This window comes from Fibrobacter sp. (assembly GCF_045601785.1).
Lineage (GTDB): Bacteria > Fibrobacterota > Fibrobacteria > Fibrobacterales > Fibrobacteraceae > Fibrobacter.
On sequence record NZ_JAZSAF010000044.1, the window covers coordinates 1 to 57,671 of the forward strand.

General features: G+C 51.3%; 41 protein-coding genes and 1 tRNA gene (1 of these 42 running past the window's edge). 16 read left to right on the plus strand and 26 right to left on the minus strand.

Features of this window, described 5'->3' with window-relative positions; translation table 11 throughout:
* The 7 genes from ACKI61_RS06510 to ACKI61_RS06540 form a co-directional block, all read right to left on the minus strand.
* A partial coding sequence (locus ACKI61_RS06510) for a Tex family protein (RefSeq protein WP_407456949.1) occupies window positions 1–2,014 on the minus strand: 2,014 nt, incomplete at its 3' end.
* A gap of 254 nt (window positions 2,015–2,268) precedes the next feature.
* On the minus strand, window positions 2,269–3,270 hold the full coding sequence (locus tag ACKI61_RS06515) for an Rpn family recombination-promoting nuclease/putative transposase (RefSeq protein ID WP_407456950.1): 1,002 nt from the start codon (window positions 3,268–3,270) through the stop codon (window positions 2,269–2,271).
* A 252-nt stretch (window positions 3,271–3,522) separates the two neighbouring features.
* A complete protein-coding gene (locus ACKI61_RS06520; RefSeq protein WP_407456951.1) occupies window positions 3,523–11,001 on the minus strand; it encodes a hypothetical protein in 7,479 nt (2,492 codons plus the stop codon).
* Window positions 11,002–11,009: 8 nt separating this feature from the next.
* Window positions 11,010–12,575, minus strand: coding sequence for a type II secretion system protein (locus ACKI61_RS06525; RefSeq protein ID WP_407456952.1), 1,566 nt, complete (start codon window positions 12,573–12,575; stop codon window positions 11,010–11,012).
* On the minus strand, window positions 12,572–13,135 hold the full coding sequence (locus tag ACKI61_RS06530) for a type II secretion system protein (protein WP_407456953.1): 564 nt from the start codon (window positions 13,133–13,135) through the stop codon (window positions 12,572–12,574). The genes ACKI61_RS06525 and ACKI61_RS06530 overlap by 4 nt, the downstream gene beginning before the upstream one ends.
* Window positions 13,136–13,143: 8 nt before the next feature.
* A complete protein-coding gene (locus ACKI61_RS06535; RefSeq protein WP_407456954.1) occupies window positions 13,144–13,713 on the minus strand; it encodes a Tfp pilus assembly protein FimT/FimU in 570 nt (189 codons plus the stop codon).
* Between the two features lie 163 nt (window positions 13,714–13,876).
* Entirely contained in the window at window positions 13,877–14,533 is a 657-nt protein-coding gene (locus ACKI61_RS06540; protein WP_407456955.1) for a tyrosine-type recombinase/integrase, read from the minus strand.
* A 610-nt stretch (window positions 14,534–15,143) separates the two neighbouring features.
* On the opposite strand from ACKI61_RS06540, the gene ACKI61_RS06545 reads away from it, so the two are divergent.
* From ACKI61_RS06545 to ACKI61_RS06560, 4 genes are read left to right on the plus strand one after another with little or no spacing between them, the layout of a single operon-like run.
* Window positions 15,144–15,713 (plus strand): prepilin-type N-terminal cleavage/methylation domain-containing protein, encoded by a 570-nt coding sequence (locus ACKI61_RS06545; RefSeq protein ID WP_407456956.1) that lies wholly within the window; start codon window positions 15,144–15,146, stop codon window positions 15,711–15,713.
* A gap of 8 nt (window positions 15,714–15,721) precedes the next feature.
* On the plus strand, window positions 15,722–16,261 hold the full coding sequence (locus ACKI61_RS06550) for a type II secretion system protein (RefSeq protein ID WP_407456957.1): 540 nt from the start codon (window positions 15,722–15,724) through the stop codon (window positions 16,259–16,261).
* Window positions 16,258–17,664, plus strand: coding sequence for a type II secretion system protein (locus ACKI61_RS06555; RefSeq protein ID WP_407456958.1), 1,407 nt, complete (start codon window positions 16,258–16,260; stop codon window positions 17,662–17,664). The genes ACKI61_RS06550 and ACKI61_RS06555 overlap by 4 nt, the downstream gene beginning before the upstream one ends.
* A gap of 9 nt (window positions 17,665–17,673) precedes the next feature.
* The gene (locus ACKI61_RS06560) at window positions 17,674–25,404 is read left to right on the plus strand and encodes a hypothetical protein (RefSeq protein ID WP_407456959.1); all 7,731 of its coding nucleotides are present in this window, start codon (window positions 17,674–17,676) and stop codon (window positions 25,402–25,404) included.
* Window positions 25,405–25,656: 252 nt separating this feature from the next.
* Here the strand turns inward: ACKI61_RS06560 and ACKI61_RS06565 are convergent, their stop codons facing one another.
* From ACKI61_RS06565 to ACKI61_RS06580, 4 genes are all read right to left on the minus strand, one after another.
* Entirely contained in the window at window positions 25,657–28,053 is a 2,397-nt protein-coding gene (locus tag ACKI61_RS06565) for a beta-ketoacyl synthase N-terminal-like domain-containing protein (protein ID WP_407456960.1), read from the minus strand.
* A 44-nt stretch (window positions 28,054–28,097) separates the two neighbouring features.
* Complete coding sequence (locus ACKI61_RS06570; RefSeq protein ID WP_073323094.1) at window positions 28,098–28,337, minus strand: acyl carrier protein; 240 nt, start codon at window positions 28,335–28,337, stop codon at window positions 28,098–28,100.
* Between the two features lie 108 nt (window positions 28,338–28,445).
* On the minus strand, window positions 28,446–29,489 hold the full coding sequence (locus tag ACKI61_RS06575) for a hypothetical protein (RefSeq protein ID WP_407456961.1): 1,044 nt from the start codon (window positions 29,487–29,489) through the stop codon (window positions 28,446–28,448).
* A 119-nt stretch (window positions 29,490–29,608) separates the two neighbouring features.
* Window positions 29,609–29,971, minus strand: a complete 363-nt coding sequence (locus tag ACKI61_RS06580; RefSeq protein WP_407456962.1) for a hypothetical protein — start codon at window positions 29,969–29,971, stop codon at window positions 29,609–29,611.
* 65 nt (window positions 29,972–30,036) lie between these two features.
* On the opposite strand from ACKI61_RS06580, the gene uvrB reads away from it, so the two are divergent.
* The 5 genes from uvrB to ACKI61_RS06605 all read left to right on the plus strand — a co-directional run bounded on the left by uvrB (window position 30,037) and on the right by ACKI61_RS06605 (window position 35,792).
* Complete coding sequence (gene uvrB / locus ACKI61_RS06585; RefSeq protein WP_407456963.1) at window positions 30,037–32,223, plus strand: excinuclease ABC subunit UvrB; 2,187 nt, start codon at window positions 30,037–30,039, stop codon at window positions 32,221–32,223.
* A gap of 142 nt (window positions 32,224–32,365) precedes the next feature.
* Window positions 32,366–33,439, plus strand: a complete 1,074-nt coding sequence (locus ACKI61_RS06590; protein ID WP_407456964.1) for a hypothetical protein — start codon at window positions 32,366–32,368, stop codon at window positions 33,437–33,439.
* Window positions 33,440–33,551: 112 nt separating this feature from the next.
* Window positions 33,552–35,186 carry a 2,3-bisphosphoglycerate-independent phosphoglycerate mutase gene (gene gpmI, locus ACKI61_RS06595; RefSeq protein WP_407456965.1) on the plus strand — a complete coding sequence of 545 codons (1,635 nt, stop codon included), beginning with the start codon at window positions 33,552–33,554 and terminating at the stop codon, window positions 35,184–35,186.
* 71 nt (window positions 35,187–35,257) lie between these two features.
* Window positions 35,258–35,340 (plus strand) — tRNA-Leu (locus ACKI61_RS06600).
* A gap of 23 nt (window positions 35,341–35,363) precedes the next feature.
* A complete protein-coding gene (locus ACKI61_RS06605) occupies window positions 35,364–35,792 on the plus strand; it encodes a hypothetical protein (protein WP_407456966.1) in 429 nt (142 codons plus the stop codon).
* A gap of 80 nt (window positions 35,793–35,872) precedes the next feature.
* On the opposite strand, the gene ACKI61_RS06610 is transcribed toward ACKI61_RS06605, so the two are convergent.
* Genes ACKI61_RS06610 through ACKI61_RS06630 form a run of 5 tightly spaced genes read right to left on the minus strand, consistent with a single transcriptional unit; the run spans window position 35,873 to window position 41,419 of the window.
* Window positions 35,873–36,376, minus strand: coding sequence for a hypothetical protein (locus ACKI61_RS06610; protein ID WP_407456967.1), 504 nt, complete (start codon window positions 36,374–36,376; stop codon window positions 35,873–35,875).
* A gap of 6 nt (window positions 36,377–36,382) precedes the next feature.
* Window positions 36,383–38,158, minus strand: coding sequence for a single-stranded-DNA-specific exonuclease RecJ (recJ, locus tag ACKI61_RS06615; RefSeq protein WP_407456968.1), 1,776 nt, complete (start codon window positions 38,156–38,158; stop codon window positions 36,383–36,385).
* Window position 38,159: 1 nt separating this feature from the next.
* The gene (locus tag ACKI61_RS06620) at window positions 38,160–39,299 is read right to left on the minus strand and encodes an ATP-binding protein (protein ID WP_407456969.1); all 1,140 of its coding nucleotides are present in this window, start codon (window positions 39,297–39,299) and stop codon (window positions 38,160–38,162) included.
* On the minus strand, window positions 39,281–40,573 hold the full coding sequence (locus tag ACKI61_RS06625) for a murein hydrolase activator EnvC family protein (protein ID WP_407456970.1): 1,293 nt from the start codon (window positions 40,571–40,573) through the stop codon (window positions 39,281–39,283). Before ACKI61_RS06625 ends, ACKI61_RS06620 begins: the two co-directional genes overlap by 19 nt.
* 3 nt (window positions 40,574–40,576) lie before the next feature.
* Complete coding sequence (locus ACKI61_RS06630; protein WP_407456971.1) at window positions 40,577–41,419, minus strand: cell division protein FtsX; 843 nt, start codon at window positions 41,417–41,419, stop codon at window positions 40,577–40,579.
* Window positions 41,420–41,508: 89 nt separating this feature from the next.
* Here ACKI61_RS06630 and ACKI61_RS06635 point away from each other — a divergent pair, with 89 nt between their 5' ends.
* Both ACKI61_RS06635 and tsaD read left to right on the plus strand, forming a co-directional pair.
* Window positions 41,509–42,516, plus strand: a complete 1,008-nt coding sequence (locus tag ACKI61_RS06635; protein ID WP_407456972.1) for a YbbR-like domain-containing protein — start codon at window positions 41,509–41,511, stop codon at window positions 42,514–42,516.
* On the plus strand, window positions 42,513–43,520 hold the full coding sequence (tsaD, locus tag ACKI61_RS06640; protein ID WP_173566503.1) for a tRNA (adenosine(37)-N6)-threonylcarbamoyltransferase complex transferase subunit TsaD: 1,008 nt from the start codon (window positions 42,513–42,515) through the stop codon (window positions 43,518–43,520). The genes ACKI61_RS06635 and tsaD overlap by 4 nt, the downstream gene beginning before the upstream one ends.
* Before the next feature lie 3 nt (window positions 43,521–43,523).
* On the opposite strand, the gene ACKI61_RS06645 is transcribed toward tsaD, so the two are convergent.
* The 6 genes from ACKI61_RS06645 to ACKI61_RS06670 are packed head-to-tail and all read right to left on the minus strand — an operon-like array spanning window position 43,524 to window position 50,545.
* Entirely contained in the window at window positions 43,524–45,911 is a 2,388-nt protein-coding gene (locus tag ACKI61_RS06645) for a patatin-like phospholipase family protein (protein WP_407456973.1), read from the minus strand.
* A complete protein-coding gene (locus ACKI61_RS06650; protein ID WP_407456974.1) occupies window positions 45,883–46,881 on the minus strand; it encodes an ATPase, T2SS/T4P/T4SS family in 999 nt (332 codons plus the stop codon). The genes ACKI61_RS06645 and ACKI61_RS06650 overlap by 29 nt, the downstream gene beginning before the upstream one ends.
* Window positions 46,882–46,892: 11 nt before the next feature.
* Window positions 46,893–48,560, minus strand: coding sequence for a type IV pilus twitching motility protein PilT (locus ACKI61_RS06655; protein WP_407456975.1), 1,668 nt, complete (start codon window positions 48,558–48,560; stop codon window positions 46,893–46,895).
* On the minus strand, window positions 48,557–49,360 hold the full coding sequence (locus ACKI61_RS06660) for an ABC transporter permease (RefSeq protein WP_407456976.1): 804 nt from the start codon (window positions 49,358–49,360) through the stop codon (window positions 48,557–48,559). The genes ACKI61_RS06655 and ACKI61_RS06660 overlap by 4 nt, the downstream gene beginning before the upstream one ends.
* On the minus strand, window positions 49,347–50,258 hold the full coding sequence (locus ACKI61_RS06665; protein WP_407456977.1) for an ATP-binding cassette domain-containing protein: 912 nt from the start codon (window positions 50,256–50,258) through the stop codon (window positions 49,347–49,349). Before ACKI61_RS06665 ends, ACKI61_RS06660 begins: the two co-directional genes overlap by 14 nt.
* Before the next feature lie 8 nt (window positions 50,259–50,266).
* Window positions 50,267–50,545 carry a hypothetical protein gene (locus tag ACKI61_RS06670; protein ID WP_407456978.1) on the minus strand — a complete coding sequence of 93 codons (279 nt, stop codon included), beginning with the start codon at window positions 50,543–50,545 and terminating at the stop codon, window positions 50,267–50,269.
* Window positions 50,546–50,765: 220 nt separating this feature from the next.
* On the opposite strand from ACKI61_RS06670, the gene ACKI61_RS06675 reads away from it, so the two are divergent.
* Window positions 50,766–52,802, plus strand: coding sequence for a glycoside hydrolase family 3 N-terminal domain-containing protein (locus ACKI61_RS06675; protein WP_407456979.1), 2,037 nt, complete (start codon window positions 50,766–50,768; stop codon window positions 52,800–52,802).
* Between the two features lie 178 nt (window positions 52,803–52,980).
* Here ACKI61_RS06675 and ACKI61_RS06680 read toward each other — a convergent pair whose 3' ends face one another.
* Together ACKI61_RS06680 and ACKI61_RS06685 are read right to left on the minus strand one after the other, a co-directional pair.
* On the minus strand, window positions 52,981–53,268 hold the full coding sequence (locus ACKI61_RS06680) for an antitoxin (RefSeq protein WP_407456980.1): 288 nt from the start codon (window positions 53,266–53,268) through the stop codon (window positions 52,981–52,983).
* Window positions 53,243–53,551 carry a hypothetical protein gene (locus ACKI61_RS06685; protein WP_407456981.1) on the minus strand — a complete coding sequence of 103 codons (309 nt, stop codon included), beginning with the start codon at window positions 53,549–53,551 and terminating at the stop codon, window positions 53,243–53,245. Before ACKI61_RS06685 ends, ACKI61_RS06680 begins: the two co-directional genes overlap by 26 nt.
* 852 nt (window positions 53,552–54,403) lie before the next feature.
* On the opposite strand from ACKI61_RS06685, the gene ACKI61_RS06690 reads away from it, so the two are divergent.
* From ACKI61_RS06690 to ACKI61_RS06705, 4 genes are read left to right on the plus strand one after another with little or no spacing between them, the layout of a single operon-like run.
* Complete coding sequence (locus ACKI61_RS06690) at window positions 54,404–54,583, plus strand: hypothetical protein (RefSeq protein WP_407456982.1); 180 nt, start codon at window positions 54,404–54,406, stop codon at window positions 54,581–54,583.
* Window positions 54,584–55,129 (plus strand): ATPase, encoded by a 546-nt coding sequence (locus tag ACKI61_RS06695; RefSeq protein WP_407456983.1) that lies wholly within the window; start codon window positions 54,584–54,586, stop codon window positions 55,127–55,129. It abuts the gene before it with no gap.
* Entirely contained in the window at window positions 55,117–55,482 is a 366-nt protein-coding gene (locus tag ACKI61_RS06700; RefSeq protein ID WP_407456984.1) for an EamA family transporter, read from the plus strand. The genes ACKI61_RS06695 and ACKI61_RS06700 overlap by 13 nt, the downstream gene beginning before the upstream one ends.
* Window positions 55,482–55,817 (plus strand): multidrug ABC transporter, encoded by a 336-nt coding sequence (locus ACKI61_RS06705; RefSeq protein ID WP_407456985.1) that lies wholly within the window; start codon window positions 55,482–55,484, stop codon window positions 55,815–55,817. Before ACKI61_RS06700 ends, ACKI61_RS06705 begins: the two co-directional genes overlap by 1 nt.
* Window positions 55,818–55,819: 2 nt before the next feature.
* On the opposite strand, the gene ACKI61_RS06710 is transcribed toward ACKI61_RS06705, so the two are convergent.
* Both ACKI61_RS06710 and ACKI61_RS06715 read right to left on the minus strand, forming a co-directional pair.
* A complete protein-coding gene (locus ACKI61_RS06710; protein ID WP_407456986.1) occupies window positions 55,820–56,818 on the minus strand; it encodes a virulence RhuM family protein in 999 nt (332 codons plus the stop codon).
* Between the two features lie 15 nt (window positions 56,819–56,833).
* Window positions 56,834–57,671 carry the 3' portion of a glycosyltransferase family 2 protein gene (locus ACKI61_RS06715; RefSeq protein WP_407456987.1) on the minus strand. It continues 128 nt past the right edge of the window, so only the last 838 of its 966 coding nucleotides appear in the window; its start codon lies off the right edge, out of view; its stop codon occupies window positions 56,834–56,836.

Genomic DNA, 57,671 nt, shown 5'->3' on the forward strand with positions numbered 1-57,671 from the left:
AAACGTGCACGAGGCCATCCTGGTGAACACCGATATCCACGAAGGCGCCGAAGTTTGCCACGTTGGTCACGACACCTTCCATCCAGCTGCCCGTAATCAGGTCCTGAATGGTGCGGATCTTGTCGTCGAATTTGGCGTAACGGAATTCCTTACGCGGGTCGCGGCTCGGCTTCTGGAGTTCCTTGATAATGTCATCCAAAGTAGCCTTACCCACTTCATCGGAGAGGAATTCTTCGAGGTTGATTGCCTTCACGGCTTCGGCGTTGCCCACCATGTCCTTCACCGACACGCCGGCCTTCTCGGCCATCTTTTCGACGAGGGCGTAGTTTTCAGGGTGAACGGCGGAATCGTCCAGCGGGTTTTCGGCACCCGGAATGCGCATGAAGCCTGCAGCCTGTTCGAAAGCCTTCGGGCCAAAGCCCTTCACGTTCTTCAAGGCTTCGCGGCTAGCGTAGGCACCGTTTTCTTCGCGGTATTTCACAATCGCTTCGGACAAAGTATTGCTGAGGCCCGCCACATGGGACAGCAGCGGAGCAGAAGCGCTGTTCACGTCGACACCCACCATGTTCACGCAGCTTTCCACCACTTCGTCCAAGCGCTTCTTGAGTTCGCGCTGGTTCACGTCGTGCTGATACTGGCCCACGCCAATGGACTGCGGATCCACCTTCACGAGCTCAGCCAGCGGATCCTGCAAGCGGCGGCCAATGGAGATGGCGCCGCGGGTCGTCACATCTTCCTTCGGGAATTCCTGGATAGCGATCATGCTTGCGCTGTACACAGAAGCCCCCGCTTCGCTCACAATTACGCGCGGCGGAACCTTGCCCTTGAACTTGGCGGACATTTCGGCGCAGAAGGCGTCCGTTTCGCGGCTAGCGGTACCGTTACCGATTGCAATCAGGTCAATCTTGTACTTGTCGATGAGGCCCATCAGGTAAACGGCGGCACCGGCCTTGTCGTTCCACGGTTCGTGCGGTTTGATAATGCCGTGGTCCATGAACTTGCCGTTCTCGTCGAGCACAGCCACCTTGCAACCCGTACGGAAACCCGGGTCGAGGGCGAGCACGGCCTTGTGGCCGGCAGGTGCTGCGAGCAACACATCTTGCAGGTTCTTGCTGAACACCTTGAAGGCTTCTTCTTCGGCGGCGTCCTTGAGCATCAGGCGCACTTCACTTTCCATGCTCGGCTGGAGCAGGCGTTCCCAGGCATCCTGGCACATGGCTTCTAGGTACGGAGTCCAGGTGGTGTTGCCCTTGATAATCTGAGTCTTGAGATAACCGACCATTTCTTCGTTCGGCACTTCTATAGAAAGACGGAGCACCTTTTCCTTTTCGCCGCGGCGCAGCGCGAGCATACGGTGGCTCGGAATCTTGGACACCTGTTCGCTGTAGTCGTAGTAATCCTTGAACTTGGTCTCTTCTTTTTCGAAATCCTTCTTGACCTTTGAAATCATGACACCCGTCTTTTCCATCTTGTTACGCAGGTACTGACGGAATTCGGTATTGTCGGCCACTTCTTCGGCCAAAATGTCGGCGGCACCCTTCAGGGCAGCCTTCGGGTCGGCAAGGCCCTTTTCTTCGGAAAGGTAAATCAGGGCAATCTGTTCTGCCGTGTTGCCGGTTTCTTCTTGCGCCCACATCAGGCGAGCGAGCGGTTCAAGACCGAGCTCCTTGGCGGCAGTTGCGCGGGTGCGCTTCTTGGGCTTGTACGGGGCGTAAATATCTTCGAGGAGGGTCTTGTCCTTACAGGCTTCAATCTGCGCCTTGAGTTCGGGGGTAAGCTTGCCCTGTTCTTCGATGCTCTTGAGAACCGTTTCCTTGCGGTCCACCAGTTCCTGCAGGTAGTCGCGACGGTGACTGATATCGCGCAGTTCAATTTCGTTCAGCGTGCCCGTCTGGTCTTTACGGTAACGGGCGATAAAGGGGATGGTACCACCCTGGTCCATCAATTCGAGCGCCTTCGCGACGCGCCATACTTCAAGGTTAAGCTCTTCGGCAATAATTGCAGAAAAATCCATAATATGTAGTTTCCGTTATATATTTCGGTTCGAGGGTCTTAAAGCCCTAAGTTCAACCCGACACCGCGGTGCAGGGTACCCCATGAGTCATTTCGCGGGGTAAAGGGAATATAGAATAAAAAAATGACAATTTGGTGACAAAATGCGGGTAAAAGGCAACACGTTTACATTCATGAAGCCCTAACCCGTAAAATTATGTTAAAAAAAGGCGTCGTGTTCAGGAGGTTAGCATTCCTGAACACGATTTAGGGAATTTATAATCCTAGGGATTTTTTCAGCTTAATCACCTCATCAACAGATAAGGAGAAATCCTCTGCAATCTCTTCGACCGAAGAGGTTCCCTTTTGCAGCTTGCGTTTTGCCAATTCACGCCGTTCTTCAACGCGACCTTCAGCAAGACCCACAGCGCGACCTTCTGCACGACCCTCAGCACGACCTTCGGCACGACCCTCAGCGCGCGCTTCTTTTCGTTCAATCTCCAGTGTATATGCTTGGTCAGACATGAATTTAGCCTCCGAGACAAGGAATCCCATATCAAAGTTACACAACTTTGCCGCATTTTGCAAGTGGAGCACATTAGCCATGAAGGCGTTTTCGTCAAGATCCTGCTCATTGTTAATGCACTCGATTGCCCGCAGCCAGCAGGCGAGCCGACTTTCATCCATTCTGTAATCGCCCTTGATAAACTTGGCAACCTCGACGATTGTGAGCATGTGCTTGCCAAAGAAGACCTCGTTGTTCTGATTCTTGAGCTGCACACAGTGCCTGTAATCATTGGATTCAGGATAGGAATCGAACATCTGAAGCGCGATAAAATCCATATTCCGGAGCGCGTAGATTTGTCCTGGAACTTTGTTTTGCAAGGTGTGGCAAGCCGTATAGAACACAAGCCTATCCTTGAAGGAGTCGTCGCCTTTGTGTTGAACTTCAATGACGATTCGATTCTTGTCCTGGTTCAAGGCCACCAAATCCGATGTAACGCTTTTGACGAACGGTCCGCCGGGAACCGAAGGATCAATGAAGTCCAAGCTACGGATACAGTTGGAGCCTTCCAATTTAAGGACGGCATTTAAAAAGCTTGCTGCCATGTCTCGATTTGCATACGCTCCGAAGATTTTCTTGAAGCAAGAATCGTTGTAGACATAGACGTACTTGTACTTCTTGCGGAATTCCTCGATGCAAGCGGCAACATCTCCGTTGGCAACGCGGGTTTCGTTGATTTTTTGCAGCATGGCTGCGTACTGTTCTCTATTCATGATGAACCTCCGTTCGTTGTAGGGCAGAGAACACCCTTGATGAAAAAAAACACCTGTTTATTTCACAGGTGTTTCGGAGGTTTTCGGACGCTCAGATGGAAATTAGAAAAGGATTGGAATTTGGCAAGGGTTCGTTTGTAAAAGTATTGTAAAAACACCCCACCGAGACAGGGTGTGAGATTTTGCAATTATGGGGAGCAAAGGGAAGGCTCCCCTTGTGAGGGGAGCCCTGTGTAATTTGATATTAAAACATTACCAGTCGTTAGCACACTTCAATGAACCAGATATATCATTATCAACAACAAATGTGACTTTAGTGCCCGAACCTGGATTGTCTGCTGTTGCCTGGGATTGATTCGCCTCTGCACCAAACGAACTTCCACCAAATGTTCCTATTGTGACAGCAGAAGACTGCTGATTATAGGTGCAACGGAATTTGCCTCCACCAGCCATTGTTAATTCATATGTTTCACCAGCCTCATATTTTATATACACTCCATATTCAACAGTGACAGAATTCGACTCATCGCCGCCAGAGCCTCCGCCGCCGGAGCCACCCCCTTCTGCTTGGACTGTCTGCTTACAAGTTTGATATATGTTATCATTGCATTGGCAATAAGCTTTTAACTCCTTGGGAGTTGAATTTGTTAGCGTAAATGTATAATCAGACACCCCAACGCCACCACAACTACTTCCACAATCAACATTGGTATAAGTGCAATTCGAGCAACTAAAGCCAGACATCACAGAAACCTTGAATGTATTTTGAACATTCAATTCAACTTCATTCGCTACTTCGCATAGTAACGGTTGTACAACTTCAAAAGATCCATGACATTGAGTAGCCGATTCTCCCATTTTAGTAACCTTATAACTATGATTACCAAGCGATGTCGGAGTTGTGAAGTTAAAACCAAGACCCCACGTACCAGAGACCTTCTTTTCTCCATCAATATACAGGTCATACTGCTGATGGGGGGCTGTGGATGAAGTTATGTTTTGATTGCCAACACCACCCTGTACTTTACCACCCGAAGTACCACTATATTCACAAACAAACACATCACTACTACTTTCAACATACTCCACGCTGAATGCCGTACAGCTCTGTTCAGCATTGTCCGAAGTACGTTTTACATTGAATACATAGCTATGTGTTCCTGCACTCGTTGCTCCAGTAAAGCTATACGGAGTTTCTCCATAAGTGCCATTACCTACTTCGGTACCATTATCGGTAATCGTCCACGTACATCCGGATTCGCAACCTGTAGCAGTAACGGTCCCCGACGTCGTCATCGGAGTGTTCACGGGCACACCCGTTTGATCGCTCAAGGAACAATCCAAGCTCAGCTCAACAGGAGCATCTTTCTTTCGCACCGTAAATGATTGCGAACAAGAGAACGGCTTGTCTGATTCCGTGCTTTCCAATAGATAGGTGTAAACACAGCCGCCGTCATCGTTACATTCAATGGGCTCCCCTTCGTATCTATACTGGTGGTTGCCACTTGGCTGCTCCACACCCGTCGCAACCGTATATTCCGTAAGCGAACCCTTACCCATTGTCACATTGTATTTACAATCTGACGAAGGACAATGATTCAAGGTCACTTCAAATAATGGCCACGAGTCTCCGCTGTTGATATCTGCAATCGTCTTGGGAGTACAGGTAATCCCGCTCGGAGTGATCGAACCGCATGCTTCCGGTTCACTCAACGAAGCGGCATATTCAGGATCCGTAGCATTGAGTTTCGCGTAGAACAGGTAGGGTTTCCCCTTGTTCTTAAAGATATCTGCGTCCGGAATATTGATAGTGTAGCAACCAGGGCAAGGAGCCGTCGTAGAAAGGCTTGGTGCAGTAGACCCATCGACATCCACGGTTACGTCGATACTTCCGACCCTACTCATATTTTGTCCATCACTACGCACCTTCACCTGCCAAGTCGATTCACCCACCAGTTCCACGGAGCAGCAATGATCGCCGCAATGAATGGCATTCTTACACATGGCGCTAATATTTGCAACAACCACGGCGGCTTCAGAATGGTTCGTGAACAAGATTCCAACGACATGCTCCGGGTCAAACCCAGTCGTCGTATTGTTCGCAAACGACTCAACAGCATTTATGTTTGGCGAGAAGATTTTCTTGGTATGGCCAGAAACATTTATGGAGCGACTCACCACTTCAACACCGTTCCAATCGGTATTTTTGCTTATCAAGGCAACTTCCAGGTTGACTTCTACTTCGCTTTCGTTCTGTAGCTCGATGACCAATGTCTCGCCACGTAAATTCTTCGATTCGCCGAACATAAATGGACGGTTTTCATCAGAACTAAGGGAGACTTCGCCACCCAACAGATTTGCGATATCGGTCTTACATTCGGTGTATTCGCCAGTCCAGAACGGGCCGCAATGGGTATGGTCCGCAGATTCGCTCCAGGCGTACACGGAGTTGTCGTCGTGACCACAAGACATATTCACCTTGGCAGTCTTAATGTCTTCATGGGTAATGGGGTCTATGTAGCCATGTTGCCCGGCTTCATCACCAGCCATAAAGTTATAGCCATCTGTTCCGCAGATGTTGCTGACATTACCTGCCGGGCAACCTTCTACGTCGGTACCATGGTAATACCAGTATTCGACAGAACAGTTCTTGTTGTCGAACCAACCGGAATATCCAACCCATGGCTTTGTCAGCTTGCCCGTTTCAATAATTCCATCTACCGCAACAGCGGCATAGGAACAACTGACCATCGGAGGGCCATCAAAGCATTCCGAATTGTAATCGTCGCTGCGCCATCCAATACCATAAAGCTTGAAGTCCTTATCGGCAAGCTTGAAGCCTACATAGCTGAATGTTTCGGACGAATGGTTTGGACTAAGCTTAAACAGGGTCTTGTACTTTGTCGGGCCCGTGTAGCTGCTACCATAGTAGTAGTCGCCCAAGAACGCACTTACCACAAGGGAATCTTCACCGGCTAGCGTTGCAGAAAGCATCACCAGGCTCGATGTCGAAAGACTCAAGGGGTTATTGTATACAGAGTCCTTGAGTTCCTGCGGATCCAGGCATGTATTATGCTTACAGACCTGAGCTTCGAGGTGGCCGGACATGTTCTCGTAGACATTCAGCATCAGGTATTCGTCACCCACGACATTCGAACGCAGCACAAAGCCCGAATGCCGAATTCGGTTGGAGCTGCGTCCCAAGTTCGATTTCAGGTGCGGGACCTGCACAAGCGCACGGAGCGTGCCGTGCGTGCCCGCCTGTACGGTGCTTATGACCTTGACGCCAGTATCGGGGGCTGTACTTGCAGCCGTAATATAGCTGGGATACTGACTTGTGGCAATGTCTGCAAGGGTGCCCGAAAGCAGGTGCCATTTCGCTTTCTTGAACACGCCATGGTCATCGTTTGCGCCCGTGCAAATTTTATCGTTTGCAGAATGGGTCATGCAGTCGTCAATGCAGTATTGAGCCGTATCAAGTCCCACAACATTGCAGTTGATATCACCTCTGCGGAACTCGTCAAAGAAACAATGCTTATCCTGTTCACCAAAGTGAATTTCGATAATGGTGTTATCGTCATTTACCGTGAATCCAGTTGTTCCAAAATCGGCACTGCCGACTGCATCCGTTGTCGGGCAAGAAGCTCCAGTACACTTCCAGTAGCTAAAGCCCTTATTTTGAGCATCTTCCTTATCAATAGAAAGATTCACCTTCGAACCATCAAATACGGGATATGTACAGGAATGGTCCGTTGCGTCGTAGTGGCAAAGTTCAGCAAATTCATCGGTATTGTAGTGGACAAAGGGATTTTTTCCACTTTCTACATCACCCACGAACTGGAGCTTGACATTATGCCACCCCGTCTTGCCCGAAGCCCTTAAGCAAGATGTGTTCTCAGGATCTTCCGGAATTGGGGGGCCCTTCGAGTTATTTTCAGCCGGAATGATAACAATGCAGCCCGTTCCCGGATTTTCTTTGAGTTTCAGGATTCCGTCCCCGCCCATGATTTTCCAGTAGTCGTTAGGAGGCGCCCCAGTCGTATAGCCATGCGACCATTCCGGCACCACCCAAATGATATCGTTGTCGTCGTTCGGACAATCCTTCCAATAAGAACGATACTTTACAGGAGGGCACTTGTCAGGATTCGTGCTGCAGAAACTAGAGATTTCTTCGGGCGTTGCAGGATCTCGGCATTCCGACGTGACTTCGGACATGCCAAGGGTCGTCGTCCAAGGCTCTTCGAGCCTGTAGCCATCGCGTATTTGAAGCGTAAACGCCATCCCCTCGGTAACCTTCTCCGACACCCTGACAGTAAACAGAGTCTTATATTCAGAAGATCCCGTTCCTGGGAAATTGAAGGTGCAAATGCCGTTAGATTCGCTCACGAATTGTGCCGACCGGACAATGGACCAAGCTTCACTCGGCTTCGGGGGACATGTGGTTGCAAGCGTTACTCCAGTCGGCGGAATAAGAGCCCTTATCTCGGCATCTTCATTTTCAATCAGATCAATGTGGGGGAACTCAAACCGAATTGCCGGATCTTCGGCGCAGGATCCGTAAACCCACACATAGAAGGGTACCGCAGAATAGTTTGTCGGTGTCGCTGTACACCTGTAAACATCCTGGGCCAAGGTGTCGCCACCGCTGACCAGATTTGAGCTCACATTGAGCGACGGAGAACATTGAACATTGGCGTCGGACTTAGTCAAGTTTGCGCCGTTCAGCGGAACCACATTGAAATAATCCGCCAACTTGCCACTGGCATCTGTACACAAGTGGACGATTCGCGGAAGCACGATAAACGACGGAGTCAAGTCTTCGTCCGTATTTGCCGTGGGCGACCGTTCCGACGACTGGTACTGCGTTTCTATCGTCACATTGAGCTGCGGCGCATTCGATATAAAGTAAGGATCCAAGATAGAATCGGCCGCAGTCGTGATGTCATCTTCGGGATTATCCGGATTGATAGGATCCCCGCCACCGCTGTTGCCTTCACACTTGGAACCGCAAACAGAACCGTCATTAGAGCAAATGACGCACGCATTCGAAAGCACCTGTGTCACAACAGGATCGTATGTGAGAGTGGATCCCTGCAATTTATCCATGCCTTCGCAAGAGGAGGCTGTCACATAAATAGTTCCTGTAAGCTTGAACTGGTTACCCGAGCCAATATGTCCATCCGAATAGATGAAGGTGTTCTTTCGAGTCGCATCGTTCAGCGTATTGATGCCCTTTTCCATGTAGTAGAACACATAGCTGTCGTCCTCGGTGTCCATGAAAGAGGTATACAGCGGCTCTTCGGCAATGACGATAAACTTGCCCTTCAGTTTTCCACCGGGGTTTGTCGAACTGGTACCACCCTTTACCTTGACCACCAAGAACCCGTTATACAGGGAGTCGTTCAAGTTGTTGTCAACATTGCGCTTATAGCAGGCATTCAACTGGCTTACAAGATCTGTATTGTAGGTCTTGATCCCCTTTGCACAGCCGTAATCAGCATAAGGCTCAAACTTAGCCTTCGCCGTCACAATCGGGTCTTTCACCAGGTACTTGGCTCCGTCGCAGCCTTTGTCGGACTTTTCCCAGAATGAATGACAGGCAGACTTGACATCTTCTGCGCAGGCGGGCTTGTTCGAAATGTTCATATTGGTCGAAACAGTACCCTTGCTAACAAACCAGGAATTCACGCCGCATTGCGGTCGCCAGTTCTTTCCCGGAGCAAGTTTGCAATAGGGTGTACCCGTTATCTTGTTCGATCTTTCCGTCGATGTTTCCTTGCCAGTATAGTTCAACAGACGGTAGTATTTATTTGTCGAATTATAAGAGTCAATCGGAGAGGCTGTCTCAACAAAAGCAGGGTGATTGCCATCGCTATTTGTATGGTACGAATTGGTAAATGCCGTCGCCTTGCTTTTTTCAGTGAAATCAACAAAGTAACTCCACAAATGGGTATTATTTCCAAACCAGTAATCATCCAGATAGCTATCAAAGCCAACATCTGTTGTGCCTTCGGGCATCGAATACATGTAGTAGAGCGTATCGGCCGGATCTTTTCCTTTCTTGTTTTCCGGGCCATCGGGCGCTTCTCCGTATGGACGGTATCTATACTGGTCTTCCTTTTTCTCGCCTGTATGCCAGTACTGCTTGGTGCAAGACACTCCCTGAGTATTATGCCACCAATCCGTAATGGTTACACCCGCTTTACAGCTGCGAGGTTTATTACCATAATTGTCAGTGTCGTAAGGTTCATCAAACACCTTCGCCATCAGCACACTGTTGTAATTCGCCGAAGGCTGACTCGACTTGATGTAGGCCTTGGACTTGTTGGAATTACCGAGAATAAACTTGGCGCATTGACTGTGATTGCCTTTGCAATTTGGGTGCGTATTCGAAGCTATTTCATAGTTTGTTTTATCGGAGTAGAGAGTGTAATTCTTGCAACCGACTATTTCATGGTCGGGGCCAGTACACGCGACAGCTCGTTTTGCCTTTCTCAGCTTATACCATCTTCTGTCTTCGGAGGGATTGAGCGTCAAGGAGAAATGGCTCAGCCAGTCACCGTCATTACAGTTTCCATTGTATACGGCTTCTTCACAGACGGCGCCTTCGGTTCCTTCTTTGCAATCGGCTCCATTGCACCTACATTTTTTATAAACGCACACATCACTAAAGCAAGAACATTCCGAGCCAAGCACTTCTCCAAACCAAAGGTTCAAGTCGCCGGGCATCCATACATCGTTACCCACCAAGAAGTCACCAGTTTCTCCTTTCGAAACAATCATGCCGCTGTCACCCGTGCAAAGGTTGCCCGAAATCTGAGTGTAATAATCGTTTGTCGCCTGGTTCGACAAGAAAGTACCCATAACCGTAGCGCTTCCGTCAATGACAATCGCCCCTGTATTCGACTGTTTCACCGTGCCGCCAAAATATGCGTCTCCAGTAATATGACCTTTTAACGGACTTATATGTTCATCGATATACATATCCTGCGCCGTAATACCTTGGTTTCCAAGGCTAGCACTTCCGCCAACGCACATCAGAGGGCCCACCGTAGCATTGTTACCATCTAGAATTGCGTTTCCCGTCACAATAAAATTACCCGAAATGCTCTGCGGGTTTCCCTGCCAGTTGCCGTTCACAACAGCAGATGTAATGGACAAATCACCCGCACCATTGTAGCTGCCGCCAAAGTAGGCGTACTCAAAATTAATCGGAATGTGGGTTTCAACATGGGTCGTATCGGTCAGTACCTGGTAAAGTCCCGATATCTTGAAAATGGCAACTTCCGTATGGCGTGCCTGACCATTCCTAGACACACCTTCGGACAAAATCTTCACCCTGTATGGAATCGTATCGGTGTTTGCCTCCATCAGCCACACATGGTGATCCTGCTTGGCCCCATTGGAAAAGCTCCTGACCTGAGCATCGATATTGATAGGCGTCCTTTCTGTCGGTTTCTTGCGCACGCCACTAGGTTTGTACAGGTACTGCCTAAGCAATGCGCCCGTTTCATTCGCATTAAAAGTCATCCACGCACGGGCATGCTCAATACCCGCAATAGAACTTTGCTGAGCCTCGTTCTGCAACATGCGGCTGCTACTGGATTTGCCTTCGCTACTGATCCATTTCCAGGTGGCGGTGGCCGCAATGGTTGCAATCAGCATAAACATGAGTACCATGATCAGTGATACACCACGCTTTAAACGCAACATGTCAAATTCCACTTTCATAAGTCCTCCTAGTGGCTAGGCCCATTGCTGGGTATAGGGACCACAATGTCTACATTGCCGGTTTCACCGGACTGGTTATTCTTTGCTCCGCGAGAAACCTGCAGTTTCATTTGAAGGGCACGAACGAATTTTTTGTCTCGCTTGATCGGGCCCAAAAGGGAATTCGTATTCTCGGGATTGTATCCTTCGTCAAAATCGTAGTTCGCTCCTGCAACCTGCTTGAGTTCCAGGTTCTTGATTTTTACGGCCTGTTCGTTCGCACGTCTTGGCGAATAACGGGCAAAGGTGAGCGCTAGGCACACCGAGTTCACATCTACAGGAACCGCAAAGCGCATGCGTCGCTTGCCAGAACCGTTTGCGTTATAGGGCGGATAGAACATGAAGTCATCCACCACATATCTACCGTTCACCTTCGGGATGGTTCCCGATTCCACATCGCGGAATCCAATGGACATGTGATCGAGTCCAGGTACCCAGGCATTTACATCGAAGTTGATTCCCAAGGTACCGAACGGCTTAATGTAGGGGATTTCAAACGAAATCTCGTAGGTGGCGTCCTTTTTCAACGAAAGCATCTTGTTCTTGGGTCCGCCCCAAATTCGACAAAAATCCTGCCAGGTGGTGGGGTCTGCCCCCACCGCATTTACAGGAGCATTTACTGCAATAAACTGATCTACCGAATCGTTATCCGTGATAGGTTCACTCGTGTCGTAATTGTAATTGACCTTGAAATTCGAAAGTGAAATTTCGGTATCCACACCATTGGCTTCTCCCGTCTGGTTTACCGAATACCCCCCATGGTACCTTAAATCATCTACACCAGAAACATTCGCCTTGCGTGGAATCAGGCGGAAGTACTTTGCCACCGCCGTAGAATCGTCGTGTGGTTTCCAGACATGGCTCGGGAAAATCAAGGAATCGCTCCCCCACAGATCGGGCTTTGCCGCCCTTACCAAAAATTCTCGCACATGGGTCGCCATGGTAACCGCATGGGCATCAGCTTCGTCTCGGCCCTCTAGTACACAGCCGGAGCCCGCCGTGCCAAGAATAGTCCTGCACGAACGCTTGAGCGATGCAGCATTGTCTACAAACCAGTGGACTTCTTCAACGGCTTCGTAGCCACCGTTATCGTTGTAACGCACGCGTCTAAGCCTCAAGTCGCTAAAGCCGTTCGTTGTCGAAATCAGGAACGACGAAGAGTCCCGGTTGTGCGGAAGCACCGTATCGGGGTCCATGTACACGCTGTCATAAATAGTGCGGTAAAGTTGTCGGTCAATATCACTGATATAGGGGCTTGTCGGATCGACAAACTTGTCGGAGCCCTTGTCCGTCGTGGCACTCACATCGACCGACGCCTTTGCTCCCATCTGTGCGGCATCTTCCCTAAACAGGGTACCGACATTTTCGGCCTCCTGAGTTGCCCTGATCATGTTGTCGGTACGAATGCGGAACTTGGTCGAATTGCTGAAAGCCTCACCCGCAATAACTACAATAATGCCTACAATTCCCATGTAGACTAAAAGTTCAATCAAGGTAAAGCCCGATTTAGAATTTTTCCGGATTCCGAAAATCATTTGATCACCCCCGAAACCGCTATGGACTGTTCAGCTCCTTTGAACTTCCAGAAAACCGTAACATCGAGCCGTTTGGCGTACACATGCTTTACGCTGTCGCCACCTAAAAGGTATGATGTATTCGCAGACCTAAATTCATCGTCAGACGACACCTTGACCACGGCCTTGTAGTCCACCTTCATGTCGTGCTCGATCACACCAGGCTGCCCCTTCCAGGTTCGTGAATACCTGAGCGTATCCGGAGACAAAAGACCCGCGTCACTTTTTCTGGCAAGCATCAGGCAATGCACCCCGCCCCCACAATCACTAAGCGCCAGCTGGTCATCGGCAAGGTTCGCTATTCCGCCCGAATTAAGCGAGTCTATAATTTCCTTGGCGACCTCAGTTGCCCCATCGCGGCCGCGGATTCGCAACAGGGCATCGTGGTTACCTTCCTGCAAGTTGAGTACCGCCATGTACAAAAAGCCAAGAACAGCGGCCGCTATCAACACCTCGGTAATGCCAAAGCCGCTCTTTTTACGGGACTGGCGCCCCCACAATTGTCCACACATCTTCACCATAACACCACCTACAGTTCGCTCCAGCCACCGGCTCCGTCATCATTACCAATCTTCCAAAAAGCCTTTACGCTATTCGACGTTGTAATCTTACGGGCGAGTCCGAAACGCAAGTCGCTGCCGTATTGCACACACACGACACCCGCTGGCACCGATGAAAGTCCAATACGGGGCTTAAACACGGCATTTGTCCCCGTCATATCGACATCTCCCACAAAGTTGCAGGTTCCAGACTTGTTCTCGACAAATTGCGACGGGGCCTCTATTACAATGGAATCCAACGATCCACCGCCTATTTTATTTTCATTTGAACAATCCGTTCCCTTCGATTTAACGGCAAGCAATTTCTGCGGATTACCAGGGGCAATCGCCAAACATACCGCACCAGATTGTTGCTTAGACTGGTTACCAACACGCTCCAAAAAGGCGGCCGTATTCATGGCAGCATCCTTTACTCGGGAATTTGCCACGGCCCCCTGCAAACCGACCACTCCCATCGACGAAAGAATGCCCATGATAATGACAACCACCAGGACTTCAATCAGGGTATAGCCATATTTGTCAGTATGCATTCTTGGCATAGGGGAACATCCATTTTTTACATTGTGAAGCGGTCTAAAAAGCCGAAATTAAAATAGATTGTATGTCCGATGCCCTATAAATCAGGCTATCGGGTACAAGGGGGGCTCTTTTTGAGCACAAAAAAAAGGGGCGCAGGCCCCTTTGTTAAGCATCCACTAAAAATCAACAATCGATCCATTCCACAAGATCCCTCTGCAACACATGGGTGTACACATCGAGAGTCATTGCGCTTGAACTATGCCGCATCAGCCGCATGGCTATTGGCACGGGGCAACCGTGTGCGGCAAGGTTTGTCGCAAAACTATGTCTGAACTTGTGGTTCGACGCCCAGCCATCAATATGCAGTTTTTTGCAGACCCTACAAAGACTTCGTATGGAACGTTGCTTGCTGATGTGCAACCCGTCTCCGAGAGGCCCGTGCAAGTTCATTTCGTCCGCAAGACGCTTTCCTATTGGCAAAACGGCAGACTTGTCCCCCTTGCCTATAATAAAAATGGCGTTGTCGCGAATGTTTCCGTCTGTGAGATTGGTCGCTTCGTTGATGCGTAAACCGGCGTAGGCCATAAGTGCCCAAAGCATGCGCATGTCTTTGTCGGGAGCCGTTTCGACAATTCGTCGAATCTCGTCGCTGCTCCACGAGTCCCTTATAGGGTGGGCGACCTTTCTGTATTCTATCAGCTTGAACGGCTGGACTTTTTCGACTTTACAGTGTTTATAAACCCAGTTGAGGAAAACTCCGCACATGCGGCAACGATGTCTGGCCGATTTTCCCGACAGCTCCGAATAGTACGCCTGGGCATCTTCTATACTAAACTTCAATGCGTCGGAAATTCCCCTGTTCGTGCACCAGCCAGAAAAATGCGAGAGCACTATGCGATATTGCTCTGCACTATCCTCTTTTAAAGAAGGCCTCTCGCAAAACCTTTTTTGCATGGTGGCAATGTCCATCGACGCCGTTTTTTCCCATGGAAAGGCAAAACGGAGAACCAAAAGTCTTTGAAGGCATTGCTGAGCGACCGACTTTTGGGTCGTTCCTAGTGAACGGTAAACAATGTGCCCGTGGTTATTTTCGCGCAGGTACCAAGTCATTACGCCACGGTATTTGTGGCGCTGGACTATGGACAGGCGAACCCAGGGATCCTTTGGACCATCCCACTGTATGGGTGAACTACTCATAAATACTCTCCAATTGTTTTTTTAGGGGAAAATCAGTGCCGCTCACAACTTTTTTAGCAGTTAGGAAGCCAAAAACACCAAACACTTTTACAAAAAATGTAAAACCCCGCGCTAAAATAGCCAAAAAAGAGGGTGAAACGGGACATTTTATAAATTTTTTGAAACATTTTGCCAAAAAAAATCTATTTTAGTTTCACAGGTGACGGCAAGTGCCGTCCGGTTTATACGGGTAGTACAACAAAACAGAAAGAGTATGCGAGACACAAGACGCAATAAATCGGGCTACACTTTGGTAGAAGTGCTTGTGGTGGTCATCATCATAGGTATTCTTTCGTCGATGGGCGTAGCAGGTCTGCAGGACGCCGTAGCAAACTCCCGCATAAAAGGAGCGGCAGTCAACACGGCGGCGTTCTTGGAACGTGTAGGGAATTTGTCGAAACAACGATCTGATATAATTTGTCTGTCGATTGACCAATCCGATCCACAAACCCTACTCGCACTCAAATCCAAAGGTTCTGACTGTTCGAACGACAATAAGTATGATACAGAAATTTTAGACCACGTCACTATTGATGCGCCCGCCCAGTTTGTCACTATCCATGCTCCATGCAATTATGTCGGTGACGTTGACATGACCGGAAGTGCAAATGCAACATTCAAGCCTCGTTTAGGACTTTCCGCAGTCCCCAATGGAGCCGTATGCATTCAATATGGTTCGGATTTGCGCTTTGGTCTTGCCCGCAAATCATCCACAATAAATACGGTAAAGGCATACTGGAAAATAGGAAACGATAACGGTGCAAGCGGTTGGGACGAACTATAGGTGGTGTTATGGCAATGGTGTGTGGAAACAACTTTGGTAGGCAGGAGGCTCGCGACCGTGCAGGTAGCAAGCGTGGTTTTGGCATTGTTGAAGTGCTTATCGCTGCAGCGGTTCTAGGATTCTTGTATATGGCGGTGCTAAACCTACAAGGCAGTAACCGAGACGCGTTACTGCGAATCCGCGGGCGCGATGGAGCAACCGAAGTGGCACAGAACCTTATTGATTCGCTGAGCGCGCTAGGTGTTGCCAGTCTCACCGACAAGAACCTTCCCAAAACTGCGGAAGGGAACACCAACTATGTCATTCCCATCGACACGATTACCCGTAGCTGGCTGGGTCAGCCTGGTGCCGTGACAAATACAATGACGGTCAAGTATTGGGCAGAAGTTACCGTATCTCCCGATGCAAACTACATTGCAAAAACATCCTCAAAGCTTTTAGGCACAGACAGCGTAGAGCATGTTTACGCAAAACGCCTCGATGTAAAAGTATTCTGGAAATTCAAAAATTCAACGCAGTCCATTACAGTCTCGGGGGTAATCAGATGATGTCTCTCGTAGCACATAAAAAAAACACCTACAACGCAAGAGCGGGCTTCACTTTAATGGAGCTTCTCGTCTATATGGGAATTGTGGGCATAGTAGTGGTAATCGCAGGAGAAGCTTTCAGCAACTCCACAAAATTCCGCATCCGTACGGACAATATGGTTAAGGCAACGCAAGACGCCGAGAATGCGGGAATGTTATTTCAAGGAGACATCGCTCAAATGGGCACCAAAAGTGCCACGGAAAGCGGATTTGCTGCAGCAGGAGCTGCCTACGGCACAAGATTTGGCACTGCACACAACATGGTTTACATGGACCCCGATAACGGAGATTATTCGTCGTACGATGTCGTTACAGGGGAATCCAACACATCAAACGTGACCTTCCGTAGAATCAGCTACGACAACTTAGGACAATACGAAAGAACCGAAGAAATCAACTGGTATGTGTCAGAAAAAAAACTGATGCGCACCTGCAAAGTGATAGAAAAAAAGGCGGGATATGTTGTGCCTATCGGCGACCCTTGTTCTGATGGACTCAATTCTGAACCGATACCGACGGAAATGGTTTCTGGTGTTGAAGAGTTTACGGTCATTCCGGGTATGCCTAACACCACCGTCGACGAGATCAAGGTGTTCCCTTCTAGCGGCGAAACATTTAGGCTTGTTTCTCGCCCTACCGATGATAACTTTGTTAGTCTCAAAACGGCCAATAATCTTGGCGAAACAAATCAGGGCGGAACATCGGCAAAATTATTCCAATTCTACACCAATTACGACAACACAACACAAGACATAAGAGAAGCAGGTGCCATTAGGAGAAACCAGGTTTTTGCCATCAAGGACGAAACTACTGCAGAAACCAATTGGAAATCCCTATGTTCAAATTACGGGAGAATGACCCTGTCCGATTCTTTCGAATATGAAATTTCATTTAACGTGGCCTATCCAGGAACCACGGACCTCAACAGCCAACTGTTTGTTCCGGGTGTTGACCACATGACCGTCGGTTTTCGCGACATCGCTACAGGAAACATTCCCAATAAGCCCGTGAACAACGTGAATGTGACTGCAGTTCAGGATTTTTTCTTTTTCCCTCCCGTAGATGCTAAAGGCGCTGGGAAGCGTGTAATGCGATTCAGACCCACCTATACTGTAAACAACGCATGCCTCGCTTTCACATTTGCATGTTACTCTCCCCTAGTGTCAAAGGGAGCTATAACCATTCAAAATTTAAAAGTCAATAAAATTGCAAGTTCAAGCTATTCCTTTAAAGAAGGAAACATCGCCTTGGCCGACAAAGAAAATGTCAAGGCGGTAAACTTGAAACTGACAGTCAAGAAAGGTGGCGAAACCGGACATGTCGACTTGATTATTTCAACCCCCAGCAATGGGCGTGGCGACTAGGAGAAACTTATGACGAATGATATGCACAAAAAACAGGGCGTCTCGCTTATCGCCGTACTTTTGTTCATGATGGTAGCAACCATTGCGGCTACCGCCACTTGGAAATGGATTACCAGCGAAGGTAAATCTAGTGCAAGCCGCATGTTGCAGAGAGAAGCCTACCAAAGTTCCGTTGCGGGTATTGAAAACGCCCGTGCCTGGATGACCTACCATGCAAATGATGTGGGCGCTTTGATAAAACAATTTATCGACGGAGGAAACGCCCCCATTATTTTGGACAGGAATTTGAGATCGTTTCAGCGGGCCGGACAGAACTACCATGTATGGTTAACCGGTGTAAACACTGAAAACTCCACATACAAGCTCAAAATTTTGTCGCAAGGCGAAGCCCGAAACAGCACCAAGCACACCGAAGTTGCAATATTGAATGTAGACGGTCTGTACCAGGTCAAGGTTCCTTACGAGCAACAACATAGCGTCGTTCCTTTTGATTACAACTATTTCGGCGGTTCCACTTCGAACCACGGCGATGTGTTCGCCAGGTCGATGCTTATTAACGGAAACCTAGAAGGCGGAAACCCTGCAAGCATTGACAGTAACCTTGTCGTCACGGGAAACTTCAAGGTTAGTGGCAACTCCATTGCCGTCCATGGGACAGCCTGTATAGGTGGAAACCTTGATGCAGACAACGGCATTGTCGGCAACGACTTCTATGTAGAAGGAAACATATCCAACCTGAAGATTAGACCCCTTACCGCCAATAAAGGTACAGAGCACATAAACCTGGGCAACAAAATTTACGGAAGTGTGTATGCAAACGGCGACATTGAACAAGCCAACGGAAACCAGGTCATCGACGGAAACCTGACCCTGAACGGCAAGTGGACCACCAACATGAGCGGCTACGACGCTGGTGTTCGCGGAAACCTCTGCGTCGGAGAAAATGGACAGATTTATTTTCCAAATCTTTCGAGGCCGTTCCACGGCGGCGGACAGGTTTGGATGGAGTCCGACTACCCCATTTGGACAGGCGGAAACAACTACAACCACTATGAACGCATCACTTTGGGAAGCAAGGGTAAGGATGTCTATATCAAGACGGGACACCCTTGGAGTGATTACAACACTATGCGAAACAACAACCAGTTCTATGAGCATAAGAGGAATGACGCTGGAGCGCATCCGCTATTTTGTAAAGCAGCTGTTGTGCAAACGCAATGGTGCAATTCAACATCAGCTGTTTGGTGGCAAGGAGGTACATATAAGCCGTATGTAAAATATCTCGAAAGACCAGGACTTTATTATCTCTACAATTGGTCTTCGGAAACCCCCGTTGTTGATTTCGACCAATATACGGATGACTTTTGGAAATGGTGCCGAAACAACAACTGCTCTACGCTAGACGACCATACCGTTATATCGGTCTACAAAGTCAATGGAGAACGTTTTTGGAACAATTACAACGAAAACACATACAATTTTCTCAATTACGAAAACGGAAAGATTACCGGGTCCCCCTATTGCAAAAAAAATTCAACAGGCTTTATGGCATCTGATCAAGATAGATCAAGGCCTTCTTGTGAAGTTGCCCCTTGGTTCAAGGTGGACGGCACCTTCAAAACTCCGATGCCCGAAAATCAACCTACATCACTCACTTGCGCTGAAGCTGTAAAATCCCACTGCGACAGCATCTGGACAAAGCAAACGGGATGCGGAGGAACAGAGTATCTCGTCCCAGATGCGCTCAAGACGGGTATTTCATTCTTTGATGGATTTGCCAACAGGTCCGAATGTGTTGTAGCAGAGCTCAACAAGGATAAGAACCAGTTCGACTTTTCGAAATTCTCCGATTGCTATAGAGAAGCATTGCAGGCCGAAACCAATGGAGCCACATCTACAGAAGTACTTTATAACGATTACCTCGTTATCAGGATTTCATCTAAAAATATATTTACTTCTCCAAAAGGCGAGCTAGAAGGAAAGTTCATTTTCATCTTTGACAATGACTTGGGTGAAATGGTAAAATTACCCCCTACAGAAGAAAATTCCTTTGCATTTCTCTATTTTAAAGACGGCTTGAGCGGAACGATACAGCCCGCCACAGACAACGGCGAATTCAATTACTTCGTTTACACTAAAAACGACATATCGAACGTACTCTTCAACCAAACCGTGCTAAAGGGATCCATCTATGCATCTGTCACAGACGAAGCGACCGGTGTACAGAGTTGCGCCAAGGTTAACGAAATGACTTTCAACAAAGGGATGGAATACAACGAAGCCCTAATTGCCTCACTAACCGAGGCGAGAGTTATCTGCAACAACGACGGTTCTGCTTGCGGTGGTACAGGAGAAGTCGAAGAAACATCCTCTACCAGCACCGAAACCGAAGCCATATCAGTCAACGGTCGAGACCGCTATTACATTTCCATGGCCCCGCAGCTCGGAATAACCGTAGAATCACAATACACGAGTAATGAAACAACCCCTACCGCAGCGGAAGTTTCCTCTGTTGAAAAATCCTTTATTGTTCTACCCCGCGTCATTTACCTACCTTCAGACCCCTATGGAAGGCTAGACGACTATTACAATGTTATTCCCTTGAACGGCTCCGCTCTTTCAAAGGACAGCTTGACAAGCGTCACCTGTACAGGCGGAATCAACACGACCGGCTACCTTTACACCAATACGGCTCTTTCAGCAGGGGTTCATGCATGCGAAGCGAGAGCTAACCAATACACGACAGTGCCTTTCTGGGTTGTCGTTGGTAGTTCCCAACGTGGCGATGCAGAAGTGTACTTTACCGTTCCATCCCAAGAGATGAGTTCAACCGGAACAGCTACAGTCAGTGTAACAGTAAGACCACATGCAACCGACTTCACCTTGAACGTCCTTTGTCCGGATGTGCCAAATAACAACTGGAATTACAGCCAGATAGAAACTCATAAAATTAATAAAGAAGGCAACAGGTGTACATTTTTAATTCCGCAGAACGCCAGCGAGACCACCTATCCACTCTTCAATGTTACTACCACAGGTGCAACCACGGGAACCCTCTACTTTGACTTGCTTGTAGGCGAGCACTACATTCTTTCGAGCCCATACCAGACGGACCTGCACGTTTCTTCAACGGCAACCATAAACAGGATCGAAGCAACTCCGGAAGAGATTTCCAACTTCTGTAGTCAAACCGCAAACGCCGACAAATGCCCAACGGGAACCGACTTTGACAATTGGCCTGAATGTAGCTATACAGGAAAATGGGTGGAGCCGTCCGGCAATTTCATTCCCGAATACATCAACGAGTCCTGGAGTGTACTCGTCGGAGGAACGGGCGACATAACACTTATGGACCGTAGCGCAGGACATTGCGTGGTGATTATTCCAGATGCCGACGACAACAAGCTCGACAAATCTACCATCGAAGCAAATACAGACTACGAGCTTAGGGCAACAGCAAAGGCCAAGTACCACACATTACACGTTGACTTTGCTGGTGAAATCGCGACCGATAAAAATCCAAAAATCAACATACTGGTCAACGGAAGGAGCTCTGTCTGCGAATATTCACACTCCGCAACAAGCCACACCTGCGCAGTTTCCGTATTCGAAAACGAGTCGGTCGAACTGAGCGTAGATAGTACCGACGACAACAATGATGACTTTACAGCATGGTCATGCTCGGGCAATAGTTGCCCCACAACGGACAATGTCTCCAGTAAAATTTATACATCGTTTACAGTATCCGATAACGCGACCGTAGTCAAGGCGCATTTTGGCGAGCACGACAAGCATTGTTTCTTTGAAGAATTCAAGCACGGAACAGTCCGATGCGGAAGCTCCGAAACCGAGTATTGTATTGACAACTGCCACAACAACGAGAACGATGCCGAAGTCTGCCTAGGTGTAGAAGACGCCAAGGGTACATACGCAACTGCAAAATGGCATCTGCTTACGGGCAGCCTGTCCAACATTCTTGTCGAAGCAGGACATATTTCCATAGATAGATCAACAACCAAGGGATTAAACAACGAAACTCCCGGCGTTCGTGTCATAAGCACCGTTTATGCGGGTATCTACGGAACAATGAAAGCTTTGTTCCAGTTGCCGCAGGCTACTGACAGTTACGGCAATCTCTCCGACAACATCGTCAATTCGGGATTTATGTTACATTCCAATTCTACAGGTGACAGCTACTTGATGTTGAACCTGTATGAAAACACCGACGGACATTTAGAAGCGCAGCTTTGCGACGAGAGCAAGCACTGTATTCGTGGAGAGCTCACCAGAGATCGAAACCCTGTGAGCGTTTCTCCATCTTCGATGGTCATGATGAAGGCGACCCTTTTGACAGACAACAGACTTCGCGTTACCGCTTCGACCGAGAACTATTACGGCACTCCCAACGAATACGAACACATTTTTGCACTTTCCACTTTGCCCTCTAGCTACGCAGATCGTGCCCATGAGTTTGTGGGATTTAGCATGGCTGATCCCAACTTCAAACTGTATGGAATCGGTTGGAAAAGCGAAGACTACGATTCAGAATGTTTCGATTCTTATCCTACTGTAAAATGTTCCTTCGCTGCAGTTGCACAAAACGGAATTATTCCGCTCAACACATTGGTGACTCCTTGGATTGGACATTCCGGATGGTACGATTCCAAGACTTGTGAACCACTCTACTACTATTATAATGGTAACGACGCCGGCTGTTCGGGAAATACATGTTCCAACGGCTACACATTTGATGCGGACGGCGCGGGCATACATGGCTATACCGACGCAAATGTAGAACAGAAAACAGCGAAGGCTTGGTTGCATTGTTATGGTTTAAATAATGCGGAAACCCGATGGGCTGAAGAGGGTGCCACGATAGACCAGGCTCATTGTGGCAAGTTCTGGACTGGTGCATTGACTAATTGTGCCGAACATGTAGACCTACTTCCCAGCGGTCAAACAAGCATTTCCAGCGAAGAAGAAATAACGCTAACCTACACTCCAGACAACACCTACAATCTTCGTGAAGCCACATTGAATATCGAGTTGGAAAACCCAGATGGCAACGAAATTGAAATCTGGATGTTCAGTCAGAATGACAGTTGGAGTAATTCGACTTTCAGCAGTCCCTCTGTGCGCGTAACGGGTAATACAGCATCGTTCGATGTAGTCAACTCATTCGCCACCGGCTCCGAAGGTTTCGACCCAGAAAATGTTTCCCAGATTGTCATCAAGAACCATGGTAACACTCCAGTCGTATTGAATGCTCTGACGGCGTCATGTAAGCATGCTGTGGGTGTCGCAAGTTGTGCTGCGGTTTACGAAGAAACCAAATGGGTTATTACAGCACAAATGACCAACCTGACAGATGTAACAAACGCTATGACAATTGCAGCTCATGAAACCAATGTGATAAATGGCACTTATAGCGAATACACTACAAATTCAGAAAAGTCTAATATCACATTTGATGTGGCAGATAATCCATATATTCACCAGGGTGCGTCGTATAAATTCAATGTAAGCGTGACTAACGGGCAAAAAACATACAGCACCGACTGTAGCGTCTCTCCTGACCCGATTGGTTCCATTTCGAGAACTTGCTTGGTTAACCCAACCTCTGTTCAGACGGGCAAGGGAATGCCGCAATTCCAGTTTACCTTAACGGGGTGCCCGACAGCGGGTTGCGCCTACGATATTTATGTAGACGACAACAAGGTTGACGCCCTTTCTGGAACCACGAACGGAACGGTAAAGGTTACGCCCGCTGATTTCAACACCACAGCGGACCCTTTGAGTGTTGCAAGTCATTCTATAAAGGTAAGCGCGCCAAGCAATTCTCAGACGCCCTTTACCGATTGCATCGCTGATTTTACAGTGACGGCAGCAAATGCTATCAGCGACGATGTTGCTACAACCTGTAGTTTCGAAAATGCTTCAATTGATCAGCCTGGTAGAGACGCCTGCGTTAAGGCGAATATATATACAACTAACCTTGATTTACGAAATAGGTCCTATAAACTTATTTCCTCGACAGGCGAAGAAGTAAAGACAGGGAGCCTTGGCGGCGGAAGCGAAGCCACCATTTGTATCAAAGGTGTCGCAACAGCCAAGAGTGATCAATTCACGTTGTATGTAAATGATTTCGGTATATATAAGGCCTCTTGTAATGCAAGTTTGACTGTTGGCTCGCCTGGTTTAACTTGTTCCACCATTAACGAAGGCGGAACGGACAAATTCAAAATAGCCGTGGCTCACCCCTGTGCAAATGATGGTTGTCCGTGGCAACTCAAAAAGACTCATAACTCTACAGTAACGGTCGTTGATGAAGGAACCAATCTTTCTAATAGCGAATATAAAATTCCATATACAGGATATGGCGATTATGTATTGTGGATAAATGATGAAGCGACTGATTGTGCGATAAGTCTTGAAGAACCTGATCCGGCATTTACGTGTCCTACAAATTTGCAGGCAATTGCTGGTAAAGAAAATAATGTTACGATAACGCCGAGTGGTGTGTCTGGCTGTGATAACGGGTGTAGTTATACCATTGCAGGAACAAGTGTGACTAGTAGTACATTTGAATACCACTATGGTGCATTGCCTACATTTACAAATTCTACAACGGCTGTAGGAAATACTGCGACATATGAAGTCAGTTTGACAAATAATAAGACTACCGTAAAGCACGATTGCGAAGTTACATTTGTTGCAGAGTCTGTTACTCCTGTGGATAATCCTGGGATTGTTGCTTGTTACTCTGATGGAAACTATAATTGGGGCTCAAGTAGTGTTAAAATAAAGATTGATAATCACGATGGAACCTATAGCAATAAGTCATATGATATAAAGGATGCTTCGGGCAGCAATAGTCTCGCAACTGGAACGACCGGTACCAACCAACCAATAGAAATTCAAATGAGTTCCTATTATGCGACAGACTCCAAGTTGAGAGTGTTTATCGCTGGTTCGGAAGTGTGTTCTGTAACACCGAGAGTGAAAAAACCTTATTTGAAAGATTGCAAAGCTAATGGTAGCAATAAGGTTCATTTCCAGATAGAACAATGCGACAATAGTAAGTGCAAATACCAAGTGAAAAAAGGTGGAACACCTGTTAACGAGGAAACATATGGTTCTGGTGGAATAGATGTGTCGGTATCTGGCAATGGTTTGTACGTTGTTTGGCTGAATGGAGAGGAAACGTCATGTCGCGTTCCGATCGGCACTACGATGTCGGTTCCCGCTCATTGCTATTTCCCGCAAGCTCGCAAATGGGGTGAACAGGAAAGTCAGTTGAAGATGGATAACCCAGGTCACTTTATGAATGGAAAAACATATGTTGTGAAGGATGCCGCGAATAATATATATGCAGAGAGCAGCAATAACACAAGCAACGATGTTGTTGATATAAACTTGGATAAGAAAACTTATTATGCGACGGATGTCACTTTATATGTGTATGTAGGAACTACTCAATATTGTGCGGTAGAGCCGTTGACGTATGGACCGTATGCATACAATTGCTATATGGAAAGTAATCAAAAATTCAAATTCGGAATAGGCGACTGTGGAAACAACAAGTGCTCATATGTCATTAAACGTGATGGAACTACCGTAAAAACACAAAATAATGTTGGTGAAAGTGGTGGCCATGAGTATAGCGTAAGCGATGCGGGAACCTATGTTCTTTGGTTAAATGGACATGAAACGGGCTGTAGAGCAACAAAAACTCCGTAAAGCAGAATGCCTTAATTTATCACTTTAGGTTCCCCACACAAGGGGAGCCTTTCCTTGTTCCCCACAATCTCGAATTCTCGCACCCCGCCTCGGCGGGGTGTTTTCGTTACACAAAAATCCGGTCCCTTCAGGGGCCGGACTTTCGAATTATACAAGATAAACTTGAAGCCTATTTAGCAGGCAGTTCCATTCGATTTTTTATTCAAGCTCTATGTGCTGTACTTTCGGTACCAAACAATCTCGTCGCTAGTTTTACTTTCCGAACACAACGGCGCTGTAGGAGCCGCCCGCCGCAAAGGAGATCACCAGGACCTTCTTGAGGCCGGCACCGTCAGCCACCTTGCTCGAAATAGTACCATCGGCAGCGATAAAGTAGGCGTTGTCCTTTGCAAGTTCACCGCTCAGGAGCAGGGCCGCTTCGGAGGCGGCGAGAGCGGCAGCCCCCGCACGGCCTTCACCGATGCGCTCCTTGACTTCGAAGAGCGGCATCGTGGCAAGCTTTTCGCCAAAGACGCGCATGAGCGCGCCCTTTTCGATGTCGTCTACCTTCTTGAAGCCGTTCGCAAAGCCGCAAACCGCGTCGATATCGGCAGCAGAGAGTCCTGCATCGGCGAGAGCGTCGTTAATAGCCTTGTCGAGCGCCTCGTCGGAGCCCGAAAGCTTACCGAACTTCACGTTTTTGCGGCCATGGCCGTAGCCGAGCGCATAGCAGTAGACCTTTGCGCCGCGTGCCTTGGCATATTCCTCTTCTTCGAGCAAAATCGACACGGAGCCGTCGCCCACCACGCAGCCTTCTGCACCCGCAAAGGGTGCGACCACGTCACTTGCGGCAAAGTTCAGCTTCTGGGCAAACTCGGTAATCACCGGAATGTTCTCGTCGGTGCCGGTCGCCATCATGGCCTTCTCCTGATCATCGTGGATCACATTCATGGAGTAGCCAATACTATCGAGACCGGAGAGCGGGCCCGTGGTAATGGTGACGCCGTAGCCCTTGATGCCCGAGCAAATGGAAAGGTAGCCGCCCGCCGCGTTGTAAACGGTGTGCGGGAACTTGAACGCGGAACCATTCGCGTTGCCTTCGCGGGCAATGAGTTCTTCAAAGTCGTAGGTGGAACCGAGGCCGCCTTCGCTGGTACCCACGATAATGCCGATGTCCTTCGCATTCTCGTCGGTCACCTTAAAGCCTGCATCTTGCAGTGCGCGCATGCCAGAAACCGTCTGGAGCTGTCCCAGATTGTCGAGCTTGCGGTAAAATGCCATCTTGATGCCCAGTTCCTTGTAGTCATCGAGCGAGATCTTCGAGCAAACCGAGGCCGATTCGGGTTTCTTGCCTGCATTGACGGCATCGAGGTAGGCGGCCTTGCTGTTGCCGAGCGGAGACACGATGCCAAGACCCGTCACGGCGATTTTCTTGTCGCGGGCGGTCTGTGCAGAAACGCTCCCCTGCTCCTTGGAGAAGATAATGCTTGCGTTGGTGCCGCCAAAGGCAACATTGTTGCTCATGACGCACTTGAGAGACTTGCTGCGGGCCTTGTTCTGCACAAAGTCCATCTCGCCCACCTTTTCCTTGAGCGCCTTGGAATCTTCTTCGCTGTAGGGGAAGGTCGGGAGCACCGTATCGGTCGTCAACGCCTTGATGCTGAACACCGCCTCGATTGCACCTGCGGCTCCCAGGCAGTGGCCGGTAAGCACCTTGGTAGAGCTCACGCTCACGGTCGGGTTTTCTTCACCAAAGAAGCTCTTGAAGGCGGTCATTTCGGCATAGTCGTTCTTGCCAGTACCGGTACCGTGGGCATTCACGTAGCCAATGTCGGACTTCTGGATGCCGGAATTCTTGACGGCACGGTTCATGGCCTCGATCAGGCAAAGGGCATCTTCGCGGGGGGCCGTAATGTGGTTAGCATCACTTGTAACACCGGAGCCGAGCACTTCGCAGTACTGCTTAGCGCCACGCTTCTGGGCGTGCTCGTAAGATTCCACGATGACCACGCCAGCGCCTTCGCCGAGCGTAATGCCGTTGCAGTGGTTGAACGGGGAGCAGCCATTTTCGTCGAGGGCATGCAGCGAAAGGAATCCGGAATAAGGCACCGCCGCAAAGGAATCGGCGCCGCCCGCCACGACCACGTCGGCCTTGCCGGCACGTATCAAGTCGCAGGCAAGCGCAATCGAGATGGTGCCTGCCGCACAGGCGTTCGCCACGTTGGTGACAATGCCACCGGCACCGCAGGTTTCAGCGACCTGAGATGCAATGGATGCGATGGGCATCTTGGGGATGTCAGCGGCTTCCTTTGCGCCCTGATGATAATGTTCAATCGAAATGACACCGCCCACGCAGCTACCGATAATGACACTCACGCGCTGGTCGTCGTTGAATTTACCGAGCCCCGCATCGGCCAACGCTTCGTTTGCAGCCTTGATGCAGAGTTTGGAGACGCGGTCCTTTTCTTCGGGGGCGTCTATTTCGTCCAAGGAATCGCAGTTGACTTCGGCAGCCAAGTCTGCGTAGCAGTTCTTGGTATCGACAGAAGTCGTCTTATGGATACCAGAAACTGATTCCAGTGCATTTTTCCAGGTTTCTTCAACATTGTTACCGACGGCACAAATAACGCCCAGACCGGTAACTACACAGCGGTTGTCATTAGGGGTCATATTTCTTTCCAATAAAAAAATCCCCCGCACGGGAGCCTTAAAAACTAAGCCTTGTGGGATTCGATGTAAGCAGCGATGGTATCGATGCTCTGGAAGTTTTCCTTGGCAACACCCGTCATCGATACGCCAAAGTTGCTATCGACGAAGGAGATGATTTCAAGGGAATCCACGGAATCAAGACCGATTTCTTCGCCAAAAAGCGGAGTGTCGAACTGGAGCACGTCGCCATCGACGCCGAGGTCGGACATAAAGAAGGCCTTGAGTTTTTCTTTCATTTCGTTCATTTTTTTACCTCATAACTTTTTTTGAGCCAAAGATAAAAAAAAACAAGAAAAATGTTTCCGAAAATCTTACAAATGCGACATATTGGCGAAAAAAAGGGACAAAATGCACTAAAAAGCCTGTCTCACGTAGAAAGAGAGCCCCAAATGGTCAAAATCCACCCACGAAAAATCGGCGCGGGCAAAGAGATTCTGCTTCAAGTTCAACCCGAGAAGGGCGCCCGCCCCCACAGACCTGTGCCAGTCATTGCGAACAAGTTCACTAAAATAGCGCCCTGACTTGCCGCCTTCAAAAAACACATGGCTCCCCAGACGCCACCAAATAAACTGGCGAACTTCGGCCTGAACAATGACTGCCTGTTTGTCACCGAAATAAAGGCTTTCTACGCCGCGGAAACGGCAAATTCCATCGGGCCCGGCCAGCATGTCAAAGGGAACATCGCCATCGGCGCGCTGCCACAGAAACCCGAGCGCCACCGTCGTCGTTGGGGTCAGGGTTGAATAGCCGCGCAGGTCCAGCATCTCGACATCGAAGGTGTAGTCACCAAAATGGTCGTTATAGAACATCTGCTGCCACTGCGCCAAGTAGCCGTGGCGAGTCCAGTTGATGTTGTCGCGGGTGTCTAATCCAAGCAGGTAGCCCGCCCCGTTGCGCCAGCCCGAATGCGAGTCCGGAAGGTCCGTTATGTCGCCTTCCTCGAACTCGATGTCCGAATTTTCCACATGGACCTCGATACCGTACTTGAACTGCGGCGGCAGGCCTATGCGCGACTCGATTCGCGTACCGAGCTGGAACTTTTTGCGAGTAAAATTGGTGTAGCGATCAAAGTCGGGGTCGTTTCCACGGCCATAATAGCCCGCAATCCAATCCTGATACTTGAGAAGCCCCCAGATGCTCACCTGGTCATGGAACAAATAATAGTAGGGTTCCAACGCCAACTGCAGCTGGCCGCGGGTCGAGCCGTATGCGGTAAGGCCAATTTCGGGGACAAGGCCGTCCGCCTGGTCGGGGCGCAGAAAGAACAGCGACATTACGCCAACCTGGAACTCGGTTTCTTCGGTGTAGCCAAGAATCGGAACCACCGAGTAGCGCTGAAAATCGTCCTTGGATTCACCTTGGGATACCCCCTCTGCAAAAGCGAGAGTGCATAACACACAAAGTAATGTAACGAGACGACATAAAAACATTGCATATAAAGATAGAAAACAAGCGGTGATGCCGGAACGAGTCCGGCAAGACATGATTCACTCAAAAAGGCCCTAAATAATAGACTCTATCGAGATTCTTTCTTTTGCGAGACAAGAGTTCCATTATTGTATTCGCAGGTAAAGCAGTCCGAAGCGACAACCTCGTAATCGGAGCCGCCGTTGAACACGTTCAGCAGTCCGTATTCTTCGTGGAGCTTCGACAGGCGCACCCGACATCCAAATTCCAGCGAGAGTCCGCGGCAAATGTTTGCCACTTCTTCGTCGGAAAGGGCGGCCACCTTGGCCTTATCTAAAGGAACGATGGAATATTCAGACGATCCACCTACGGGTTCAAGGGAAAAGCAGAAGCCATTGACTTCTTGACTTTGGGGAACGTTTCCCTGACAGCGGGTCCAAACCTTTCCCGTAAGACTGTACTCGTGATCCATGGTGCAAATTTACTATTTTTTGCGAGAACAGGAGATGCCCGCCTACGCGGGCATGACATCAGCGAATGGCACGCGCACGCAAGACAATTACACCCGACCCGTATGCGAAACCGATAGCGAAACCGCTACCGCCCGAGCAGAGTTTGCCGGGGAAGTTAAAGCAGTTCCAGTCGCCGACCCGCGCGAACTTCGAACTCGTGAGCCCTTACGGGGCGGCGGGCGACCAGCCGAAGGCCATCGAAGAACTCACCCGAGGTTTCAAAGAAGGTGAACAGTTCCAGACGCTGCTTGGCGTCACAGGTTCCGGCAAGACATTCACCATGGCGAACGTCATCAAGAACGTGGGCAAGCCGACGCTGATTCTCACTCACAACAAGACGCTGGCGGCGCAGCTCTACCAGGAATTCAAGGCGTTTTTCCCCCACAATGCGGTGGAATACTTCGTGAGCTATTACGATTACTTCCAGCCCGAAGCCTACATTCCGCACACGGACACCTTCATCGAGAAGGATGCCAGCATCAACGACGAGATTGACAAGCTCCGCCTGCGCGCCACCGCGAACTTGCTCACCCGCCGCGACGTGATTATCGTTGCATCCGTAAGCTGCATCTACGGTTTGGGCAGCCCGAGCGAATATTTTGATTTGATGGTGCGCATCAAGAAGGGTGACGTTTACGACCGCGACAAGATTCTGCACGATTTGGTGCGCATCCAATACACGAGAAACGATTTCAGTCTGGAACGTGGCAGCTTCCGCGTGCACGGCGACGTGATCGAGATTCACCCGAGCTACGACGAAGAAGGCCTGCGAATCGAACTTTTCGGCGACGAGGTGGACAGGCTCGTTCGCTTCAACATCATTACCGGCGAAGTCACTCAGGAAATGGATGAGATGACCATCGCTCCGGCAAAGCACTTTGTGACCAAGGAAGAAGGCCGCGCAGGAATTTTGCAGCGCATGCAAGTGGAACTGACCGAGCGCCTTGCGGAACTGGACAAGGAAGGCAAGGTGCTGGAATCGGCCCGCCTTTCGAGCCGCACCCGCTACGACATGGAAATGATTCGCGAGACAGGCATGTGCAGCGGCATCGAGAACTACTCCCGCATTATCGAGAACCGCGCCCCGGGTACGCGCCCGTTTACGCTCATCGATTACTTCGGCGACGACTGGCTTTTGATGGTGGATGAATCCCACGTGAGTATTCCGCAGGTGGGCGGCATGGCCGAAGGCGATAAGAGCCGCAAGACGACGCTTGTGCAGTACGGGTTCCGCCTCCCCTGCGCCTTGGACAACCGCCCGATGAACTTCGCCGAATTCGAGTTCATGTACCCGAAGCAGGTGCTCTTCGTGAGTGCCACCCCCGGCGATTACGAACTTACCAAGACGGGCGGCGTGGTTACCGAACAAATTAACAGGCCCACTGGACTTCTGGACCCGAAAATCGAGATGTTCCCTATCAAGGGGCAGATGGACGTGCTCCTATACCGCATCGAGGAAGTCGTCAAGAACGGCGACCGCGTGCTGGTGACGACCCTCACCAAGAAGATGGCGCAGGACCTTACCGACTTCTTCGTGGAAGCGGGCATCCGCGCGCGTTACCTGCACAGCGACATCAAGACGCTGGAACGCCACGAACTCATCCGGGGCTTGCGTACCGGAGAGTTCGACGTGCTCGTGGGCATCAACCTGCTGCGCGAAGGCCTGGACCTGCCCGAAGTGAGCATGGTCGCGATTCTCGATGCCGACAAGGAAGGATTCCTGCGCAACTACCGCAGCTTAATCCAGACGATGGGCCGCGCAAGCCGTAACGTGAACGGCACCGTACTGCTTTTTGCCGACAACATGACCGACAGCCTGGAAAAGGCCGTCACCGAAACTGCCCGCCGCAGGGCCGTGCAGGAAGAATTCAACAAGGAACACGGCATTACGCCGAAGTCCGTGACCCGCAAGCTAGAAGACGACCTGAGGATTGCGGATCCCCTTGGAATCGACGGTGACGATTCCGTCGACGAGGACTGGGAAGACGACGGCAACGGCATCCGGCCGATGGAACCGCTACAGCCGAGCAGCAAGACGAAGAAGAAAAACTCCAGAAAGGGAATGGTGATGCCGCAACAAGTGCGGCATGACAAGTCCGCATCCAGCCAGCAGAACATCGAAGACCTGGAGCGCCAGATGAAGGAAGCCGCCGCACGACTCGACTTCGAAGAAGCGGCACGCCTCCGCGACATCATCCGCGGTATGAAATAGATTTGAACTGCCCAAAAACGCTTTTTGGGGACAAAAAACGCGTTTTTAGCCGCTTTTTGCCAAATTTTACACTTTTTCGTTTGCTTTTTAGCCCATTTTTGTTTATTTTCAAGGGCAGAAAACTTTATAAGAGGAAATCATCATGAATTTTGCAAAGAAACTGTTCCTAGGTTCCGTCGTTGCAATGAGCTCCTTCGGTCTCATTGCCTGCGGCGACAGCAGCTCCAGCAGCGGTACTGAAGATCAGGACCAGCCGGAAAACATCGTGGTCCCGACCCAGAAGGATGCAAGCATCACCGCTGTCGATCTCGGCTCCAGACTTTCTGCATACACGATGCGCTTTACGGGTCGTTTCGACATTAACCTCACAGACGCATCCCTGGACACCCTCGAAACACGTGACCAGATTCAGTTCACAAAGATTACCTTTTCTGTGGGCAAGGGCAACGACATCAACAACATGCCGCCCGTCAATGTGAATGTCCAGTCCAACCCGATTCAGTTCCCCTCCGGAAATGTCATCGACCTGAACTCCCAGAGTTCTGCATTCGTCCAAATTGATATGAACGACCCGGGCTTCACCGAATGCGGCATCTATAGCCTTATCGTGACGGTGAACGCCAGCGACGATCCGGTCAACGCACCCGAAAAGTTCTCTAGAACCGAAGTCATTTCGTTCGACCGTGTGGCAGCTCAGTTCTGCCGCGAACCGGAATCCTCTTCTGGCACCGAACCGGTCAAGCAGGAAGTCACTATGACATCCTGTGTCATCGAAGGTCTTTCCACCAATCTAGCTCCGGGCATCAACATCGCTACCTGCCAGCCCGCAGACGCAGCCACGGCCGACATCGTCTTTGCCAAGGCAGGCACAAGGGATGAACCCGACATGAGCGTCTCTGGAAACAACGGCATGGTTTTTGTTGATCTTTCCAACAACCGCGACGCCAACTATGAGGACGACTATGAAGTCGATTCCTGGCCGGAAGTGGTCAACAACCGCGATGCCTATGCATCTGACTTTAAGCTTGCTGCTATCGAAAAGCAGTCCATTGGCGCCCTGATCGAAAACTTCAGCACCATCTATGTCGCAAAGAATCCGGCCATCTACAATGCTACAACCGGCGCTGGCATGTATCCGTTCGCCATCATCGACTACAAGGAAGCCAACAACGGTGACTTCAACTTCACCGTGAAACTCTACAAGGCCGCCCAGTAATAGGCTTCTGACCTAGTCTAAGCTTGTTTTAAGGACTCCCCGTACACACGGGGAGTTTTTTTGTGTTCTAAAAAAAGCTATCTTTACGCCCGTAATTTAACAGGAGTAAACTATGCTCAAGAAGCTTTCCAATTTCCCCGGCATCAAGGGACCGGTCGTAACCATCGTGATGGATGGTTTTGGTATCACCGATAAGGTCGAAGGTAACGCCATCAAGGCTGCCCGCACCCCGACTCTCGACAACCTCTTCAAGATGTACCCGAACGTTCTCTTGAAGGCCCACGGTCGCGCCGTCGGTATGCCGACCAACGAAGACATGGGTAACTCCGAAGTGGGCCACAACGCCATCGGTGCGGGCCAGGTGTACAACCAGGGTGCCGCCCTCGTGCAAGACGCCATCGTCTCTGGCGACATCTTCGGCCGCGACGCCTGGAAGGAAATCGCCGAGAACGTTCGCGCCAAGAACACCGTGCTCCACTTCATCGGCCTCTTCAGCGACGGCAACGTCCACTCCAACATTAGCCACCTCAAGGCCATGGTCGCCCAGGCCAAGAAGGAAGGCCTGAAGAAGGTCCGCGTGCACATCTTGCTCGACGGTCGTGACGTTCCGGAAACCTCCGCCCTCGATTACGTCGGCCCGTTCGAAAAGTTCCTCGACGAACTCCGCTCTCCGGAATTCGACGTCTGCATTGCTAGCGGCGGTGGCCGTATGCAGATTACCATGGACCGTTACAACGCTAACTGGAAGATGGTGGAGCTCGGCTGGAAGACCCACGTGCTGGGCGAAGGCCGCTACTTCGACAACGCTACGCAGGCTATCGAAACCCTCCGTGGCGAAACCAAGGCTATTGACCAGGACCTGCCCCCGTTCGTGATTGCAAAGGACGGCGCTCCGGTCGGCACCATCAACGACGGCGACTCTGTGGTGTTCTTCAACTTCCGTGGCGACCGCGCCATCGAAATCACCCGCGCCTTCGAAGAAGAATCCTTCAACGAATTTGACCGCAAGCGCTTCCCGCATGTGTGCTACGCCGGCATGCTCCAGTACGACGGCGACCTCAAGCTCCCGAACCGCTTCTTGGTGCCGCCTCCGGCCATCAAGGAAACCAGCGGCGAATGGCTTTCCGAAACGGGCGTCAAGCAGTTCGCCTGCTCCGAAACGCAGAAGTACGGCCACGTGACCTACTTCTGGAACGGTAACCGTTCCAGCAAGTTCGACGGCGAAACCTACCTGGAAATCGAATCTGACGTTGTTCCGTTCGAACGGCGCCCGTGGATGAAGGCTGCCGAAATCACCGACGCCATGATCGAAGCCTTGAAGAGCGGCAAGTACCAGACGCTCCGCTGCAACTTCCCGAACGGCGACATGGTGGGCCACACGGGTAGCTTCCGCGCTGCTACGATGGCTATCGAAGCCGTGGATATCGGCCTTGCACGTCTCCTCCCGGTGATTGACGCCCTCGGTGGTGTCGCCATCATCACGGCTGACCACGGTAACGCCGACGAAATGTACGAAATCGACAAGAAGACCGGCATGCCGAAGGTCAACAAGGACGGCACCTTCAAGGCAAAGACCAGCCACACGCTCAACAAGGTGCCCTGCATCCTTTACGATAACGTAACCGGCGGCAAGCTCGGCCTCAAGGAAGGCGACTGGGGTCTTTCCAACATCGCTGCTACGACGGCCAACCTCCTGGGCCTCGAAAAGCACGAGGCTTGGGACGACTCGATGCTCATCATCAAGTAAGAGCCGCGCGACAATCCATTAAAAAGGAGCCCGCACGGGTTCCTTTTTTGCTATATTTAGACCACGCCCGAGCCCGGGTGGTGGAATGGTAGACACTGGGGACTTAAAATCCCTTGGGGGCAACCTCGTGCGGGTTCAAGTCCCGCCCCGGGCACTAGGCTTTAACTCGGAGTCCCTATGATCGAATTCTATCCGAACAGCATCTATTACCCACGCGAAGCCGTCGAAGAAAAGCTCGCCAAGGGCGAACTCGCACGCACAGAAAAGCATCTGATGGGCTGGACCGAGCGCCACCGTGGAGAAATCTGGGACTGTGCCAGGGAAGACTCCGACAACCCGACCGACGAGATTCTTCTGGACAACCTGCGCGCCCTCTTGCTCTGCAAAGGTTCGCTGCAGCCTGCCGCCGAAATGGGCGACATGATCCGGGAAATCAAGAAGGAAGAATGGTACCGTAACGAGTCCCACCACGAAGACCCCGAAGAGGTGGCCGAGGAATGGCGTGCGAAGTACTTGGTAAAGTGGCGCGAAGCCCGCATGTTCGAAGCTTTCATCTTGATCGAGAAGCGCTCCGAGCAACTCCTTGCGATTCTAAAGAACAAGTAAATAAATGGTGATGCCGGAACAAGTCCGGCATGACAGACTAGGACGGCTTTAAGTCCGGCATGACAGACTAGGACGGCTTTTTAGCGGTCTTTCCAGACGACGGGCACCCAGACAACGAGGCGCCCTTTTTCGCTACGAGGGTAGCGCCAATAGGTCTGAATCTGCGAAAGCACCAGGCTCTGAAAATCCTTGTCGTCGATGTTGCTGAAAAGGATTTCTGGCGTGAACACGCCGAGTGAATCGAGCGTGAGTCGTATGCCCATCATCACGTTCCCGCTTTCCTGCTTGCCCTTGCGCGACCGGTGCGACTTGAAGTAGGAACTTGACGCAAAATGAAGCCCCGCCGCACGGCCCTGCAGAAACCGTTCGAACTTCAACAGGTCCCGACCCGCTGAATTATCGAGCACATAGATGTCGTCCAGCGAAGGCATCACGACACGGCCCGTAAAGGACTGCTGCGATTCTGGTTCCGGGACTGGCTCCACGGAAACGACCGGAGTATACTGGTGAATCTGCGAAAGGATAAAGAGTAGCCCCGCAAAAGCAAGGACCAAAAAGATGATTGGCAAGTCTCGCAGGTGCATGGTAAACTAGTTCCCTTCGGAAGAAGTTTCGGTGTAAGGTTCAATGGCCTTGATGCAGAGCTGCAGGGATTTCTTGTCGTTGAAGTAATTCCAGGTGGGTTCAAAAATGACCGAGACCGGTTTGGAAAGCAGGTTCTTGTATTTGCGAAGCCCAAAGCCAATGGCAGGGAACACGCGGCTGCCTGCCTGAGAAATGTCCATCTGCAGGTGGCCACCCTTGAGTTCACGAAGGCGATGCACCTTGATGTTGTCGGCGCGGAAAACCGGATACGGGAAATTGCCGCTGAAAGGTTCAAGCAGGTCGATAAAGTCGAGCACCGAGATTAGCTGGTTCTTTTTGGCGTTCTCATGGACCGGCATGTACTGCGACGAATCGACAATGAGTTCGTTCAGCGAAACGCAGATGTCGTAGGAATAAGGTTCCGTGGCGACTTCCTCTTCGCCGGTGTAGTTCTGACTTTGCGCAGAAGCCGCGAGCCTAGTTCTCAGTTCGTCGATCTTGTCTGCTGCAAGAGAGAAGCCCGCCGCGTTGGCGTGGCCGCCCCAGCGGTCAAAGAGATCCCTCGATTCAAAAAGAGCCTTGTGCCAGTTGAAGCCCGGAACGGCGCGGGCACTCGCATGAGCCATGCCGTCCTTAATCGAAAGCACCGCAGTCGGGCGGTGGTATTCCTGCGCAAGCTTTGCCGCGACAATGCCGATGACTCCCACATGCCAGTCGTTGCCCGCGACCACAATGACCGTCGGGAGCGTGTCACCGTACATGGCCTTCATCTGGGCTTGCGCCATATCGGTGATTTCAGCTTCTTTCTGCTTGCGCTTGCTGTTCCATTCGCGCAGTTCCGCCATCAAGGCATTCGCCGTCGCCATGTTCGGGCTTAGCAGCAGCTTGAGTGCCGGGTCGGGGCGTTCCATGCGGCCAGGCGCATTCAAGAGCGGAGCAAACTTGTACATCACATCGATGCCGCCCACGCTACCGTGGCGTTTCATAAGGTCGCCATACATTTCCTGGAGGCCAGGCCAGCAACTACATTCGATGGACTTGAGACCGCACTTGGTAAACACCCTGTTTTCTGGCGTCATCCGCACCAGATCGGCTAAGGTTCCAAGAGCAACAAGGTCCAAGAACTTTGTCGGTTCCGGCATCGAAAGGCGCGAATACACGGCGCAGATAAACTTATAGGAGACGCCGACGCCGCAGAGTTCCGGATTCGGATAGGTATCACCCTCTTGGTGCGGATCCAGCAGAACATCGCAATCGGGAAGTCCATCGCCCGAAGGCTGGTGGTGGTCGATGACCAGGATAGACATTCCCAGCTGCTTTGCTAGCGCGATTTCGGCATTCGCAGTAATACCCGTATCCACCGTAATAACATAACGGGCTCCCGCCTGGTGCATCTCTTCGACAGCCGATGCGGAAAGCCCGTAGCCATCGCCAAAGCGGTTCGGAAGCCGCCAATCGGATTCAATCCCCAGTTCCGCTAAAGCGCGCGTCATGAGCGTCACGGCAGACATTCCGTCCAGGTCGTAATCGCCAAACACAAAGACCTTTTCATGGCGGTCGCGGACATCCAGAAGCCATTCAACAGCCGATTCCATGCCCTTGATCAGAAAAGGATCGAGTACGTCGCCCGCATTGCCGCAAAGCATGCGGTGAGCCTCGGAAATGGAGCTCACACCACGGGAAACCAAGAACCGCGCCACCACATGGGGAATGCGCAGGCTCGCAGACATTGCCGATGCGAGTCGTTCGTTCAAGGTTTTTTCTGCCGCAGGGAGTTCCATTTTACTTGTAACCCTCGAACAGTTTTAGCGACAAAGCCTGCATACTCATCGAAGGCGAGATGCGGCGAGAATCGATGCGGGACATCGTTTCTTGAACAGTCACCACCGCAAGTTCAATGGCCGTCGCATTAATCCGCGGATAATTCGAAATGTCCACCAGCCGAGTGGTTTCGGGTAAGCGCAAGGGAGCGCCCGCCAAAGAGCGCAGCATGTCCGTCAGCAAAAAAGACAGAACCTCCAAGAAGCGATTCGCTTCGTACGCGTCATCAAGCGACATTTCCTTGAGCTGCAGGAACAGGTCCGTATAGTCGCCACGAATGGACTTCTGCACAAAGTCGGCGGCAAACTTGCACCAGGCGCTGCCATGTTCGGCGTAGTAGAGCGCCTTGCCCGGAGAACCCACAGCAAGTCCCACAATATCATCGGTCAGGCTCGATTCGTCAAATTCTTCACCTGCAACCTTCATCACCTCGCTGCGAACTTCAGCATCGGACAACGGCAACAGGTGCAGCGCGAGGCAGCGCGACCGAATCGTCTGGAGCATCTTTTCACGAGATGATGTCGTGAGAATAAAGTAAGTGTTCGGCGGAACATCTTCGAGCGTCTTGAGAAACGCATTCGAAGCGGATTCGTTCATGCGGTCCGCCTCGGCGATGATTACCGTGCGGATGCGGTCGCCCTTCATGGCGAAACTCGATGTCATGAGTCGAATCAAGTCGACCGAGATGAATGCTCCCGTCGAAAAGATGTCCACCCGGTACGGGTTCTTCTGGATCTCTTCGATGTAGGCCTTCTTGAAATCTTCGATGGTTTTAGCCTTGCTCCCTGCCGAGACGTCGTCGGAACTGCGGGCATGAGCCTCTGCAGATTCCATGGGCACCACCCAACCTTCGGTGGCGCCGCTATCGTCGGCCATGCGGCAGCCAAAACAGTGACCGCAGGGTCGCATGTTCGGATCGGTACACTGGAGCGCCCGCGCAATTTCCATGGCAAGCGCCTTTTTCCCGATGCCCGCCGGACCATCTATCAAAATAGACTGCGGGAAACGGTTCTCACGGAGCGACGACATCAGCCGGATGCGCGCGCGTTCCTGCGAAACGGGACCATGTAGCGTATATTCGATCATTTTTCTTTCAACCACAGCAAGGGGTCCACGGTCTGTGTACCCTCGCTCACTTGGAAATACAATTTAATTCCATTTAACGAAGCAACATCGCCCACTTCGCCAATTTCTTCGCAATTTCGCACTTCTTTTCCTTCTTGCACGCGAATCGACTTGAGATGCCCATAAACCGAGTACGTTCCACCCGCATGTTCGATAATCACCGACGGACCGCGGCCATCAATTTCAGCTACCATCACCACCGTTCCTGCCGCAGCGGCGCGTACGGCATCGCCACGCTTGCCGCGAATTTCGACGCCAAGGTTACGCGTCATGATGTGCAGCACCGGATGTTCCTGCAGGCCGTAGTTGCTGATGATTTCGCCCTTCATCGGAGTGCACTTCGGTCCCTTAACCGTTTCTGCGACCGTGATCTTTGGCTTCTCGACCGTCTTGGCCGGCGTCTTTTTGTCTTTCTTCTTGTCCTTCTTCGCCTTCTCGCGGGCCTTGCGTGCGGCTTCTTCCTTTTTGGCCTGCTCAATTTCCTTCTTGCGTTTCTGTTCCAACTTCTTGATGAGCGCAAGCATCGTCTTCTGGTTTTGTTCAAATTCCTTCAGGGCACGGCGCTGCATGTTCTGGTCGTGCTTTAGGCTCATCAGCATCTTTTCTTGACCGCTCATCTGCGACACCAGGCCCTTTTCTTCGGCAGACTTCTTGGAACGCAGGCTCTTCAAGTCTTCCAGGTGCGCCGTTTCGAGCATCTTCTTTTCGTCGCGTTCCTGCAATAGCTGCTGGAGCATTTCCACTTCTTGCCTGTCCTGGTTCAGAATATGATGCACCCAGTAGACCTCCCTATCCGGGTTCGCATTCTGCGTCAAAAGTCCGTAGAGCACCCGCGCTTCGCTGTGGCGACCATTCACGTACAGGTTACGGATTCGCTTCTTCATCGCCTCTTTCCGCGTTTCAATTTTTCGATCCAAGGAATCGATGTCGGCAGAAAGCTGTACAATGGCGCGTTCCAGCATCACTTCGCTCTTCGAAAGTTCCGAAATGTATACGCGGGTCTGGTTCAGGTTTTGGTCCAGAACTGATATCGTGTTCAACACGCCCTTCTCTTCGGTTTCAAGAAGGGCGAGCTCCTGGCGCTTTTTCGCCAAGTCCGATTCGAGTTTCTTGAGAGCGTTCTTCTGTTCGCTGATCTGCGCATCCGTCTTCTTGGTCGCCGACTTTTGCGACGCCTTTGCAGCAAAGGCATCCGTGAACAAGCCGGTCAAAGTAAGCAAAAGGCAAAGCAACAAAACAGGATGTTTCATACATCAATCCTGCTCATTGCGCTTGATCGAAAGGAACGCGCGCACCGTGCGGAAACTGAAATACCCCGAAAGAGTAGTCACCAACAATATGACCAGCGCCAAGGAAAGGCCCAGACCAGAAAGGTTTGCGCTCACGATCGGGAACACATCGGCAATGGACTTGAGTATGGCCGCCAACAGGGCAACCGCAAGGCCGCTACCGAATAGGCCAAGGAGCGCCCCCTGCAGCACAAACGGGAATTCGATAAAGAAATGACTCCCACCCGCATACTTCATATTCTCGACCAAGAGCCTACGGGACAGAAGCGAAAGCCGAACGGAGTTGCAGATAATCAGGGACAGCGTAAAAAGCAGGAGCACACTGACGCATATCGGCCAGAACAACATGCGGAACTTCCAGGCGGCAATTTTTTCGACCCATTCCACCGGAGCCTGCACCTCTTCAAAGAAATCCTCGCGGGCAAGCATGTTCCTTACCTCGACCAGGTCGGACGGGTTCTTGCTTTCTTCGTCCAGGGTCACCCTGAAAAACGGCGGGATGGGGTTTCCTTCGACAAGGTCGAGCATGTCGCCCGAAAAATGCCTGCGGAAATCGGCCAGGGCGGAATCGGCGCTCACAAACGAGACCGAATCAATATGCTTGGTATGCCTAAGGCGATTCCCAATCACCTTGAGCGAATCTTCGCCGACCATTTCGGGCAAAAAGGCCTCGACTGCATACAGGTTCTTTTCCATCGAAAGGATTCGCATGACCGCTCCGAAAGCCGTAAACGAGGCAGATAGCAGAAGCGAGCAAAGGAAAATTGTTGCAAAAGAAGGAAGTATCACCGTGCGGTGCTGCTTCATTCCGCGAAAAGATTCCGATATTAAATAGCCAAGTTGTCCGAACACGAGGTGAATTATAACTAAATTTTAGACAGTTCTTCGAGACTTCTATGGGAAACATCATATTAAAAATAACCGCACTGATATTTGGCATCGCCCTGTGGTTCCTTGTCATATCGCAAAAGGATTTCCAACTTTCGGTGGAGGTTCCCCTTAACTTCGTGAAGCTCCCGGAAACGATGGCGATCGCGTCGAAACCGCCGCACTTTCTGCATATCACCGTCGAAGGCAAGTCGTGGGATCTGATCCGCTTAAACGATATCGTCAAGGACTACAAGCAGAACTCCATCGCCATGATTGTCGACCTGCAGCAGGCGGAACTAGGCGCAACAAGAATCCACCTGGGCAGCAAGAACTTTGTCGCAGCCGGATTTCCCGATGTTCACTTTGTAGAGCCTGAAAACCAGCTACTGTTTGTCGACCTGGACATCGACACACGCATCACGAGAAACATTCCCATCAAGTCTGCGGCGACCTTCAACGCGGCTCAGGGCTACCTCATTGCCGACGAGCCCAAGATTACCCCCGAAGAATTGCTTGTTTCTGGTGCAAGAAACGCACTCACCCGCATCATTGACATTCCCACCGACTCCATCTTCTTCGATTCCCTGGTGACCAGCGAAAAATACAACATTCCGCTGGACTTCTCGACGCTGCCCGCATTTGTCACCCCGAGCGACTCCACCGTCCAGATTTCAGTGAACATCCAGAAAATGGGCAGCAAGACCTACCGCAACATTCCTGTGAACCTGATCGGTTTTTTCAGCAGGGACACTTTCGCCCTGGAACCCAAGACGCTTTCGGTTGAAATCACGGGCGGAGAACAGGCGCTCGACTCCATTACGCCGGAGCACATCGAAATTGCAATCGAATACAACCGGTTTGCCATCGAAGATGCCGATAGCCTGCCACCTACCGTTAAGCTTTCGCTACCGGCACAGATCAACCGCGAAATGGCAATCAAGGCTATCCAGCTCAAGCCTGAAAAAGTGACGCTTGTCAAAATGGACAAGAAGGACGCCACACCAAAAGATTCTCTAGAAGAGGTTTCCCCATGATCTGGCTTGGAATAGAATCCAGCTGCGACGAAACCGCCTGCGCCGTTCTGCAAGACGATCCCGTAAAAGTTCTTTCTAACCCGCTCTACAGCCAAATTGACGAACACGCCCTATACGGAGGCGTCGTTCCCGAAATCGCCGCCCGCGCCCACCTGCAAAAGATAGCCCCCATTGCCGAAGCCGCCGTCAAAGAAGCAGGGATTGCCCTGACAGACATCGACGCCATCGCCTACACGACAGGCCCTGGCCTCATGGGACCGCTGCTTGTCGGCGCAAGTTTTGCCAAGGGACTCGCCCGCGACCTGCAGATTCCTGCCTACGGCATGAACCACCTAGAAGGACACCTTGCCGCCGCATGGCTCACCCACCCCGAAATCGAGCCGCCGTTCCTGACGCTTACCGTTTCGGGCGGACACACGGAACTCGTTCTCGAAGAACCGGGTTTCAAATACACAAGCATCGGCCGCACCCGCGATGACGCTGCCGGAGAAGCATTCGATAAATGCGGCAAGCTGCTCGGGCTCAAGTACCCGGCAGGGGCCACCATCAGCAGACTCGGCAAAGACGGCAACCGCAAATTCGTCGACTTCCCGCGCGCACTGCATGTCCACGACAACTGCGAATTTTCGTTCAGCGGCCTAAAGACCGCCGTACTCCGCTACACCGAGACACACGACCCCGAATTCATCCAGAAGAATATCGGCGACATCTGCGCTTCGCTCGAAGACGCCATTGTCGATAGCCTTGTCACCAAGACCATCACGGCACTCAAGAAGACGAAGATGAAGACTCTCGTGGTCGGCGGCGGCGTGAGCGCGAACGCCTGGCTGCGCACACGCCTGCAGGATTACTGCGGAAAGCACGGTATTACCTTCTGCATTCCCGAACGCAGCCTAAGTACCGACAACGGCGCCATGATTGCAGCGGCAGCCATCCGCCGCAAGCTGCAAGGCAAGCTCACCTCGGTGAACGAAGTCAAGCCCTGGATGCCGCTGGCCGTCTAGTTTTTAGAATTCGTAATTTCCGATTCGGATAAAGTAATCGTAATGCTTGAGATGGTGCAAGCTACTGAAGCCGTTTTTATCCAGAACGCGGTTCACGCCCGCATAGACCACCAGCGAACGGTACGCAAAGCGTAGCGCCGGTTCAAGAACGAACTTGTCCACGTCGAGTTCCGCGTAGGGGCTGTCTTCGAAATCATGGTAGTAGGCACCAAAGACCCACGCTCCGAAATAGGCACCGTGCAGCCCCGCATTGAACCTGAGCATAGCATATTCGTGCGACGAAAGTTCCGGATTGTACCATTCGGTAGACCAGGGTGTCGCAGCGGCATGCTGACGGTACGCCACATCGAGCGGGGCAATTTCAAAGGACTTGGGCGATACATAGCCATGGCCCTCGTCGTGGTAGCGTTCAATCGCACCAGCCGCCGCCACCGTCAAGGTTACAAAAGATACCGGAGAAACCGTGTAGCGAGCATCCGCAAGCATTTTCCAATAGATGGGAACCACGTCGATGATGCCGTCGTCGTAGCCGATTGATTCGAAGCCTCCAAAGACATTCAGCACGTATCCGTTGTCAGCGAACCAGTTGTCGTCGGAGCCGTTCAGGTAGCGGTAATGAAGCATCGGTGAAACTGGGTAGGTCTTGATGTCGCGGCCACCGTAGTACGCGGAATCCAGGTCAAATGTCCTGGAGCCAAAAATGAACTCGGCAGAAACCTGCTGACGGCTATCTACCGTGTACACCAGATTCATCTTCAGGTCGCTGCGTTCTTCGCCTTCGACACGAATATTTCGATGGTATTCGTTATTGAACGACTTGAGCGGAGAAAGGCTCAAATAGTCGTAGCCCAGCTGCAGGCTCCAATGCCTGTTCCAGAGTTTCGAGATGTTCAGGCGCGGCTGAACCCCGTAGGAACTCATGCCCCAGAACCCGGCAAGAACCAGTTCAATTTCGATATGGTCCACATAACGCATACCCGCCTCGAAATAGGCGTTCGCGCCAATCACATTGGAACCAAATCCGCCTGCAGCCACATCGACCACCGGATGCACCGAAGACTCCACCGCCACGTTGCCGCTAGGCAGCATATTCAAGTCCAGCGAGTCGTACGCCGGATTCTGCAACAAGGAATAGCTAAACTTTTCCACCGCGACCATGCCCGTATCGGAATCGTCCCAATTCGACCGAACCGCATTCTGCACCTGCGAGGCAAGGCTGTCGTACGAGGGTTCAAAGCGGAACCAGGGCTTTGCCGCAACGCGGTCCTTCGAGTAGTCGGTTCGGCGACCATTCAGCACCGCAAAGCTAGAAAGGCGCTTTTCGAACGAAGTGAAACCCGCCTGAATCCATGCCGCACGGGCGGTATCCAAAATGGTATGGGCACGAACGATGACACCCGGCTGACTTGCCAGTACATCGGCGGCGTGGCGCTTTAATAGCTGCTCTGCGGCGGAGCCCGGCAAGGGAGCTCGCAGCGGGTCGGAAGCCACAATGACCGAAAGTTCGGCGACATTGTCCTCGGCTGGCATCGCGTAGTAGGGGCAGAGCTCTCCACCCGCATTTTCCCATAGCGGAAGCGATGCCATGACCTGCGGAGTGGAATTGCCAATCAGCACCGGCTTGCCCGATTCGCAAGCCTGCACCGCCAGGGGAATCTTGTAGCTGGAACGCTGGCGGTAAAGGCTTTCTTGCAAGCGGAGCTTTGCAAGGGCACGGACCACCTGCATCGAATCGGGCGTCAGCAGTTTTTTCTGGCGTTCCAAGAAATGCGCCGAATCGAGAGACAAGGTAAAGCGTTGGCGAATCGAAGGCAGGCCCGAAACAGAAATGGGCCACTCCAGAAGATCTGCTTCACGGTAGCCTGCACGGTTCTCGGCAGAAGAGAGATCGTGGCCTACATAAGGAGCGACCGCCGAATCCAGCATCAGTTTCTGGATTTCGTCGAGCGGCACTCCGCGGGACCACAAGGCACCAATCCAGGCGCCCCAAGAAGTCGCTACAATCGAGTCAACAGGAATGCCGTATTCTTCGATTGCATAGAGCACGCCCAGCTGGAACCACGGGGAGCGTTCGCCGCCGCCCAGGTAAAGGACCGTCTTGAGCGGGGCGGCGGAATCTGCAACGGTCACCGCTGCAGGCTCTGCCGGGGCGGCGGACGCTGCAGAATCTGCCGAGGTCGGTGCTGCGGAATCGACCGCGACGGTATCTGCAACAGGAGTCGCCGCAGTGGAATCTCTGGCAACCAACTTCACCAGCGAATCGAGCGCCGGAATTTCAGAAGCAGCAGAAACCGCCGAAAGGGAATCCCCTTCGGCAAAGGCAAAAGAGCACAGGGCAAGCCCCAGCCCCAGAACCTTCAGCTTATCCCATGCGAGCCGGATTCGACGCATACCGCGCCACATCCTCTTGAGACACAAAGCCAGAGTTCACCAGTTCAGCAAGGCAGTCGTCCATGAGCAGCATGCCCTCGGATGCCGACGCCGCCATAATCGACGGAAGCGTATAGTATTCACCGCCACGAATCCTAGACGCCACGTTCTGCGTGCCGTAGAGGATTTCCCAGGCAGGAACGACACCCTGCGCACCCGGCAACAGGCGCTGTACCACCACCGCCTTCAACACGGAGGCAAGCATGTTGCGTACCATGTCGCGCTTTTCGAGCGACTCCGACGAAAGCAGGGCATCGAGCGTACCCACCGCATTGCCCGCCGTCACCGTAAGCACCACAAGTGCACCCGATTCGGCTGCACGCAGCACCGGAATAATCGACTGGTCTTCAAAGTTTCCAAGCCAAATCAGGTCGATACCGCTGCGGAGCGCCTGCTCCATTTTTTCGGGAACCGTTCCGCTCGAATTTTCAAGCACCAGGCTCTCCCCTGTCTTCACCGGGAGTTCCTTGTCGGCATCGAGCAGGCTCACGCGCATAATACCCGACTGGCAAAGCGCCGACACATAAGCCGTCGCCGTCGTCGTCTTGCCGCTACAGGCGGGGCCCGCGAACACGACAAGCCCCGAACGAATTCCAAGAAGACTCGCCAAGGACTCCGGCGTTCCCAGCGCATTGAAATCGGGACATTCATCGAGAACTGGCCTAAACGTCGCCGTATTTCCAAGAGCCGTACGGCTATAGCGTACGCGGAAACGCGAACCGCACCAAGGCCCACCCATCAGCGTACCCGACTCGCCTTCCATCGAACCGAGGAAGTTGCGAAGCGCACCCATTTCAACAGCGGGTGCATCGGGAATCATGCACACCTTACCTGCAAGGCGCACCGCCGAAGATGCCCCTTCGGTCACCACAAGCTCAGAGGCTCCCACGTTCAGCGTGTATTCCAACAAAGATTCAATTTCTGTCGCCATAACAAATCCCCTTATTTCGCCGGACGGTAGGCAGCAAAGCGGCGGCTATCGTTGGCGCGCATCCACGCCTCGGCACCGTCGATGTAACCGGATTCAACGCACTTCTGCAGGGAATCGTCAAGCGAAATGCCCTGGTTTCCCTGGCTGCTGATTGCCGCGGACAACTGCGAAATTTCGCCACGGCGCAGCATGTTCGCCATCGTCGACGTCATCTTCGCCGCCTCTACCGCAAGCACCTGCCCCTGGTTCTGCACAATCGGAATCAGGTGCTGTACAATGACACCCTTGAGCTGTTCTGCAAGCGAATTGGCAAATGCGGTGCGGTTCTCTGCAGACACCGACGAAAGCAGGCGCGACAGGAGCGCATGCACATTGTTGCCGATGGCCGTCGCAAACACGAGCGCACCCGCATTGGATGCACGCAACAACATCGAAAGTTCATCCATCGTCTCGATATGGTCGAACAAGATGACATCGGCGCCACTCTGCATGGCAAGCTCGATGCCTTCGACACCTGTGCGCACATGGAGCCCAACCTCTCGCTGAGCAATGGCGCCGCGCGGATTCTGGAGCACGCGTTCAATGGGCTTTTCGATTGTCTGAATATACACATCGCGGTTCGCCGCAATCGTCTCGGCAAAAGTCGAAATCGTCGTCGAACGGCCGCTCGCCGCGGGGCCCGCCACAAGAACCAGGCCGCTGTTGAGTTCGGCGAACTGGTTGCAGAACGGCGGCAGGTAAAGGTTTTCTAGCGTCGTCGATTCCTGCGGAATCACGCGAATCGAAATGCTCGGATTAGTTCCATTCCAGGTAACCGTCATACGAGCGCGGCCAACTCCAGCAAGACCAATCGTCTTGCTAAAGTTCTTGCCCACGACAATTTTGTAGTCGTCCGAAAATCCCTTGGACGCTTCGTTCAAACGCTCGTTGATGCGAGACAAATCCAAAGCATCGTCAGACGCCACGAAGAGCGCACCCGACTGTCGCATGACCACCGGGCGGTCCGCATAAAGGTAAATGTCCGTCGCACCGAACTTGCGTGCAAAAGCAATCAGCTGCGACATGTTCGTCATCGGGCGAATCTTTTCAGGGGCTTCGACCGGAGTCCCTTCACCCGTCATAATGGCAAAGCGGCTCGGCAGCTTTTCCGAATCTTCTTCGGAGCTTTCTTCTTCGGCTTCGCTCTGCACCTGCACCGTGCTGATGCTCGTGGACTCAAGACCCGCCACAGCCTCGACTTCTACATTGCTCGTAGAGACTTCACCATAAAGGCTGCTGTTACCTTCGATCTGCAAGCCTTCGGGTTGTACCGGCTGCGTTGCGGCCGGGGCAACAGAAGGGGCAGAAACAGGCGGGGCTTCAAAGCGGGCCGTAGACTGCTTTTGCGGAGCGGCAGGAGCGGCGGCACTTGCAGCATTCGTTGCGCTTGCAGCATTTCTCGCGGAAGCTGAACTCGTCGCAGAACCAGCCGGAGCAGCACCTTCGGCAGCGGCCTTCGCTTCCAAATTCTTCACAAAAGCGAGCACCTTGATGTACATCGGGGGCTGGAGAATGCCAGCATCCACCAGCACCTGGCCAATATCCTTCTTGTCGGTAATTTCGCCCCAATGCGCCTTGACCTGCGCTTCGGTAACCACCTTGTTGTGCACAAGGACTTTTGCCATGTACTGGTTTCTCATAGGAAGTCCCTCCGACTAAACCACCAGCTTGCAATCGCGAGGAACACGCCGATGTAACCCACTGCATAGACTGTATTCCACACGACATACATATCCGGAAGCGCCACGCCATGCACCACATAGCTCGTCACATTGTAGCGGTACAGCCCCGGGAAAATCGCGTGAATCACCTCGGCGGCCTTCTGAAACACCATGCTCGAGGTTCCGTTCAGTTCGCCCATGCGAGTCGCAAAGCGAACCTGTTCCAGAAGCTGGTCGCTCAGGTGGCCCGCAAAGTACACGCCCAGCGTAAACAGCGCGCTGAGCACCGTGCTGCTAAAGCTGCTGAACAAAAGCGCCACCGCAATGACAATCGCCATCTCGCAGAAAACAAGGTAGATAGCCGTAAGCAGGCTAAGCGTCGGAGCAGAACCCGTCAAAAACAGCATCACGTAGTAGATGACCGTCAAAAGCGTGAGGTGCACCGCCACCACGGCAAGCAAGCCAAAGTACTTGCCCACAATGAACGCTACGCGGCTAATCGGCTTCGAAAGTAGCGTAAGCACCGTACGGCGCTGGATTTCCTTTTGCACCAGGCTGATGCCCACAAAAATCGAAATCAACAGGCCCGAAAGTCCCATTACCGAAAGCGTGGTGGACTTGATTACATAGGCGCGGTCAAACACCGACCATTCGCCGAGCACAATGCTGAACAGCGTCATCGCAATCGCCAAAAAGCCGATGTTGTAAAGAATCTTGTCGCGAATGGATTCGCGGAACGTATTGAGGGCTATGATGCCGATATGCTTAAGCGTCTGCACGGGCAATTTCCTCCGTCAAAATATCTTCGAGACTCGGGCGCTTGTGGTCCATGCGCTCGACAGCAATACCTTTATCTAGGCAGTAACGCAACAGGCGGTCGCGGGCCGCGTCGTCTGCACAAACACATTCCTGCGGGTGCCCTGCGGGGCTTACGCCTTCGGGCAGTTCTGCCGAGGGAATCGCCTCGCGGGTACGCACATGGTACTCCACGCCGCAAGATTCCGTAATTTCGTCTACGGTACCCTCGCGTACGATCTTACCGTCCACGATCATCGCCACCTTGTGGCTGATCGATTCCACATCGGAGAGCAAGTGGCTCGAATAGAAGATGGTGACACCCGTGCGGTTGAGTTCCATAATGGCTTCGCGCACGTCGCGGCGGCCCATCGGGTCAAGGCCGCTCATGGGCTCGTCCAAAATCAACAGCTTCGGCTTGCCGAGAATCGCCTGGGCAATTCCCACACGCTGCATCATGCCCTTGGAATACGAACGCAGGCGGCGGTCGATCCAGTCCTTGTCGGCATGCAAAAGCTCCAGCGACCAGTGGATGCGGTCGTCGAGTTCCTTGCCCGAAAGCCCCACCAGCTTGCCGTAGAACTTCAACAGCTCGCGGCCTGTGAGGTAGTCGTAGAAGTACGGCTGCTCCGGGGAATAGCCAATGAACTGGCGGCTCTTTACGCTGCGCGGTGAAATTCCATTCACCAGGACCTTGCCCGAATCAAAGTTCAAAAGCCCCGTAAGCACCTTGATCGTCGTGGACTTACCGGCACCGTTCGGGCCGATAAAACCGTAGACCTGTCCCGGTTCGACACTAAAGCTCACATCCTTGAGCGCAAGCTTCGGCTTCATCAAGAAACCGCTGTGGTAAGTCTTGTGCAAATGTTCAATCTTAATCATCTACCAAATTACTCCTGTTCCGATTTACCGGAACCTCCAAACACGCGCGCCTCGGCCTCTTCGATTTCCTTGCGGCGGCGTTCGGCCTTCTCTTTCTTGTTGATGAAGAAATAAATCACAGCTCCCAGGGCATAGCAGGCAATGCCCGTATAGAACAACGGGTTAATCGAACGGCCTTCGAGCCCCGGGAACAAGTTCAAGACAATGCTATGACCAAAAAGCATCAAAAGCACAAGAACAAAGCCAAGCGCCCTGAGCACATAGGTCACAATCACCAGTTTTTTCATATATACCTCAAAACAGCACCACGCGACACACGCACAAAAAGCGCAAGCACCCCATGGAGCATTCTTTTGAATGAAAAATACACAATTATCATTAAGAACGACGCAGGCTCCTCCGAAAAAAGCGCCAAAATATGGTTATTCCAAATTGGAATATATTTTTTGTTTATACCGCTATTATAGTGCATTTTAATATAGATTTACCTTGTAACAAGGTAATACTATGAATTGTTCAAAATTTGGCATTTTTGCATTCACCACATTCGCAGCCGCTGCCGCTGTTCAGGCAGCCATTACGGGCAACGTCGTCGATGAATCAGGTGCACCCGTCCAAAACGCCGCCGTCACCGTGAGGACTCTCCCGAACCTGCTCGCAAACGCCCGAACGCTCACGAACGACAAGGGAGCCTTCAAGCTCGGTAGCGCCAAGAAGGACCAAAGCATCATCGTGCGCAAGGCGGGGTTCCTCCCCGAAACGCTCAGCGTCGCCCCAGGCCAGAAGAAATACGACAACATCACCCTAAAGCGCGACCCCATCGAAAATAAAATCGACGAGATAATGGCGGGCATGACGATTGACGACATGATTGCCCAGATGACGCAAGCGAAAGTTCCCAAGCTCGACTGCGGCGAAAGTGTATGCGGTTCCGCCCTCGAAGGCGGCGGCGCCTACACCGCCGATTTCTACAAGAGCGCCTGGAGCCAAAAAATTCCCGCCACCTACGGCAAGGACAACGTACACGGTGTCGCCGATGTAAAGGGGGCAACCATATTCCCGCACAACATCGGCCTCGGCGCCACCCGCGACTCGGCGCTTGTACGCAGAATCGGGCAAGCCGTCGCCGAAGAAATGTGGGCCGCCCACATCGACTTGAATTTCGCACCCGCCATCACCGTACCGCAAGATGAACGCTGGGGCCGCGTCTACGAAGGCTTTGGCGAAGACCCCGAACTTGCCGTGAGCCTGGGTGCCGCTTTCGTGCGCGGGCAGCAAGGCGACCACAACGACGCCGAATGGCGCGTGATCACCACCATCAAGCACTTTATCGGCGACGGCGCCACCAAAAAAGGATACGACCGCGGAAACGCCATCATCTCTAAAAAGGACCTCTACAAAAAATACCTGCCGCCCTACGAAGCCGCCATCGAACAAGGCGCCTTGAGCGTCATGGCAAGCTTTAACCAGGTGAACGGAATCCACCAGCATGTCGATTCCGCATTGCTCACGGGCGTTCTCAAGACGGAACTCGCCTTCGACGGCTACGTGATTGCCGACTGGGAAGGCATCGAACATTCTACGACGCCGGGCGCTGCAGGCAACTACTCCGCAGGCGAAGTCACGGGGCTTTCCTCGCAAGACGCCATCCGCAACGCAATCAACGCGGGGCTCGACATGGCCATGGTACCGCAATCGGTACACAACTTCGTCAAGATCATGAAGGAGCTCGTCGCCTCAGGAGAAATCAGCGAAGACCGCATCAAGGACGCCTGCCGCAGAATATTACGCGCCAAGATCCGCGCCGGCCGAATCGACAACCCCAACGGCCCAGCCGCCTACGTAGGCGCCACCAAGAACATCGGTAGCCAAGAGCACCGTCAAATCGCCCGCGAAGCCGTGCAGAAAAGTCTCGTCATTCTCAAGAACAACAAGATTCTTCCGCTAGATACCAACGGCAAAGTTTTTGTGACCGGCAGCCACGCGAACAGCACCGGCCTGCAATGCGGCGCCTGGACGCTGGGCTGGCAAGGCACCCTCGACGAAGTCCCCGGAGCAACATCCATTCAGGCAGGATTCGACGAAGTCGCAAAAGGCTCACGCGTCGAAACCGCCGAAGAAGCTGGCACCATCGTGTACGTTGTCGGCGAAGTCCCCTACGCCGAATGGTTCGGCGACTACCGCGGCGATGATTTCAACAACAAAATCATCTTCAAAGAAGACCGCACCGACATGTCTTTCAACAGCACCGACGAATATATTACGCAGATCAAGGCCTGGCAAAAAGCCGGCCACAAAGTCGCCGTCGTGCTCATCACCGGCCGCCCGCTCCCCATCACCTCGTTCATCAAGGCTGCCGACGCCTTTGTCGTGGCATGGCTCCCCGGCAGCGAAGGCGCAGGTGTCGCAGACGTTCTCTACGGCAAGGTAAAGCCCACGGGTAAACTCCCCCACACCTGGCCCAAAGACGCCAAGCAAATTCCGATCAACGTCGGTGACGGAAAAAAGGGATTATACCCGTACGGCTACGGACTGACGTACTAACTACACCTCGAAACCAGCATCCACCATGCATTTTTGGGCGAAGCAATTTGCTTCGTCTTCTTTTTCGGGAAAATTGTGCGTGATTTCGATGTTCTGCAGGCAGATTCCCTTACGAAACATGCTTTCACGGAAACGACAAAGATTTCTTGAAAAAGATTGACAGCAAGTGGTGATTAGCCTACACCGCGACCTTGAATACGATACCACCCATCACATAGCGGTGGATGATGGAATTGATGAGCGTCTGGTAAGGCATGCCCGCAGCTTTCGCCATCTTCTTGATGCCGTTCAAGTCATCAAGCTGCATACGGATGGTAATGTTCTTCGCCGATGCAGACATGATATCAGCACGCATAGCCTCCAACTCATCACGCGGAATAGGCACTGTTTCGCCATTCTCAATAGCTTCCATCAAAGCACGTTCTTCGTCGTCAATCGGTTCATCTATGAATTTTGAGTTCGCCATTTTCAAACCTCCTTTGGTAGACTCTGCTTCTGAATGCAGTCTTGAGAAAATACGTTCCATCCGGCTCAACAACATAAGGTACACAATGAACATACCCGTTTAACAAAACAAGAAACATTCTCTGCCCAGGATGGCCATCCTGATTTTTCACCTCATCGCCATCGAACCTGCCCGCAAGAATTTCTTGCCTTACTGATTCCATATCGATGTTATGCTTCTGCTTGACCACGAGAGCCTTTCCCGGATCAAACCGCACCTTCATCTCTATATTTATAATATACATAATTTACAAATCTCCGTCAAGTACAATTCACACTTTTTCACCCCGCGAATGGCGAAAATTCGTGGTTTGAGAAAGTCTTCGTTTATAGGGGAGATTTCGGGCTTGACCGTCGCAATGGTCATACCATTCTTCATCGTCACCTCCCTGCGGACAAGCGTAAAACCGCAGTGTTTGAAATTTTGAGCACTAGAACATTTGTTCACTCCATAATATAACTCTAGGGGAAGGATTTGTCAATACCAACAACGCGATTTTTTGAAAATTCCACATTCCAGCCCATTTTCCTATTTACGCCTGTTCCGGCAGGGCGTATTATCTATATTCCCCATCAGATGCTCACGATCCTTAAATACATTGCCCTGGTCGGCACGTTCTTCATTTACACCACCTCGAGGGTGTTCTCGAAGCTCGCGTCGCAGCGGAAGTTCTTCTCGCTAGAGTATATTGCGTTCCTCGCCTGTTTTTCTATCCATTTCGACGCGTTTTTGTGCGTTTTTCAATCATTCGGTGAAAAGGGGTTGAATTCGACCCCTTTAAAGGAACATCGCAAAGTATATAGGCAAATACAAGACCGCACCCTTTTGCACCACCTTAGGGCTATTGGACACCCCGGTAAGGATGCCGACGTCATTGAGATACAATTTCAGGAAATTCTTGGTTGAAGACTCAATCAAAGGGAAACACTTTTCAATAAAAACGCCTGCGTTTCTACACATTTGTTCACTATCAAATATAATTCCGGAACAAGTCATTGTCAATACTTAAAGACAAAAATTGGCCAAATTCGGCTTTATCGCCCGCTTTGGTTCGCCACTCGGCCCCTTTTAATCTATATTATCAAAAGAGGTCTATATGTCAAACAAAGAAGCGCTACATCAACTCTACACGCAATGTCAAAGAATCAATTTTGACGAATCCTTTGACATCATCTCATCGGCCAAAGACCCTGAAGAAGCCGATTTTTTCCGCATGGTAACCGACCTAATCTTGAAGCAAAAACAAAAAAAAGTTATCGAAGAGAACCGGTTCTAAATGAAACGATATATCTTATTCGCCGGATGCAATGGGACAGGGAAATCAACCCTTTATCAAACGAACGACATGTTCCTAGGTATGCCGCGTGTCAACATGGACGAAATCGTCCGCGAATTCGGTTCATGGAAAAATCAAGCAGACGTATTCAAAGCAGGCAAAATCGCAGTCTCTAAAATTTCCAAATATTTCAAAACAGGAGAGTCTTTTAATCAAGAAGTCACCCTTTGCGGACAATCTGTTTGGCAAAACATTCAAAAAGCTAAAGAGCTGGGCTATTTCATTGAAATGTATTATGTCGGCATAGAGTCCGCGGACCTAGCCAAGGAACGTGTAAAAAACAGAGTTCAGAAAGGCGGACACGGCATTCCTGATGAAGACATTGAACGCCGTTTTATGGAATCCATCGACAATTTAAAAACGGCAGTAAACATCTGTGACATTGTCGAAATTTTCGACAATACAAAAGTCTTTCAACGAGTCGCTCGTTTTGAATCCGGGAAATGCATTTTTAAGGCAGATAATTGCCCTGATTGGGTTCCTTAGCGTACAGCACATCCAATATGCTCACCATCCTTAAATACATTGCCCTAATTGGCACGTTCTTCATTTACACCACGTCGGGGGTGTTCTCGAAGCTTGCGTCGCAGCGGGAGTTCCTCTCGCCGGGGTACATCGCGTTCCTTGCATGCACGGTGGGCGTGCTCGGCATCTACGCGGTGCTGTGGCAGCAGATCATCAAACGGATGGACGTGAGCCTGGCATACATGTTCAAGGGCACGGGCGTGGTGTTCGGGCTAATGCTCGCGCACCTCGTGTTTGGCGAGGCCATCACCACGACGAACATGGTCGGGGCGGCAATCATCATCTGCGGCATCACGCTGTATGCGAGGCCATGATGTTCTACGCGCTCGCACTATTCAACGTCTTTATCGCGGCGGTGGCCCAGATGCTCCTGAAAAAAGCCGCCATCACGCCGCACAAATCATTCATCAAGGAATACCTGAACCCGTGGGTTATTGGCGGGTACTCGCTGATGGTATTCTCGCTGGTATCGAATGTGTATGTGCTGAGCCAGGGCGTGTTGCTCAAGGAACTCGGCACCATCGAGGCGGCCAGCTACCTGTTCGTGCCGGCTCTGGCATTCGTCTGTTTCAAGGAAAAAATAAACCTGCGGAAAGTCTCGGCAATCGCGCTTATCTTAGCGGGCGTTGTCGTGTTCTTTTGGGAGTGAACCTACACCCGATATTTTGCTATCGCTTCCATCAGCAGATCAAAATCGCTTTTATAATTTGCAATTTCTTTCCGCTTGAATAATTCATACTCATGTTCGGCTTTTTGCATTGCCTCTTCATGCGAAATCTTACCATTTCCCTCAAGCAGCTGTCGCTGGTTCATGACAATTTGGTTGTCTAATGCAGCGACCCAGTCTTGCATGCGCATCTCTTTTTCGTCGAGAGCCTGCAATTCTGCAAAATCCAAAAATTGCGACACCATCAGGTTCAACCGCTGAAGCTCCTTTTCCGATAGGTAGTTTTTCGCAATTTTTACATCATCTTCCGTTACGTAATTGCCCTTGAAATTCGTCATGCCTACAAAAGGTTTTTCGCTATCAACTCGCTCGTAAATCAGTTCCGCGGCGGTATGTTCGTGGACTGCGTAATGCAGTTTGTTCTGAACCGAGGCAAAGAAGTCCTTCGTGATTTTTTTACGGGGATCGTAATCGATAGATGTTGCGTAAATGTCTGTAACCTGCTGATAAAAATTCCGTTCTGACGATCGAATGTCGCGAATCCGCTGCAAAAGTTCCTTGAAATAGCGGCTACGCCCATTTTTCAGCCGTTCGTCGTCTAACGCAAATCCCTTCTGAATATATTCGTGCAAGCGAGCCGTCGCCCACCTACGGAATCGCGTTGCTACGGGTGACTGCACGCGATAGCCAATGGCGATAATGACATCTAGGTTATAGTGGTCCAGTTCCCGATGAACCTGCCGCGATCCTTCTTGCTGAACTATAAAGAATTTCTTTATAGTTGCCTCTCTAGGCAATTCCCCATCCTTGTAGATGTTTTCAATGTGCTGACCGATATTTTGGCGAGTTGTGTCGTAAATTTCCGCCAGCTGGACCTGCGTCACCCAAACATCCTCTTCGGCAAAACGTACCGAGACATTTGTTTCGCCATCTTTATCCTGATACAGTAGAAAACTATTTACTGGTTCTTTCTCGTTACTCATCTATACAAATGTACACTATCTCGCAATTTCTGTCAACCCCTTTATGCGATTATTTTGTGATTTAATTTCCTTAATCACGTATTGCGGCGAATCGTTGATGCATATATAGATGCGGCCGATGTATTCGCCGATAAGGCCGAGCATCATCAGGATAAGTCCGCCGATAATCAGAATCAGCGCGATGATGGTACTCCAGCCGTCTACCGTTGTGAGGCCGAGCAACCTGCGGACAACCACAAGTATCGAAAAAGCGAATCCCAGGAACGCGAAGAAAAATCCAAGGAACGTACTCAAGCGCAAAGGTTTCACCGAAAACGCCGTAAAGCCGTTCAGCCAGAGCCCAAGCAGACGAACAAACGAATAACCCGATGCCCCTTGCAAGCGCGAGCGGTGATTCGTTTCGACCCAGGCAATCTTGCGGGTGGTGCGGAGCACGAGCCCCACCAGGTACGGGAAGGCGTTCTTGTAATTGCACATTTCGCGAATCACGAACCCGCGTGCCACATAAAAACTGCTGCCCTTCATATCCTTAGGCGGATCCAGCATGAACTTGCCCATGAGCCCAGCCATCCACGAACCAAAACGGCGGAACAGGTTCTGCTTAATTTCGTGATAGTAGGCATACACCACGTCGTAGCCTTCTTCAAGTTTTGCAATCAAATCGTTCAGCGAATCCAGCGGGGCCTGGCCATCGTCATCCAGCGAAACAACATACTCGCCGGAACACTTGCCGTAGCCCGCCAGCAAGGCAGAATGCTGCCCGAAATTCTTTGCGAGGTTGATGCCGATAACGTTGTTTTCCGTTTCGGCGAGTTTCTCGATGACGCTCCACACGTTGTCGGGGCTGCAGTCG

Coding starts and splice junctions, on each gene's coding strand:
- ACKI61_RS06520 (WP_407456951.1), bottom strand. CDS start 11,001: ATGAAAGTGGAATTTGACATGTTGCGTTTAAAGCGTGGTGTATCACTG.
- uvrB (WP_407456963.1), top strand. CDS start 30,037: ATGGCACGCGCACGCAAGACAATTACACCCGACCCGTATGCGAAACCG.
- ACKI61_RS06690 (WP_407456982.1), top strand. CDS start 54,404: ATGTCAAACAAAGAAGCGCTACATCAACTCTACACGCAATGTCAAAGA.
- ACKI61_RS06625 (WP_407456970.1), bottom strand. CDS start 40,573: ATGAAACATCCTGTTTTGTTGCTTTGCCTTTTGCTTACTTTGACCGGC.
- ACKI61_RS06550 (WP_407456957.1), top strand. CDS start 15,722: ATGGCAATGGTGTGTGGAAACAACTTTGGTAGGCAGGAGGCTCGCGAC.
- ACKI61_RS06675 (WP_407456979.1), top strand. CDS start 50,766: ATGAATTGTTCAAAATTTGGCATTTTTGCATTCACCACATTCGCAGCC.
- ACKI61_RS06545 (WP_407456956.1), top strand. CDS start 15,144: ATGCGAGACACAAGACGCAATAAATCGGGCTACACTTTGGTAGAAGTG.
- ACKI61_RS06570 (WP_073323094.1), bottom strand. CDS start 28,337: ATGAACGAAATGAAAGAAAAACTCAAGGCCTTCTTTATGTCCGACCTC.
- ACKI61_RS06680 (WP_407456980.1), bottom strand. CDS start 53,268: ATGGCGAACTCAAAATTCATAGATGAACCGATTGACGACGAAGAACGT.
- ACKI61_RS06535 (WP_407456954.1), bottom strand. CDS start 13,713: ATGCCAAGAATGCATACTGACAAATATGGCTATACCCTGATTGAAGTC.
- ACKI61_RS06655 (WP_407456975.1), bottom strand. CDS start 48,560: ATGAGAAACCAGTACATGGCAAAAGTCCTTGTGCACAACAAGGTGGTT.
- ACKI61_RS06665 (WP_407456977.1), bottom strand. CDS start 50,258: ATGATTAAGATTGAACATTTGCACAAGACTTACCACAGCGGTTTCTTG.
- ACKI61_RS06695 (WP_407456983.1), top strand. CDS start 54,584: ATGAAACGATATATCTTATTCGCCGGATGCAATGGGACAGGGAAATCA.
- ACKI61_RS06705 (WP_407456985.1), top strand. CDS start 55,482: ATGTTCTACGCGCTCGCACTATTCAACGTCTTTATCGCGGCGGTGGCC.
- ACKI61_RS06530 (WP_407456953.1), bottom strand. CDS start 13,135: ATGGTGAAGATGTGTGGACAATTGTGGGGGCGCCAGTCCCGTAAAAAG.
- gpmI (WP_407456965.1), top strand. CDS start 33,552: ATGCTCAAGAAGCTTTCCAATTTCCCCGGCATCAAGGGACCGGTCGTA.
- ACKI61_RS06565 (WP_407456960.1), bottom strand. CDS start 28,053: ATGACCCCTAATGACAACCGCTGTGTAGTTACCGGTCTGGGCGTTATT.
- ACKI61_RS06645 (WP_407456973.1), bottom strand. CDS start 45,911: ATGCGTCGAATCCGGCTCGCATGGGATAAGCTGAAGGTTCTGGGGCTG.
- ACKI61_RS06590 (WP_407456964.1), top strand. CDS start 32,366: ATGAATTTTGCAAAGAAACTGTTCCTAGGTTCCGTCGTTGCAATGAGC.
- ACKI61_RS06515 (WP_407456950.1), bottom strand. CDS start 3,270: ATGAATAGAGAACAGTACGCAGCCATGCTGCAAAAAATCAACGAAACC.
- ACKI61_RS06580 (WP_407456962.1), bottom strand. CDS start 29,971: ATGGATCACGAGTACAGTCTTACGGGAAAGGTTTGGACCCGCTGTCAG.
- recJ (WP_407456968.1), bottom strand. CDS start 38,158: ATGGAACTCCCTGCGGCAGAAAAAACCTTGAACGAACGACTCGCATCG.
- ACKI61_RS06605 (WP_407456966.1), top strand. CDS start 35,364: ATGATCGAATTCTATCCGAACAGCATCTATTACCCACGCGAAGCCGTC.
- ACKI61_RS06555 (WP_407456958.1), top strand. CDS start 16,258: ATGATGTCTCTCGTAGCACATAAAAAAAACACCTACAACGCAAGAGCG.
- ACKI61_RS06635 (WP_407456972.1), top strand. CDS start 41,509: ATGGGAAACATCATATTAAAAATAACCGCACTGATATTTGGCATCGCC.
- ACKI61_RS06670 (WP_407456978.1), bottom strand. CDS start 50,545: ATGAAAAAACTGGTGATTGTGACCTATGTGCTCAGGGCGCTTGGCTTT.
- ACKI61_RS06685 (WP_407456981.1), bottom strand. CDS start 53,551: ATGTATATTATAAATATAGAGATGAAGGTGCGGTTTGATCCGGGAAAG.
- ACKI61_RS06610 (WP_407456967.1), bottom strand. CDS start 36,376: ATGCACCTGCGAGACTTGCCAATCATCTTTTTGGTCCTTGCTTTTGCG.
- ACKI61_RS06630 (WP_407456971.1), bottom strand. CDS start 41,419: ATGAAGCAGCACCGCACGGTGATACTTCCTTCTTTTGCAACAATTTTC.
- ACKI61_RS06650 (WP_407456974.1), bottom strand. CDS start 46,881: ATGGCGACAGAAATTGAATCTTTGTTGGAATACACGCTGAACGTGGGA.
- ACKI61_RS06560 (WP_407456959.1), top strand. CDS start 17,674: ATGACGAATGATATGCACAAAAAACAGGGCGTCTCGCTTATCGCCGTA.
- ACKI61_RS06525 (WP_407456952.1), bottom strand. CDS start 12,575: ATGATTTTCGGAATCCGGAAAAATTCTAAATCGGGCTTTACCTTGATT.
- ACKI61_RS06710 (WP_407456986.1), bottom strand. CDS start 56,818: ATGAGTAACGAGAAAGAACCAGTAAATAGTTTTCTACTGTATCAGGAT.
- tsaD (WP_173566503.1), top strand. CDS start 42,513: ATGATCTGGCTTGGAATAGAATCCAGCTGCGACGAAACCGCCTGCGCC.